Source organism: Salinarimonas sp. NSM, from assembly GCF_052380005.1.
Lineage (GTDB): Bacteria > Pseudomonadota > Alphaproteobacteria > Rhizobiales > Beijerinckiaceae > Salinarimonas.
The window spans coordinates 1-46,947 of sequence record NZ_JBQTCJ010000038.1; the positions used below are offsets into that span (position 1 = coordinate 1).

Genomic DNA, 46,947 nt, shown 5'->3' on the forward strand with positions numbered 1-46,947 from the left:
CCGCGGGGACGGGGCGGTCGGCGACCTCCATCTCGGGCGGGCGTGCCGCCGGCGTCGGGGTGTCGCGCGCGTCCTCCCCGGCCGGACGGAGCTCGGGCGTCTCGGCGACCCGCTCCGCCCGCGGCGCCGGCACCGGCGCGACCTCGGCCGCGTCGCGCTCGCCGCGGGTGATCTCGGAGAACTGGCTCTCCGTGATCATCTCGACCGCGATACCCTCCTCGACCGACGGCAGCTCGGCCGGGGCCGACACGGCGACCAGCCCCGCGACGATCAGCGCCACATGCGCCACGCCGGACAGGAGCAGGCCCGGCTCGCGAAGGGAGGGAAGGCCGCGCAGCGCCATGGCCTCACGGACCGTCCGGCAGGGTGACGAGGGCGACGCGCTCGAAGCCCGCCTCGGTGACGAGCGCCATGATCTGGGCGACGCGACCGTACTCTACCGCGCGATCTCCCCGCACGAAGACCCGGGGCTCCGCCCCGTCCTCGATCCGCGCGGCGATCGCGGACGCGATCTCGTCGTCCGCGAGCGCGACCTCCTCGAGGTAGACCCGGCCCTCGGCATCGATCGAGAGCGCGACGGGCTTCGCGTCGACGTTGAGCTGCCCCGCGCTCGCCTGCGGCAGGTCGAGGGGCACGCCCGCCGAGAGCAGCGGCGCGGAGACCATGAAGACGATGAGCAGCACCAGCATGACGTCGATGAACGGCGTCATGTTTATCTCGTTGATGGCGCGCGTGCGTCCGCGGCGCCTGCGCCGTCCGCCGCCGCCCGTCCCGGGTCCGCCGTGGGAGAACATCGCTCGTCCCTTCCGATCAGGCCGCGGCCGCCAGGCGCTCGTCGACCTGGCGCGCCAGGATGGCCGAGAACTCGTCGGCGAAGCCCTCGAGCCGGATCTGCGCCTTGGCCACCTCGGCCTGGAACTTGTTGTAGGCGATGACCGCCGGGATCGCCGCGACGAGCCCGATCGCGGTGGCGAACAGCGCCTCCGCGATGCCCGGCGCCACCACCGCGAGCGAGGTGTTCTGCGAGGCGGCGATGGCGAGGAAGGAGGTCATCACGCCCCAGACCGTGCCGAACAGGCCGAGATACGGGCCTGCCGAGCCGACCGAGGCGAGGAAGATCAGCCGCGATTCGAGCCGCTCGACCTCGCGCTGGATGGTGACGTCGAGCACCTTGTCGATGCGCGCGGGCAGGCTCGCCACCGAGCGACCCGTGCCGCCGAACGAGCGCTTCCACTCGCGCATCGCGGCGACGAAGACCGAGGCGAGCCCCGTCGTCGGGCGTTCCTCGAGCGAGCGGTAGAGCTCCTCCAGCGAGCGGCCCGACCAGAACACCTCCTCGAATCGGTCCATCGCCCGGTACAGGCGGCGGAACAGCAGCGTCTTGTCGACGATGATGGCCCAGCTGTAGACGGACGCCGCCACGAGCCCGATCATCACGAGCTTGACGACGATGTGCGCCTGCCAGAACAGGCCCCAGAGCGAGAGATCGTGCGTCATCCGCGAAGTGTCCTCGAGGTCGTTCCGGGCGCGGGAGCGCGCCGCCGGGGCGGGGTGTCTACCGAATGAGGCTTGGTGGGTCCGAACGCGCCCGGCACACGTGGTTCGCGCCGCAACATGTCGAAAATATGAGCTTTTCCCAGCGCCGCCGCGACGCCCCGACGCTGTTGCGATGAGGACACGATCAGGGTTAACGGACGCTTTACGAGGGGCGCCCGCGGGGGTGCGACGCCGCGGCGCTCCGAGGCCGGGCGCGCGCCCGCGGACGCGCACGCCCGGCCGCAGAATGTCCGCCGTGGGGGGCCGGGAATGTCGATTTCGGAGCTGATCGCGATCGCCGGCTTCGCCGGTGCGGCCATCGTCATGCTGCTCGTGACGCAGACGAAGCAGCGGGTCTCGTGGCCCGGGTGGCTCGTGCCCGCCGCCGTCGCGCTGCTCCTCGCGGCGTGGACCGGCTGGGCCGCCGCGACGGAGGGCCTCGTCGCCGTCCGCGATGCCGTCGTCGCCTCACCCTGGAGCGTGCAGATCTGGGTCGACCGCATGGCGAGCACGGCGGCGGCCTTCTTCCTCCTCCAGAACCGGGCGCGCGCCATCGGCATGAAGTCGGAGGTGTGGGTGCTCGCCGTCGTCTTCACCGGCGGCATCGGCCTCCTCGCGATGCTCGCGCGGGTCGTCCACCTGGAGCGTCGGAAAGCGGAGTGAGGCCGCCCTCAGCCGCCGAGCCGCGCCCTCAAGGCCTCCGGTATCCGCGCAGGCCGCCCCTCCCGGATGGCCGCGACCTGGACCGACGCGCTTAGCAGCACCTCCTCGCCGCGCAGGATGCGCTGGGCGATCTCGATCGAGGCGCCCTTCACGGCCAGCGTGCGGGTCTCCACCGTGAGGATGTCGTCCATGCGCGCCGGGCGCGCCCAGTCGATCGTCATCCGGCGCACGGCGAAGGCGAGCCCGCCGCCATCCGCGTGCAGCGCGGACTGGGCCACGCCGGCGAGCCGCAGCTGGTCGGTGCGGCCGCGCTCGAGGTACTTCAGGTAGTTGGCGTGGTAGACGATGCCGGAGAAGTCCGTGTCCTCGTAGTAGACGCGCACCACGAGCAGGTGCGCGCCGTCCGCGAACCGGCCGGCGATGGGGATCAGCGCGTCGCGCGCGGGGTCTTTCTCGGTGTCGCTCATGGTCAGGCGTCGTCCCCGCTCGGGAACAGCCCGAACTGCGTGCGGCCCGGGTCCTGGGCCGGCTCGGGCATTCCCAGATGCCGGAAGGCGTGGGGCGTGAGCAGGCGCCCGCGCGGGGTGCGCTGCACGAAGCCCTTCTGGATCAGGTAGGGCTCGATGATCTCCTCGATCGCGTCGCGCGGCTCGGAGAGCGCGGCGGCGATGGTCTCGATGCCCACCGGCCCGCCGCCGAAATTGGTGGCGACCATGGTCAGGTACTTGCGGTCCATGACGTCGAGCCCCACCGGGTCGACGTCGAGCAGCCCGAGCGCCTTGTCGGCGAGGGTGCGGCCCACGGTCTCGGCGCCCTCGACGACGGCGAAGTCGCGCACCCGCCGCAGCAGGCGCCCGGCGATCCGCGGCGTGCCGCGCGCGCGCTTGGCGATCTCGTTGGCGCCCTCGTCCGACATGCCGAGCCCGAGCACCCGCGCCCCGCGCTTGACGATGAGCTCGAGCTCGCCGACCTCGTAGAACTCGAGCCGGACCGGGATGCCGAAGCGGTCGCGCAGGGGCGTCGTCAGCAGGCCGGCGCGGGTCGTGGCGCCCACCAGGGTGAAGCGCGGCAGCTCGATCTTCACGGAGCGCGCGGCGGGCCCCTCGCCGATGATCAGGTCGAGCTGGAAGTCCTCCATGGCCGGATAGAGGATCTCCTCCACCGCCGGGTTGAGCCGGTGGATCTCGTCGATGAAGAGAACGTCGCGTTCCTCGAGGTTGGTGAGCTGGGCGGCGAGGTCGCCCGCCTTCGCGATCACAGGCCCCGAGGTGGAGCGGAAGTTCACCCCGAGCTCGCGCGCGATGATCTGCGCGAGCGTGGTCTTGCCGAGCCCCGGCGGGCCGACGAAGAGCACGTGGTCGAGGGCGTCGCCGCGCGCCTTCGCCGCGTCGATGAAGACCTGGAGGTTGGCGCGCGCCGCCTTCTGGCCGGTGAAGTCGGCGAGCGAGAGCGGTCGCAGGGACCCATCGAGGTCGTCCTCGCGCTTGATGGGGGAGACGAGTCGGTTCGGCTCGGTCACGGGCGTCTCGGTCTCCGGCGGGGGATGCGGCGCGGCACAGCTGGTCTTTTACAGCCTCGCGGGCCGCGAGCCACCCCCCGGAGACGCCCCGCGTCCGGTCGGAGCGAAAAAAACGGGGCGGTTCAGGCTCTTTTCGTCAACGGCCAAGCGCCTGCAAGCAAGACTGTTTTCAGCTTCGACCCGTTCGTCCGCCCCGATTTCCCGCGCCTCGCGGAAGTCGATCTCGGAACACGAATCCCGTCGCGTCGTTGGTGGGGCATTCCAGTGTCGCGCTCTGCCGTGGCGCTCTCAGATACAGATGGAGGACATCCATGAAGTACATCCTCATGACCACCGCCGCCGCCTTCATGTTCGTCGCGCCGGCCGGCGCCCAGACGACCGCGCCGGCGCCCGTCGTCGATTCGGCCCCGGCGGTTCCGGAGACCGCGATCGGTGTCCAGGAGCGTCGTCGCCTCCTGACCTCGGACGACACGACGGCCGCCCCGGCCGGCATGCTGATCGGCGAGGAGACCAGCTCCTGGTACGTCGACTGCACGGACCCGGGCGTGATGTGCGAGAACTACGAGAACCTGTCCACCGGCTCCGTCGGCGGCATGGGTGCCCCCGACCCGGTCACCGATTCGGCCCCGGCGGTTCCGGAGACCGCGATCGGCGTGCAGGAGCGTCGTCGTCTCCTCACCGACGACGACGAGACGGCGGCTCCGGCGGGCCAGCTGATCGAGCGTCAGTGACGCGTCCGCACCGCTCCCCGGAGCGAGCGACGAAGCACACGGAAGCCCCGGCGCGAGCCGGGGCTTCTTTCGCTCGTACGCCGGTCCCGCGCCGCGTGCGGACCCGTACGCGGTGCGCCCCTTCTTCCGATCGTGCGAGGCTCAGCGGGCCGGCGGCGAGACGCGCTCGCGGTCGATCGCCGGCGCGGCCCGGACGCGGGCGGCGACGAGCACCGTCGCCACGACGATGCCGGCGACGATCCAGGTGAGCGGGTCCACCCGCTCCCCGTTGATCACGCCCGCGATGGCGAGCGTCACGAAGACCTGCAGGAGCTGCACCTGGCCGACGCGGGCGATGCCGCCGAGCGCGAGGCCCGTATTCCAGGCGAAGAAGCCCAGATACTGGCTCAGCAGCGTCACGTAGGCGAAGCCGATCCAGGAGACGAGGGGCACGGCGGCCGGCTCGGCGGGCATCAGCAGGAATGCGGCGGGGATCGTCACCGGCAGGGCGAGCACCAGCGCCCAGGAGATCACCTCCCAGCCCGGCATCTCCCGCGCGGCGAGGCCCGACCAGGCATAGCCCAGCGCCGCGCCGAGCGCCGCGAGCGCGAGCCAGCCGTCTCCCGCGCCGATCCCGCCGACACCGTCGCGCAGCGCGAAGGCGGTCACGACCGCCGCCCCGACGAGGGCCGCCCACCAGAACGCCGCCGGCAGGCGCTCCCGTCCGATCAGCGCCCCCGCGATCGCGGTCGCGAGCGGCAGCAGGCCGAGCACGACGCCGCCATGGGACGCCTCCACGCTCGTCATGGCGAAGCCGGTGGTGAGGGGGAAGATCCCGACGAGGCAGATCGCGATGAGGACGAGGCGCGCGAGCTGCGCGGGGCTCGGGAGGCGCCGCGCGCCCGCGAGGAGGACGACGCCGGCGACGAGCCCGGCCGCGGCCGCACGGCCCGTGGTGACGAACCAAGGGTCGAGCCCCGCGACGGCGAGGCGCGTGAACGGCAGCGTGCCGCCGAAGATCACGACGCCGACGAGCCCCAGCGCGAGCCCCAGGACGATACGCGAGGTGGCGGGGCTCATGACGTGTCCGGAGGCGGGCGTCGCGCCCGCGGGCGGACGCTAGCGCCGCCGCGCACCGCGACGCAAGCGCGGTGTCAGCGGACAGGGTGGTAGAAGCACGGCCGCGCGCTGGCCTGCCAGCTGGCGCCTCCGCGGGCGGTGGGCACGACGGACTTGTCGGCCGCGCCGGCCCAGATCGACCAGTTCGCGCCGTGGACGGCGCTCACCTGGTTCGCCCAGACCGCCTGCGCGGCGGCGGCGCTGGGGCCCTGGGCCATGACGTGGGCGGCCTTGCAGGTGCCCGGCTGCGGGGTGGGCGCGCGCAGCTGCAGCTGCGCGTGCGCGCCGCCGGCGCCGAGCGAGAGGGCGGCGAGGGTGGCGATGAAGAGGGTCGTGCGCATGATCGTGGTCTCCCGTGTGTCGAGGCCCAGCCGCGCTCTTGCGGCCGGCGGGGCGCGCGATGCGCCTTGCACGGGGTTCGTCGGACCACCCGTGAGAAGGGTTCGATCTGCCGCGGCGGTTTTCGGCGGTTCGCTCCAAATCGGAGTGATGAGGACTATTTCCTCCACCCCGACTTCTTCAGCGATCAATCGAAGATATTTTTTACAGATCGAGCGCGTAGATCTTCGCAGGTTCAACAGCACGTCAGAGGACACTCCCATGCTGTCTCGCATCTCGATCGGTGTGAAGATCGCGCTCATCATCACCGTCATGGCCGCGACCACGATCGGCGTGGCTATCGTCGGCTACAGCAGCTTCCACGAACTCGCGCGGGCGACGGTCGCGCTCGACCTCACGGCGGACAAGATCCGCACCGCCGCGACCATGAACCAGGACGCCCTCGAGATCTCGCGCAGCGAGTACCGCCTCGTCGCCGAGCCGGGGGCGATCGCCGCCGTGCGCGCCGAGGCAGACGACGCGCGCCGCGAGTTCGAGGAGCGCCTCGCGCACCTCATGGACATTGTGGACGAGGCCGAGCGCCAGGAGCTCCTGCGCGCCATCGAGCGTCGGGCGGACGGCTATTTCGGCCGGATGGAAGCGGTCTTCGCGGAAGGAGCCAGCCTCGACGCCTCCGCCGTCTCGGATGCAGAGGAGCGGATCGTCGCGATGGTCACGGCGAACGGCGCCCATGTCGAGGAGCTGATCGCATCCATCGGCGAGTTCAACGACGCCAACGACGCGCTGATCAGCCGGCTCTCGGAGGACGCGCACGCGATCGCCGAAACTCGCGGGGCGCTCCTCCTCGGCAGCGCGGCGGTGGGTGCGGTGCTCGGCATCCTGCTCGGCTTCCTCGTCGCACGGTTCGGCGTCACGACGCCGCTGCGCGGGGTCGTCTCGGTCATCCGTGCACTCGCCGGCGGCAATCTCGCCGTCGAGGTGTCGGGTGCGTCGCGCGGCGACGAGATCGGCATGCTCGCCGGCGCCGCGCTGGAGCTGCGCGAGAGCCTGCGCCGCGGCGTCGAAGCCGAGCGCGAGGCCGCCGAGCAGAAGGCGCTGGCGGAGCGGGCGAGCCGCGAGGCCATGCTGCGCCTCGCCGACGAGTTCGAGAGCGCCGTATCCGGCGTCGTCACCGAGGTTGGGTCCGCCGCCGAGCAGCTGCGCGCCAACGCCACCGCGCTCTCGTCGGTCGCCGAGGAGACGGAGAGCCAGGTCCTCTCGGTGTCGGCCGCCGCCGAGCAGGCCAGCACCAACGTCGGCGCGGTGGCGGTCGCGGCGGAAGAGCTGTCCTCGGCCATCGCGGAGGTCGTCCGCTCCATCTCCGGCGCCGCCAATGGCGCGCAGGCCGTCAACGAGGAAGCCGGCCGCACGAGCGTGTCCGTCGGCGCCCTGCGCGACGTGGTGGGGCGCGTCGCCACGATGACGTCGCTGATCCGCGAGGTCGCCGAGAAGACGAACCTACTGGCGCTCAACGCCACGATCGAGGCCGCACGGGCGGGCGAGGCGGGCCGCGGCTTCGCGGTGGTCGCCGCCGAGGTCAAGCAGCTCGCCGAGCAGACGACGAAGACCACCGAGCGCATCGACGCCGAGATGGCGGACATGCAGTCGGCGACCGGCGTGACGATCGAGGCGGTCGAGCGCATCGGCCGGATGATCGGCGAGATCCGCGAGGGCGCGGCGCAGGTCGCCTCGGCGGCGGAGGAGCAGGGCGCGACGACGAACGAGATCGCCCGCAACGTCAACGAGGCCGCCAAGGGCACGAGCGCCGTCTCCGAGGCCATGTCCGCCATGACGCAGGCCGCCTCCGAGACCGGCAAGATGTCCGGCGAGGTGCGGGTCTCGGCGGAGTCGCTCAGCGGCGCTGCGGGCACGCTCAACCGTCGGGTGACGGACTTCCTCGCTCGGGTGAGGGCCGCGTGAGCGATGCGGCGGGTTCGGGAGCCGGTGGAGCGCCCGAGCGAATTCGGGCGCTCCGATCGCCGTCCCGACCGGCGATGCGGCGCGCCCACGTCGATCGAGATACGTAGTAACACGCTCTTAATCGCTTGAATTCTGGAGCGACAGTCTGTTTTAGTTCCACAAAGCATGAAATTAATCTACTATAAACCGCGCCTGCCTCAGCGTAAACGACAATAAAACTCTACCAAGCGCGGAGAAGGACAGTGCTCGCAAAAATCTCGGTGGGGGCGAAGATCGCTCTCGTCATCGCAGCCATGGCGACCGCCACGATTGGCGTCGCCGTCGTCGCCTATAGCAGCCTCGAGTCGGTGAGCCGTGCGTCGGAGCGCCTCGAGGCGACGACGCACGAGATCAAGCTGGTCGCCGGGCTGAGCCAGGACGCACTCGACATCTCGCGCAGCGAATACCGCATCCTGGCGGAGCCGTCGAAGATCGACGCGTCGCGTGCGGAGATCGCCGAGCGTCGCCGGAGCTTCGAGAGCCGCATGGCGGCCCTGCGCAGCGACATCGACGACGGCGAGCGCCGGGCGCTGCTCGGCGAGATCGATCGGCTCTCGCGCACGGTCTTCACCGATCTCGACGCGGTTCTCGCGGAGGGCGAGCAGCAGCGCGGACGCGCGATCGACGAGGCGCAGGCGCGGCTCGCGGAGCTCGTCGCGGCCAGCAGAGCGGACGTCGAAGCGCTCACCGCGATGCTCGACCAGCTCACCGCGGCGAGCGAGACGCTGGCGACCGAGGTCGCCGCCGATGCGCGGGCGGTGGCTCACGCGAGCGAGCTCTTCCTGATCACGATCGCGCTCATCGGCATCGTCGTCGGGATCGGGCTCGGCATCTCGGTCTCCCGCTGGGGCGTTACGGCACCCCTCTCCAGGATCGTCTCGGTCATCCGTTCGCTCGCCGGCGGCGAGCTCGATGTCGAGGTGTCCGGCGCCTCGCGCCGCGACGAGATCGGCACGCTCGCCAGCGCCGCGCTCGAGCTGCGCGAGAGCCTGCGCCGCGGTGTCGAGGCCGAGCGCGAGGCGGCCGAGCAGAAGGCGCTGGCGGAGCGGGCGAGCCGCGAAGCCATGCTGCGTCTGGCCGACGAGTTCGAGAGTGCCGTATCCGGCGTCGTCACCGAGGTCGGATCCGCCGCCGAGCAGCTGCGCACCAACGCCACGGCGCTCGCGTCCGTGACGGAGGAAACGGAGAGCCAGGTCCTCACCGTCTCCGCGGCCGCCGAGCAGGCGAGCGCGAACGTGGGCGCCGTCGCGGCGGCGAGCGAGGAGCTCTCCGCGGCCATCGCCGACGTCGTGCGCTCGATCACCAGCGCCGCGACCGGGGCGAACACGGCGAACGAGGAAGCCGGTCGCACGAGCGTCTCCGTCGGTGCCCTGCGCGACGTGGTCGGGCGTGTCGCCACGATGACGTCGCTCATCCGCGAGGTCGCCGAGAAGACGAACCTGCTGGCGCTCAACGCCACGATCGAGGCGGCTCGGGCCGGCGAGGCGGGGCGCGGCTTCGCCGTCGTCGCCGCCGAGGTCAAGCAGCTCGCCGAGCAGACGACGAAGACCACCGAGCGCATCGACGCCGAGATGGCGGACATGCAGTCGGCGACCGGCGTGACGATCGAGGCGGTCGAGCGCATCGGCCGGATGATCGGCGAGATCCGCGAGGGCGCGGCGCAGGTCGCCTCGGCGGCGGAGGAGCAGGGCGCGACGACGAACGAGATCGCCCGCAACGTCAACGAGGCCGCCAAGGGCACGAGCGCCGTCTCCGAGGCCATGTCCGCCATGACGCAGGCCGCCTCCGAGACCGGCAAGATGTCCGGCGAGGTGCGGATCGCTGCCGAATCGCTCAGCGGGAGCGCCGGCAACCTGAAGTCGCGGGTGGCCGATTTCCTGCAGAGGGTTCGCGCCGCCTGAGCAGCGGACGTCTGCTCTATACGGACGCGGGCGGGGTCAGAGCCCCGCCTGCGCCTCGACGACGGCGACCGCCGTCATGTTGACGATGCCGCGCGCCGTCACGGACGGCGTCACCACGTGGGCGGGTTTCGCCGGGCCGATCAGGATGGGGCCGACCGGCAGCGCGTCGGCCATCACCTTGGTGAGCTGGTAGGCGATGTTGGCGGCGTCGAGGTTGGGCATGATCAGCACGTTGGCCTCGCCCTTCAGCCGCGAATGCGGCAGCACCCGGTCTCGGGTCGCCTGGAGGAGGGCGGTGTCCGCCTGCATCTCGCCGTCCACCTCGAGCGCCGGCGCGCGCTCGCGGATCAGCTCGAGCGCCTGACGCATCTTGCGCGCCGAGGGTGAATCGATCGCGCCGAAGTCGGAATGCGAGACGAGCGCGATCTTGGGCTCGAGGCCGAAGCGGGCGACGTGGCTCGCGCAGGCGCAGGCGACGTCGGCGATCTCCTCCGCCGTCGGATCCGGCCGCACGTGCGTGTCGGCGAGGAAGTAGGCGCCCTTGCTGGTGATCATCAGCGAGAGCGCCGCGAAGTCCCGCGCGCCGGGGGCGAGGCCGATGATGGTGCGCAGGTGGCGCAGGTTCGACTGGAAGCGCCCCTCGAGCCCGCAGATCAGCGCGTCCGCGTCGCCCCGTCGCACGGCCAGCGCCGCGATGACGGTGGCGTTGGTGCGCACCAGCGTGCGCGCCGCGTCGGGGGTGATGCCCTGGCGTCCGGCGATCTCGAGGTAGGTCGCGACGTAGTCGCGGTAGCGCGGGTCGTCCTCCGGGTTGATGAGGTCGACGTCGCGTCCGATCTCGAGGGAGAGGCCGAAGCGCTCCAGGCGTGTCTGCACCACGGCCGGGCGGCCGATCAGGATCGGGCGGGCGATGCCCTCCTCGATCACCACCTGCGCCGCGCGCAGCACCCGCTCGTCCTCGCCCTCGGCGTAGATCACGCGCTTGGGCGCGGCCTTCGCGGCGGCGAAGAGCGGCTTCATCAGGAAGCCCGAGCGGAAGACGAAGCCGCCGAGCGAGTCCTCGTAGGCGCGCAGGTCGGCGAGAGGCCGGGCGGCGACGCCCGAGTCCATCGCCGCCTTCGCCACGGCGGGCGCGATGCGCAGGATCAGCCGCGGGTCGAACGGGCTCGGGATCAGCGACTCCTTGCCGAAGGGCCGCGCCTCGCCGCCGTAGGCGCGCGCCACCACCTCGGACGGCGCCTCGCGCGCCAGCGCGGCGATGGCCTTCACGGCGGCCGCCTTCATCTCCTCGTTGATCGTGGTGGCGCCCACGTCGAGCGCCCCGCGGAAGATGTAGGGGAAGCACAGGACGTTGTTGACCTGGTTGGGGAAGTCCGAGCGCCCGGTGCAGATCATGGCGTCGGGCCGCACCGCCTGCGCGAGGTCGGGCATGATCTCCGGCGTCGGGTTGGCGAGCGCGAGGATCAGCGGCAGCGGCGCCATGTGCTCGAGGTACTCGGGCTTGAGGACCCCCGCCGCGGAGAGGCCGAGGAACACGTCCGCGCCCACGATCACCTCGGCGAGGGTGCGCGCCTCGGTCTTCTGAGCGTAGGCCGCCTTCCAGCGGTCCATGAGGCTCTCGCGGCCCTCGTAGACGACACCCTCGATGTCGGTGACGAAGACGTTCTCGCGCCTCACGCCGAGCGTCAGCAGCAGGTTGAGGCACGCGAGCGCCGCCGCCCCCGCGCCCGAGGTGACGACCTTGATCTCGTCGATCTTCTTGCCCGAGAGCGCCAGCGCGTTCGTCACCGCCGCGCCCACGATGATCGCCGTGCCGTGCTGGTCGTCGTGGAAGACGGGAATGCCCATGCGGGCCTTGAGCCGCTCCTCCACCTCGAAGCACTCGGGCGCCTTGATGTCCTCGAGGTTGATGCCGCCGAAGGTCGGCTCCAGCGCGGCGACGGTCTCGACCAGCTTGTCGACGTCGGTCTGCGCCACCTCGATGTCGAACACGTCGATCCCGGCGAACTTCTTGAACAGGACCGCCTTGCCCTCCATCACGGGCTTCGAGGCGAGGGGGCCGATGTTGCCGAGCCCGAGCACGGCGGTCCCGTTCGAGACGACGGCGACGAGGTTCTGGCGCGCGGTCAGCGTCGCCGCCTCGCCTGGGTCCTCCACGATCGCCTCGCAGGCGGCGGCGACGCCGGGCGAGTAGGCGAGCGCGAGGTCGCGCTGGTTGCCGAGCGGCTTCGTCGGCTGGATCTCGAGCTTACCGGGGCGGGGATGACGATGGTAGAAGAGGGCGCCGGACTTCAGGTCCTCGGAAATGCTCTTCGTCACGCGTGCCCCCTCTTCGTGCCAGGAGGGCGTTTGTATACGCCGCTTCCGGCGCCGCGCAACTCGCCCCGCGGGAGGGAGCGTTGCGTAGGGGAAAGGGCTCGGCCCGCTTCGGCACGTCCGGCCGGCTAGAACAGGAAATACCGCTGCGCCAGCGGCAGGCTCTCCGCCGGCTGGCACACCAGAAGCTCGCCGTCGGCGGTGACGGCGTAGGTTTCCGGGTCGACCGTGATCGCGGGGCAGGCGGAATTGTGGATCATGTCGGCCTTGGAGATGCCGCCCCGCACGTTCTCGACGGCGATCGTCTGCTTGGCGAGGCCCAGGCGACCGCGCACGTCGCGCGCGATCGCCGCCTTCGACACGAAGGTGACGGAGGTCGACGCGAGCGCCTTGCCGAAGGCGGCGAACATCGGTCGGTAGTGCACCGGCTGCGGCGTCGGGATCGAGGCGTTGGGATCGCCCATGGCGGCGGCGACGATGGCGCCGCCCTTCAGCACGAGATGCGGCTTCACCCCGAAGAAGGCGGGGTCCCAGAGCACGAGGTCGGCCATCTTGCCTTCCTCGATCGAGCCGATGTGGCGCGAGATGCCGTGGGCGATGGCCGGGTTGATCGTGTACTTGGCGATGTAGCGCTTCACGCGGAAATTGTCCGCGCCCGATCCCTGGTCCTCCGGCAGCGCCCCGCGCTGCGTCTTCATCTTGTGTGCGGTCTGCCAGGTGCGGGTGATCACCTCGCCGACCCGGCCCATGGCCTGGCTGTCCGACGCCATCATGGAGAGCGCGCCGATGTCGTGCAGGATGTCCTCGGCCGCGATCGTCTCCTTGCGGATGCGGCTCTCTGCGAAGGCGAGGTCCTCCGGGATCGACGGGTCGAGGTGGTGGCAGACCATGAGCATGTCGAGATGCTCGTCGATCGTGTTCACCGTGAAGGGCCGCGTCGGGTTGGTCGAGGAGGGCAGCACGTTGGCGAGGCCCGCCACCTTGATGATGTCCGGCGCGTGCCCGCCGCCGGCGCCCTCCGTGTGGAAGGCGTGGATGGTGCGGCCCTTGAAGGCGGCGACGGTGTTCTCGACGAAGCCCGACTCGTTCAACGTGTCGGTGTGGATCATCACCTGGATGTCGTGCTCGTCCGCGACCGAGAGGCAGGTGTCGATCGCCTGCGGCGTCGTCCCCCAATCCTCGTGGAGCTTCAGCGCGCAGGCGCCGGCCTCGATCATCTCGACCAGCGCCCCGGGCAGCGCGGCGTTGCCCTTGCCGGAGAACGCGAGGTTGACGGCCAAGCCGTCGGCCGCCTCCAGCATGCGGGCCATGTGGAACGGGCCGGGCGTGCAGGTGGTGGCGTTGGTGCCGTCGGCGGGGCCGGTGCCGCCGCCGAGCATGGTGGTGACGCCCGACATCAGCGCGTCCTCCACCTGCTGCGGGCAGATGAAGTGGATGTGGCTGTCGAAGCCGCCCGCGGTGAGGATCCGGCCTTCGCCCGCGATCGCCTCCGTCCCCGGCCCGACGATGATGTCGACGCCCGGCTGGATGTCGGGGTTGCCCGCCTTGCCGATCTTGACGATGCGCCCGTTCTTGAGGCCGACGTCCGCCTTCACGATCCCCCAATGATCGACGATCAGCGCGTTGGTGATGACGGTGTCGACCGCCCCTTGCGCGTTCGTGACCTGGCTCTGCCCCATCCCGTCGCGGATCACCTTGCCGCCGCCGAACTTCACCTCCTCGCCGTAGACGGTGAAGTCGCGCTCCACCCGGATCACGAGCTCCGTGTCGGCGAGCCGCACGAGATCGCCGACGGTTGGCCCGAACATGTCGGCATAGGCGGCGCGGGAGATGCGGTAGGGCATGGGGCGGGGCCTTTCTGGCGGGTGGGTACGAGCGTCAGGACATGATCATGAAGCCGAGCTCGCGCCCCGCTTTCTTGTCGAAGGTGTAGGTCGGTCGTGCGCCGCGGGCATCCGCGACAGCCGCGATCAGGTATTCCGCGAAATCGGCCGAGCCTTGGCGAAAAGCGCGAAGCGCGATCTCGACGATCCTCGGCTCCTCCACGACGAGGCCGCTGTTGTCGATGATCGCGGCCAGCGCGGAGGCGGTGTCCGGGCGGGACAGCTTGTAGACGCGGCGCGCCACCCAGGCGAATTCCGCCAGTACGACGTGCGTGACGAAGGCCGGTTTCTCGGGGCTGCACCGCCCGTCGATCAGGTCGACGGCGAGGATGTGCTTCGGGTCGTCGTGATCGAGGACGTATCGGACGAGGATGTTGGTATCGATCGCGATCACGGCTGCTCGTCCTGATCGGTCTTCGTTCTCAGGTAGCGCTCGACGGGCCCCATCGCGCGCGCCTCGTCGATCTCCTCCTGGCTGACCGACCGATCGATCTTGAACATCGCCCGACCGGCGCCGGGACGCGGGCGGCGCACGCGCACGCCGAGGGAGCCGTCCAGGCACTTGAAGAGGACGATCTCGTCGCCCTGCTCGATATCGAACTCGCGCCGGATGTCCGCCGGCAGCGTGATTTGCCCTTTCGATGTGACGACGGCGCCCATCCAATTCTCCTTACGAATTGCTCGCTCGCCTTACATTGGCACTGATTGGCTCCAAATCCAAGATTCGTCACCCGAAACGCCGCGCCTCAAAGCGCCCCCATCACCTTCCCCTGGAACCCGTACACCTTCCGCTCGCCGGCCAGCGCCACCAGCGTCACCTCGCGCGTCTGGCCCGGCTCGAAGCGCACGGCGGTGCCGGCGGGGATGTCGAGGCGCATGCCGCGCGCCTGCGCGCGGTCGAAGGCCAGCGCGCCGTTCGTCTCGGCGAAATGGTAATGCGAGCCCACCTGGATCGGCCGGTCGCCGGTGTTCGAGACCTCGAGCGTCACCGTCTCGCGCCCCTCGTTGAGGACGATCTCGCCCTCCATCGGGCACACGGCGCCGGGGATCAGATCCTGCGTCGCGCCGCGGATCGGCTCGTGCACGGTGACGAGCTTCGTGCCGTCGGGGAAGGTCGCCTCGACCTGGACGTCGTGGATCATCTCGGCGACGCCGGGCATCACCTGCTCGGCGGTCAGCACGTGGGCGCCGGCCTCCATCAGCTCGGCGACGGTGCGGCCGTCGCGGGCGCCCTCGACCACGTAGTCGGTGATCAGCGCGATCGCCTCGGGGTAGTTCAGCTTGACGCCGCGCTCGAGCCGCCGGCGCGCCACCATCGCCGCCATGGCGACGAGGAGCTTGTCCTTCTCGCGGGGGGAAAGCTTCATCGGGGCACCTCAGGTGGACCAGGATCGTGGAAGCGGGCGCCCGGAGAGCCGGGCGAGGAAGCGGGCGAGATCGGCGCGCAGCCGCTGCGGGTCCCGGCCGAGGAAGCGCGCGACCAGCATGCCGTCGAAGCCGCCCGCGGCGCACTCGGTCGTCGCCCCCTCGAGCGCCGCGCGGGCCTCCTCGACGCGCGCCTCGGCATCGGGCGACACGAGCAGCACCGTGGCGAGCGCGCGGGCGCCGCCGCCGCAGGCGGGCCGCGCCAGGATGTCTGCGACGCCGCCCTCGAGCCGCAGGTCCTCGGCGAAGACGAGGCGCCCGCCGCGGCGGATGCGCCAGTGGTCGCGGAGCGCGCCGGTCTCCATCGTCTCGCCCATGGCGAGGCGGCCGAAGACCGCGCTCTCGACGAGGAGCAGCCGCGCCTCCGCGGCCATGGCGACGTCGATGCGACGGTGGAGCCGCGCGCCGTCGAACAGGATCTGCTCCTGCGGCAGCCAGTCGAGGGCCGCGCCCGGCCCGAGATCGAGCGCCACACGCATGGTCGTCGCGTCGCCCTGCGCGCGGTAGACCTTCTCGGCGGCCTGGGTGGTGAGCGTCGCCGCCGCGCCGGGCGCGAGCGACACGTCGAGCGCGAGGTCGTCGCCCCCCGCGAGACCGCCGCCGGTGTTGAGGTAGACGCCCTCGCAGCGCCCGCCGGCGCCGACGAAGCGCACCCGGTAGCCGCCACGCTCGGCGATCGCCATCGGCGCGGTGCCGCGCGCCGTCGTTCCGAGCGTGATGCGCACGCCCCCCGCTGCGCGGATCCAGCGCGGCGGGGCGGGGTCGGCGACGGGGCGGGGCAGGTGCATGGGACGCGGGTCTCGGGTCGGCACGCCATCGTCGCGCTCGCGCGCCGCCGCATCAAGGCCACGCTCGGCACTCGTGTGCCCAAAGAAGCGGCAATGCCTGCTGCGGCTGCGGCGATCTCGGCCGGCGCGCGGCTCGCGCCGATGGTGCTCGTCGAGCAGCGGCACGGTCCATGCCCGGCGGCATTCACCTTAACGAGCGACCCTCGCTTGTAGCATTCGCCCCCGCACGTTAAGCCTTCGTGAACCGAGGCTCGACAGCTCGATGGATCCGAAGACGCTGCTCCTCACCCTGCACGTGCTCGGCGTCGCCTTCGGCGTCGGCGGCGTGGTGATGCTGGACGTCGCGATCCTCAAGCGCCTGCGCGCGCCGGTCGGCGCCGGCGACCGCGCGCTCGTCGACCACGTCGCGGTCTTCGTGCGGCTCGGTCTCGTTCTCCTGTGGGCGTCGGGAATGGGCATCCTGGCGACCGCACCCGGCGGCCCCGCGGAGGTGATCACCAACCCGAAGGTGCAGGCGAAGCTCGTCATCGTCGTGGTGCTGACGCTCAATGCGGCCCTCGTCGAGAGCCTCGCCCTGCCGCTCGTCGCGGGCAATCGCGGGCGCCCGCTCCTCCACGGCGTCGCGCCGGCACGGCGCGCGATCGCGATCGCCGCGGGCGCCGTCTCGTGCACGAGCTGGGCGGCCGCCTTCGTGCTCGGCATGGCGCGCGGCTGGAACCACGTCGTGCCCGCGGCCGACATCCTCGCGGCCTGGCTCGCCCTCGTGACCGTCACGTCCCTCGTCGCCGCGGCGCTCGTCGTGGCGCTCGACAGGCTGCCGAGACGCGTCCCGGCGGGTGACGTCGTCGGCGCGCCGGTGCGGAACCGCTGAGGGCGGATCGGGGAGCGGGGCCGCGTTCCCGCCGCGCTCAGCCGGCCTTCGAGGCCGCGCGCACGATCCGCAGGAGCTCGCGCTGGACCGTCTCGTTGCCGGCGACGACCGAGCCCTTGGTCATCATCTGCTCGCCACCGTCGGCGTCCGCGACGAAGCCGCCGGCCTCGCGCACGAGGATCAGCCCGGCGGCGATGTCGTAGCTGTTGACGTTGCGCTCCCAGTAGCCGTCGACCCGGCCCGCCGCCACGGCGGCGAGGTCCAGGGCGGCGGAACCCATGCGGCGCACGCCCGCGACCTTGCCCATGATCGTGGCGAGCTCGCGCAGGAATTCCGGATGGTTGCCGTGCCCCAGGAAGGGAATGCCGCAGGCGACGAGGCAGTCCGCGAGGTCGGTGCGCGCGGAGACGCGTAGGCGGCGATTGTTGAGGAAGGCGCCCTGGCCCTTCTCGGCGACGTAGAGCTCGTCCTTGATCGGGTCGTAGATCACGCCGGCGAACATCTTGCCGTCGCGCTCGAGCCCCACCGAGATGGCGAACTGCGGGATCCCGTGCAGGAAGTTCGTGGTGCCGTCGAGCGGGTCGACGTGCCAGACGTTCTGCGTGTCGCCGCCCTCGACCTTGCCGCCCTCCTCGAGCACGAAGCCGTAGCCCGGCCGCGCCTTGGCCAGCGCCTCGCGCAGGGTGGCCTCCGCCTTGCGGTCCGCCGCGGAGACGAAGTCGCTCGGCCCCTTGCGGGACACCTGCAGGTTCTCGACCTCGCCGAAGTCGCGCTTGAGCGTGCGCGCGGCCTTCATCACGGCGTCGACCATCACGGTCATGAGAGGGGTGCGGATCATGGCGGCTCCAGCGCCTCCCGAAGGCGGAGGCGGTCTCGACGGCGGTCAACGCCTGTACGTGTCGCGGGGATGCGCCAGGGCAAACCACGCCGAAGGCCGGGCGTCAAGCGCTCCGGCGGAGCCGAGACGGGGCGGGTGCGGCAACGGGCCCCCGCCCCTGATCCGCTGCGCGGATCGTCCCCGCCCCGAGGGGGCGGGAGCGCGGGATCACTGGTTGACCGGCGAGGCCGGGTCCATCAGCAGGGCGACGATGTCCCTGATCTGGTCGATCGTCAGCACGCCGTTGGTGCCGAAACGCGGCATCATCGAGCAGGGCAGGGCGACGTGCGGGTCGTAGATCTTCTCGTAGGTCGCCTTCACCGCCTCCTCCGAGAAGTCCCGCAGCTTGCCGTAGCCCAGGAGGCTCGGCCCGAGCGTGCCGTAGGAGACCTCCTGGGGGGTGAGCTGGTGGCAGGCGTAGCAATTGCCGCCGGTCTCCCGCCGCGGCGGGTAGTCCGAGAAGCGCATGCCGTAGCCGGACTGGGCGAGCGTCTCGCCGTTCTCCCACGAGCCCATCAGCACGCCGTCGTCCGGGTAGACGATCGTGCCCGCCGCGCGGGTGCGGATCTCCTCGAAGACGTCGTCGGGCGGCAGGTTGGCGAACCGGTTGCACTGCTCCATCGTCGCGTCCGGCGTGAGCCGGGCGGTCCACTCGGCGTCGATGCCGGGGAAGGCCGCCTCGATCACGGCGTCGACCTCGGCTTTGGAGGGCGCCGCGTCCTGCGCGAGGGCCGCGGTGGAGAGCGACGCGCCGAGGGCGGCGGCCGCGAGGATGGTGGCGTAAGCCCGCATGACGGCCTCCCTCAGCGCTTGATGCCGGGCGCGGCGACGTCGCCGCCGGCGGCCTTGTCGACGAGGTAGGCGATCAGCGCCACCGACGCCTCCGAGCCCATCTCGAGCTGCGGCATGCGCATCTGCCAATAGCAGTCGTACATGCGGTGCTGCATCGTCATCACGTGCGTCGAGGACACGCGATAGGCCGGCCATTCGCCGACGACGACCCGCGCCTCCTCCGGCTGCGAGAGATGCGGCAGCTCCTGGAGGCGGATGCGCTGGCCGGTGGCCGAATGGCAGGTGGCGCAGGAGAAGTCGAACGGTCCCGAGCGGCGGTTGAACAGCGCCTCGCCCATGGCGACCGTCCGCCGTCCGGCCGCGTCGTCGAGCGCCGGCGCGAAGGCCTCGCCCTCGGAGCGGTTGGCGATCCACGTGGCGATCGCGCCCACGTCCTTGACGGGCTGCCCGCCGGACGGGTGCGGCTTCGCCACGTAGGCGGCGACGTCGACACCCTGGAGCTCCCGCATGCACCACAGGATGCGGGTCTCCACGTCCATGACGCGCCCCGCGTCCTCGAAGTACCGCGGCAGCCGAGCGAAGGCGCCGTCGACGATGCCGGGACCCAGGCCGAGGTCGCAGTCCTCCAGCGTGGCGTTCCTCGGGCCGGCCGCGGTCGTCCACAGCAGCTCGCCGCGGTCGGCGTCGAGCAGCGCCGGGTTCGACCACGGGTCCTCCCGCAGCATCTGGCGGTAGCGTTCGAGACCGCGCTGGGTCTCCTCCTCGGTCTGCGCGCCGGCCGGCGGCGCGGCCGCGGACAGCGCGAGGGCGACCGCCAGCGATCCCGCCAGCGCGAGGGTCGCCGACTTCCGGGTCATGAGCGTGTTCAAGGCCGTTTCCTCCCGAGCCTCGTTCTGGTCGTGTGCGCCCGATGATTGTTATCGAGGATCGGCCCGGGGCCGGCCGTCCTGAACCACATGTTACATGCAAAAAATGCGATGGGAAGCGCCCGTCTGGAAAGATTCCGATTGACGCGTCGGCGCGCATCGGACAGCATCGCAAAAATTGAATGTGTTCGCCGATCGATCGGGAAGGCGCCTCGCGTCCCGTCGAGCGAGGCGAGCCGGGGAGGGAGCCGAGGGCGCTCGCACGCTCGTGAGAGACGAGCCGCTTTTCGATTTCCCGAGACGGACGTATCCTGGCGTGCATCCGTGCGTGTCCGGGCGCGCGAGACCACACGCACCGTCGGCGCGCCGGCGGGCGCGACGAGGGAGAGACGAGCGATGAACCTGTTCCTCAACCGCCGGCAGGCGCTCCTCGCGGGCGTCGGAGCGGTCGCCGCCGCGAGCGGAATGGCGGGCGCATCGGCCCCCACCCTGGCCGCGGCGGAAGACGCCGCAGCCGCCATCCTGGAATTCACCGGCGGCGCCGAGCCGACGATGGGGCGCGTCGTGCTCGACGTCCCCGAGATCGCGGAGAACGGCAACACCGTCCCGATGGACGTCACCGTGGAGAGCCCGATGACGGCGGACGACTATGTCGCCGAGGTGCTGGTCGTCGCCGACGGCAACCCTCGCCCGGGGGTCGCGACCTTCCACTTCTCGCCGCTCTCGGGCCGTGCCCAGGCGAACACGCGCATCCGCCTCGCGGGGACGCAGAACGTCATCGCGGTCGCCAAGATGAGCGACGGCTCGGTGTTCATGGACAGGAAGGAGGTGAAGGTCACGATCGGCGGCTGCGGCGGCTGACGCCCGCGCCCGTTTCCGAGCCGCGACCTTCCCACGCAACGATCCCCGAGGAGCACGAGCCATGGCGACCCCGCGTCCCCGCATCCGTCTCGACCGCAACGAGATCGCGGCCGGCGAGACCATCGAGGTGAAGACCCTCGTCTCGCACATCATGGAATCCGGCCAGCGCCGCGACGGCGACGGCAACGTCATCCCGCGCAAGATCATCAACACCTTCACGTGCGCGTTCGAGGGGCAGGTGGTGTTCTCCTGCGACATCGAGCCCGCCGTCTCCGCGAACCCCTACTTCCAGTTCGTCGTCGCGCCGCCCCGCTCGGGCACGCTGACCTTCACCTGGATCGACGACGACGGCACCGAGATCACGGCGACCGAGGACGTCGTCGTCAACTGACGCAGCCGAGAGCACCGGGAGGGCGGCGCCGCCGCCGTCCCGACGCGCGACGATCACCGCCCGCCGGATCCGCGGCGCGCGAACGGCCGCGCGTGCCCGGACCGATCGCCGAACGAGGTGAGCGCCCATGCCCACGAGACGCGACTTCCTGCAGATGGCGGCGGCCACGGCGGCGATCCTGCCGTCCGCGCGCTGGTCGCGCGCCTTCGCGCAGCAGAGCTTGTCGCAGGACCAGCTCCTGGCGATGGACCCGGTGGGGCGGCTCTCGATCGTCCACGTCACGGACATCCACGCCCAGCTCGTCCCGATCCACTTCCGCGAGCCCTCGATCAACCTGGGTGTCGGCGAGGTGAAGGGGCTCGTGCCGCACGTCGGCGGCCGCGCCCTGCTCGACCTGTACGGCATCGCGCCGGGCTCGGCGATGGCGCACGCGCTCACCCACGAGGACTTCACCGCCCTGGCGCGCGCCTACGGGCGCATGGGCGGGCTCGACCGCGTCGCCACCGTCGTGAACGCCATCCGCGCCGAGCGCGGGGCGGGCAACACGCTCCTCCTCGACGGCGGCGACACCTGGCAGAACTCCTGGACCTCTCTCCGGACGAGGGGCGAGGACATGGTCGACTGCATGGCGCTGCTGGCGCCCGACGCCATGGTCGGCCACTGGGAGTTCACGCTCGGCGAGGAGCGGGTGAACGAGCTCGTCTCCCGGCTCGGCTTCCCGTTCCTCGCCGGCAACATCCGCGACACGGACTGGGAGGAGCCGGTCTTCGACGCGATGACCATGGTCGAGCGCGCGGGCGTGACGGTCGCCGTGATCGGCCAGGCCTTCCCCTACACGCCCATCGCCAACCCGCGCTGGATGATGCCCTCCTGGTCCTTCGGCATCCGCGAGGCCGAGGTCGCCGCGAGCGTGGAGGACGCCCGGGCGCAGGGCGCCGACGTGGTGGTGCTGCTCTCCCACAACGGCTTCGACGTCGATCGCAAGCTCGCCTCCCGCGTGCCGGGGATCGACGTGGTGCTCACCGCCCACACCCACGACGCCCTGCCCGAGCCGGTGCAGGTCGGCAGGACGCTCTTGATCGCGTCCGGCTCGCACGGCAAGTTCGTCTCGCGGCTCGATCTCGACGTCTCGGGCGGCGAGGTGAAGGGCTTCGCCTACAAGCTCATCCCGGTCTTCTCGGACGCGATCGCGCCCGATCCGGCGCTCGCCGCGAAGATCGCCGAGATCCGCGCACCCCACGAGGCGACGCTGTCGGAGGTGCTCGGCCGCACGGAGGGGCTGCTCTACCGGCGCGGCAACTTCAACGGCACCTTCGACGACGTGATCTGCGAGGCGATGCTCGCGCGCCGCGACGCGGAGATCGCGCTCTCGCCCGGCTTCCGCTGGGGCGCGTCCGTCCTGCCCGGGGCCGAGATCACGATGGAGGACGTCACCAACGCCACCGCCATGACCTACCCCGAGACCTATCGCACGGCGATGACGGGGGCGCGGCTCAAGGAGGTGCTGGAGGACGTCGCCGACAACCTCTTCAACCCGGACCCCTACTACCAGCAGGGCGGCGACATGGTCCGCGTCGGCGGCATCGCCTACGCGATCGACGTCTCCGCGCCGATGGGCCGGCGCATCTCCGACCTGACGCTCACGCGCACCGGCGCGCCGCTCGAGGCCGAGCGCGAGTACGTCGTCGCGGGCTGGGCCAGCGTCAACGAGGGCACCGAGGGCCCACCGATCTGGGATCTCGTCGCCGCGCACATCCGCGAGGCGGGCACGATCGCGCCGAAGGAAGCCGAGACCGTGCGGGTGACGGGCACCTGACGCGACACGAGACGACGATCATCACCGAGGGAACGAGACGATGTCGAAGGACGAAGCCGGCGGGAACGGGCGAACGGGGCCGGGAGCCTCGCGCCGGACCTTCCTGCGCACGGGGCTCGCCGCCGGCGGCGCCGCGCTGGTCGGCGGTCGCGCCGCCGCCGAGACCGCCTCGGGGGCGGTCGCGGGCAATTCCGCCAATCTCCCGCCGAACGTGCCCGACTGGTCGCGCTACCTCGGCGACGGCGTTGCCGTGCGCGCCTACGGCCGGCCCTCCGAGCACGAGAGCCACGTCGTGCGCCGCGACGTCGAATGGCTCACCGCCTCGCGCGAATCGTCGGTGAGCTTCACGCCGCTGCACGCGCTCGACGGGCCGATCACCCCCAATGGCCTTTGCTTCGAGCGCCACCACGGGGGCATCGCCGAGATCCCTCCGCAGGACTGGCGCCTGATCCTGCACGGGCTCGTCGACAGGGAGCTCGTCTTCACCCTCGACGACATCAAGCGCATGCCGCGGGTCAACCGCGCCTACTTCGCCGAGTGCGCGGCGAACTCGGGCATGGAATGGCGCGGCGCGCAGCTCAACGGCTGCCAGTTCACGCACGGCATGATCCACTGCGTGATGTACACCGGCGTGCCGCTGCGCGTGCTCCTCGCCGAGGCGGGCGTGAAGCCGACCGGCAAGTGGCTGCTGCTCGAGGGCGCCGACGCGTCGGGCATGACGCGCTCGCTCCCCATGGAGAAAGCGCTCGACGATTGCCTCGTCGCCTACCGCATGAACGGCGAGATGCTGCGCCCCGAGAACGGCTACCCCGTGCGCATGGTCGTCCCCGGCTGGGAGGCGAACATGTGGGTGAAGTGGCTGCGCCGCATCGAGGTCGGCGACCAGCCCTGGTACCACCGCGAGGAGACGTCGAAATACACCGACCTGCTCGCGGATGGGCGCGCACGCGAGTTCACCTTCGTGATGGACGCCAAGTCCGTGATCACGAGCCCGAGCCCGCAGGCGCCGGTGAACCACGGCCGCGGCTTCACCGTGATCTCCGGCCTCGCCTGGTCCGGCCGCGGCAAGGTCGCGGCCGTCGACGTCTCCCTCGACGGCGGGCGCAACTGGCGGCGCGCGCGCCTCGACGGTCCCGTCTGGGGCAAGGCGCTGACGCGCTTCTACTACGAGCTCGACTGGGACGGCTCGCCGCTGCTGCTGCAGTCGCGCGCGATCGACGAGACCGGCTACGTCCAGCCGACGAAGAACGAGCTGCGGGCGGTGCGCGGCCTCAACTCGATCTACCACAACAACGGGATCCAGACCTGGCACGTCATGGCCAGCGGGGAGGTCGAGAATGTCGAGGTTTCGTGAGATGCGTGCCCTCGCGCTCGCCGCCCTCCTCGCCGGCGCGACGGTGCTCGCGGGCGGGGCGCTTCGTCCGGCGCCGACCCTCGCCACCGAGACCACCGGCTCGGCGACCGACGGCGCCTTCCCGGAGCTGCCGACCGGTCTGGGGCTCGGCCGTCCGGCCGCCGCCGAGGAGATCGCCGGCTGGGACATCGACGTGCGCCCGGACGGCGTCGGCCTGCCGGAGGGGCGCGGCACGGCGCTCGAGGGCGAGGAGATCTACATCGTGCAATGCGCGGTGTGCCACGGCGACTTCGGCGAGAGCGCCGGGCGCTGGCCGATGCTGGCGGGCGGCGCCGGCACGCTCGCGAGCCACGACCCGGTGAAGACCGTCGGCTCGTACTGGCCCTACGCCTCGACGCTGATCGACTACATCTACCGCGCCATGCCCTACGGCAACGCCCAGTCGCTGACGCCCGACGAGCTCTACGCGGTCACGGCCTACGTGCTCTGGCTCAACGACGTGATCCTCGACGAGGAATTCGAGCTCGACCGGGAGAGCTACGCCGAGATCACGCTCGAGAACGTGGCGAACTTCGTCCCCGACGACCGGGAGACGGCGGAGGCGCATTTCTGGCGGGAGCCGTGCATGGCGGATTGCCTTCCCGGCACGGCCGAGATCACGATGCGCGCCAGGGCGCTCGACGTCACGCCGGAGCCGGGGCAGGGACCCACCGTCGATTGATGCGGGCGATCTCCCGCTGCCCGGATCGGCGGAATGATCTTGCCATGCAATCCGAGATGATGGAAGTTGTACTCATGCGCGTCTCGATCCCCCGTCATTTCACGCCGGTCGCGGCGCTCGCCGCGGCCGGCATGCTCGTGCTCTCGAACGGCGCGGGCGCGCAGGGCCTCGCCGGCGACGCCGAGTACGGCGCCTTCCTCGCGGGGGAGTGCGTCACCTGCCACCAGGAGAGCGGCGATTTCGACGGCATCCCGCCGATCGTCGGCTGGCCCGTCGAGAGCTTCGTGCACGTGATGGAGCTCTACAAGGACGGCACGCGCGAGAACCAGGTCATGCGCACCATCGCGGCGCGGTACGGAGACGAGGAGCTCGCCGCGCTCGCCGCCTATTTCGCTGCGCTCCGCCCTGGTAAAGCAGAAAATCCACGGTAAGATGGAAAATGTGTGATCAACACGAATTATGATGTGAAATAGGCCCGCGGGCCGTGCTGGGAGGATCCGACATGTCGTTCACCCGTCGAGACGTCATCAAGGCCGGAGCCGTCGCGGCCGCCGCAGCCGCCCTGCCCTTCGGCCTCGCGGCAACCTCCATCGCACAGGGCGCGCGCCCGCGGCTCGTGGTGATCGGCGGCGGGCCGGGCGGGGCGACGCTGGCCAAGTACGTGGCGCGCGACTCGCAGGGCGCGGTCGACGTCACGCTGGTCGAGCCCAAGGAGCGCTTCGCCACCTGCTTCCACTCGAACCTCTATCTCGGCGACTTCAAGGGCTGGGACGAGATCAACCACGGCTACGAGCAGCTCACCCAGGCCTACGGCGTCAAGCACGTGCGCCAGGCGGCGGCGGCGATCGACCGCGAGGCGAAGACCGTGCGGCTCGGCGACGGCTCGGACCTCGCCTACGATCACCTCGTGGTCGCCCCGGGCATCGACCTGGTCTACTCATCGGTCGAGGGCTACTCGGAGGAGGTGGCGGAGCGGCTTCCCCACGCCTGGCTCGCCGGCCCGCAGACGCAGCTCCTCAAGGCGCAGCTCGACGCGCTCGAGGACGGCGCGCAGATCGTCATGATCGCCCCGCCCAACCCCTATCGCTGCCCGCCCGGCCCCTACGAGCGCGTCTCGATGATGGCGCACGTGCTCAAGGCCAAGGGCCACACCCGCTCGCGCATCGTGATCCTCGACCCGAAGCCGAGCTTCTCCAAGCAGGCGCTCTTCTCGGCCGGATGGCAGCGCTACTACACCGGCATGGTCGAGTGGCAGGACCCCGACATCCATGGCGGCATCGGGGCGGTGGACGCCGCGTCGATGACGGTCGAGACCGGCTTCGGACCCTATGAGGCCGACCTCATCAACGTCATCCCGGCGCAGCGTGCCGGTGGCATCGCCGTCCAGGCCGGGCTCGCCGACGAGACCGGCTACTGCCCCATCCTGGCGGAGACGATGCGCTCCACGATCGACGACGCGATCACGGTTCTCGGCGACGCGACGATCGCGGGCGACATGCCGAAGTCCGGCTTCTCGGCGAACTCCCAGGCCAAGGTCGCGGCCAACGCCATCCGCGCCGCGCTCACCGGCTCGCGGCAGTTCCCGGCGCGCTACGCCAACACCTGCTGGAGCCTGATCGCGGACGACGACGCGGTGAAGGTCGGCGGGCGCTACGAGCCCAAGGACGGCAAGATCACGGCGACCGAGACCTTCGTCTCGCAGCTCGACGAGAGCGACGACCTGCGCCGCCAGACCCAGGCCGAGAACATCGGCTGGTACGAGGGCATCGCCGCGGACATCTTCGGATGAGCCCGCACGGTGGATACGGAGCCGGCGGGACCACGCGCCGGGCGCTCCTCGGCGCGGCTCCGCTCGCCGGAGCCGCGATCGCTCTCGGCCTCCAGCCCGGGATGCGCCTCGCCCGCGCCCGGGCGAGCGATACGGTCGCGCTCGGTGACATCCGTGTCCGGGTCGTCTCGGACGGCACCGTGGCGCTGCCCGTCTCCTTCACCCTGCCGGAGACGGACGGCGCCGATCTCGACGCGCTCTTTCGCGAGAACGGCATGGAGCCGCCGCGGGAGTTCGTGAACCAGACCAACGTCGTCCTCGTCGAGACCGGCGCGCGGCGCATCCTCGTCGACGCCGGCTCCGGCCCGACATTCCAGGCGACGGCGGGCCGGCTGACGGACGCGCTCGGCGAGATCGGCGTCGCGCCCGAGGACGTGACCGACGTCGTCTTCACCCACGGCCACGCGGACCACCTCTGGGGCGCCGTCGACGACTTCGAGGAGGGGCCGCGCTTTCCCAACGCCCGCCACGTGATGGGCGAGACCGAGCACGCCTTCTGGACCGATCCCACGACGCCCGACACCGCGCCGGATTGGCTGAAGGGCCTCGCGCTCGGCGCCGCGCGGGTGATCGGCACGCTCGGCGATGCGCTGGAGACCGCGGGCGACGAGGCCGAGCTCGCCCCCGGCGTGCGCTACGTCGCCACGCCGGGCCACACGCCGGGCCATGCCTCGGTCCTCGTCGAGAGCGGTGGGAGCCAGCTCCTCGTGGGCGGGGACGCGCTCACCAACGTGCTCATCTCGTTCCAGAAGCCGGGCTGGCCCCTTGGGACCGACCTCGACCGCGAGCAGGCGATCGCCACGCGCCTCGCGCTGCTCGACCGGCTGGCGACGGATCGCATCGGGCTCGTGGGGTTTCACCTTCCGTTTCCGGGAATCGGCTCCGTCGAACGACGAAATGGCGCATTCATCTTCGCTTCAGGATCTGGCGCGCTATAAAGGCTGGGCTGGATCAGCTCCAAGCTCGACCCACATGCCCGAAGAGAGAGGAAACCAGCCCATGCGTAAGATCGCCCTCGTCGCCGCGTCGTTCCTGATGCTCGGCGGAATCGGCTCCGCCCAGGCCCAGGACGCGGCCGCCGGTGAGCGCGTGTTCCGCGTCTGCAGCGCCTGCCACATGGTCGGCGAGAACGCCCAGAACCGCGTCGGCCCGCAGCTCAACGGCCTGTTCGGCCGCGAGGCCGGGTCCGTGGAAGGCTACCGCTACTCGCAGGCCTACGAGAACCTCGACAAGGTCTGGGACCATGAGAACTTCGCCGTCTACATCAAGGATCCGCGCGGCGTCACGCCGGGCACTCGCATGACCTTCGCGGGCCTGCGCGACGATCAGCAGGTCGCCGACCTGATCGCCTACCTCGATCAGTTCAACGCCGACGGCACGATGAAGTGAGGCCCCGGCGCCGCTCGGCGGCGCCGCCTCGCACGCTTCGGCGCGACCACGGGAACGGCGGCGGGCTCAATGGGCCCGCCGCCGTTCCGCTGTTCGGGACTGGGAACGTCCGGCCCTCGAAGAGCGACGTGCACACGCCTCCATCGGCGTTCGTGGACGCGCGCGCTCCCGCGCACGCTCAGCGAACCCCTGCGGTTCCGGCCCCGGGCCCGCTTCGCGACCCCGGGGTGACGGGCGGTGTCATCCTATTCCGCCGCCTGCGAGCGGCGGTCCTGCGCGTCCGAGAACTGCAGGCGGGCGAGGCGGGCGTAGAGACCGCCGCGGGCGACGAGACCGTCGTGGTCGCCTTCCTCGACGATCCGGCCGGCGTCCATGACCAGGATTCGGTCGGCGGAGCGCACTGTGGCGAGGCGGTGGGCGATGACGAGCGTGGTGCGGCCCTGCATCAGCCGGTCGAGCGCCTCCTGCACCGCATGCTCGCTCTCGGCGTCGAGCGCGCTCGTCGCCTCGTCCAGGAGCAGGATCGGCGCGTCCTTGAGGATGGCGCGGGCGATGGCGATGCGCTGGCGCTGGCCGCCGGACAGGGTGACGCCGCGCTCGCCGACGAGGGTGGCGTAGCCTTCGGGAAGCGCCTCGACGAAGGTGTCCGCGCTCGCGAGCCGCGCCGCCTCGCGCACCTGCGCCTCGGTCGCCTCCGGCCGGCCGTAGCGGATGTTGTCGAGCACGCTCACCCCGAAGATCGTCGGCTCCTGCGGCACGAGGGCGAGGCGTCGGCGCAGGGCGACGGGGTCGGCCTCGGTGACCGGCACGCCGTCGACGCTCACGCGACCGGCTTCCGGGTCGTAGAAGCGCAGGATCAGCTGGAGAACGGTGGACTTGCCCGAGCCCGACGGGCCGACGAGCGCCACCCGCTCGCCGGGCCGCAGCGCGAAGGAGACGCCCTCCAACGCCGGCGCCTCCGTGCGGGTGGGGTAGTGGAAGCGCACGTCCTCGAAGGCGACGGAGCCGAGCGGCGGCTCCGGCAGCGCGCGGGGCCGCTCGGGCGCGGTGACGCCCGGCAGCGCCTCCAGGATCTCGCCGAGCCGCTCCGCCGAGCCTGCGGCCTGCGCGAGCTCGCCGTAGACCTCCGAGAGCTGCCCCATGGCGGAGGCGGCGAAGACGGCATAGAGCACGAACTGCCCGAGTGTGCCCCCGGTCATCGTGCCCGCCAGCACCGCCTGCGCGCCGTACCAGAGCACGCCCACCACGCTCGCGGAGACGAGGAAGATCGCCGCCCCCGTGAGCATGGCGCGGGCGCGCACCGAGATCCGCGCCGCGTCGTAGGCCTCCTCCGCCGCGTGCGCGAAGCGCCGGGCGGTCTCGCGCTCCATGCCGAAGGCCTGCATGGTGCGGACCGCACCCACCGCCTCGGCGGCGAAGGCCGAGGCGTCCGCGAGCTTGTCCTGCGCGATGCGCGAGCGCCGGCGCACCTTGCGGCCCGAGACGATGATCGGCACGACGATGAGCGGCAGCGCCACGAGGACGAGGGCGGAGAGCTTCGGGCTCGTCCAGATCATCAGCGCGATGGCGCCGACGAGCAGCACGGCGTTGCGCAGCGCGATCGAGATCGAGGCGCCGAAGGCCGCCTTCACCTGCGTCGTGTCGGCGGTGAGCCGCGAGACGAGCTCGCCCGCCCGGCTCGCGTCGAAGAAGGCCGGGTCGAGCGTGGTGAGCCGCTCGAACACGGCGGCGCGCACGTCCGCCACCACCCGCTCGCCGAGCGTGATCACGAAGTAGTAGCGCAGCGCCGAGCCCAGCGCGAGGAAACCGACGACGATGACGAGCATGCCGAAATAGGCGCTGATCAGGTCGCCCTGCGCATCCGAGAAGCCGTGGTCGATCACCCGGCGCACGGCGAGCGGTACCGCGAGCGTCGCGACCGAGGCCACGACGAGCGCGCCGAGGGCTGCGGCGATGCGACCCTTGTAGCGGGCGGCGAAGCCGACGAGCGGCCTGAGCGCGCCGAGGTTGGCGCGCCCGCTCGTCCCGTCCCCCGGCTTCGTCCCCGCGCCCCCGATCTGGTCCGCCATGATGTTCCCGTTCCTCGGCGCTCAGGCCTCGCTTGAACTCGTCACGCCGCTGGGGTATAGCCCCGCGATCCCAGTCACTGGCTCGACATAACGTCGCAAGCCGTCGTCGTCACGCGGGACGCGCAGGCGACGGTGCGAGGAGGTTCAATCTATGCCCAAGGCCGCGACCAACCATCCGGATTACCACTTCATCACCGTCCAGATGACCGACGGTACGACGTACCAGACGCGTTCCACCTACGGCAAGGAGGGCGACACCCTCCCGCTCGACATCGACCCGAAGACGCATCCGGCCTGGACCGGCGCGTCGCAGGCGCTGCTCGACCGCGGCGGCCGCGTGTCGCGCTTCAACAACCGTTTCGCCGGGATGTCCTTCGGCCGCAAGTGAACGCGCCGCGACCTCGCGGTCGCGCGCCCCCGAGATCGCCCGCGTCTCCAGTCACGCGTGCGCGCCCCGGCCGTCCTGCGGCCGGGGTTTTCGCGTTCGCGGCTTCCGGCCCACGCGGCGGGGACGGGTGCGTGCCGCCCGCGCTTGCGCGTCTCCGTGCCGACTGCTAACCCTTGCGCGGGCGCCCTCGGCTCCCGTCCGGCCGCGCATGCCGGCTTAGCTCAGCTGGTAGAGCAACCGCCTTGTAAGCGGTAGGTCGTCGGTTCGAGTCCGACAGCCGGCACCATGCGCACGACGATCGCTCGTCCCGCCCGTGCCGCCTTCGGCGGCACCGCCGATCTCGGCGGCGCGGCCACACCGCGGCCGCCGCGAACCGGGCGCCATGGTTGAAATTAAATTCCTATTGCATTATCGACGAGAGAACTTCGGCTTCCGTGGGAGCAGGTCGATGGGTGCGGCGCGGGCGGCGGGCCTGGTCGGTGTCGTCGCTTTGGCATTCTCAATCTCGGGGTGCGCGACGATCACGCGCGAGGAATGCCGGGCCGAGGACTGGGCGAGCATCGGGCAGCGGGACGGCGCCGAGGGGCACGCGCCGTCGCGTCTCGAGAGCCATGCGCGGACCTGCGCGAACTTCAGCATTGTTCCCGATCCCGTCGCCTACCGCGCAGGCTGGGACGAGGGCGTGCTGATCTGGTGCACGCCGGAGAACGGTTTCCGGGGCGGGCGCGCGAACGAGGGGTATCACGGCCTGTGCCCGGCCGCGGTGGCGGGGCCGTTCCTGGAGGGCCGCTCGGTCGGCCAGCGTCTCGGCCTCGCGGAGCGCCGCGTCGCCTCGGCCGAGGGCCGGATCCGCGACTTCGAGCAGTCGCGCGAGCAGTTCCGCCAGCAGATGGAGCGCATCCGCAGCGACCGAGACCTCACCGCGGACGCGCGCCGCGACAAGCTCGACGAGATCCGCGACCGGCTGGACGACCTGCGCTGGGACATGGACCGGGCGCAATCCGAGCTGCGCCAGGCGCGCGTGGAGCTCGAGCCGGCACAGGCGGCGGCGTCCGCCTTCTTCGACCGACTCGGGCGACGCTGATGGGCCGCCGAACGTCGCCGCTTCCTGCTGTCGTTCTGAGCGCCGTCGCCGCGACGGCCGCCGCGACAGCCGTGCCGGCGCGCGCCGAGATCCCGGCCGCGCCGCTCTGCCCGGCCTCTCTCGGCGAAGGAATGGGCCTGCGATCGTTCTCGGTCTTCGCCGTCGCCGAAGGCACCCGCTTCGAGCTCGCGCCGGAGATCGATGGCGCCACTCTCGCCTGGGTCGTGCCGGCGGGCTCGCCCGACGCCATTGCCCTGTTGTGCTTGTATGAAGATGATGCAACCATGGAGGTGGTGCTGCCCGTGGGCCGCGGCCTCTCCTGCACCGTCGTGTGGGACGAGGCGGCGGCGCGCTACGCAGACGCGCCGCGCTGCACGATCGCGGAGGGTTCCTGATCCGCGCGCGGCGAGGCCCGTCGCGTGTGGGACGGCAGACGTGACGACTGGAGTCGGAGAATGTTCAAGCGATCCCCCATAATCGTCGGTACCGCGGCCTTCTCCGTCGTCATCGCCCTGTCCGGCGCGACGCTCGCCGCGGACCTGCCGGTGCGCACCGCGCCGGCGCCCGCGCCGACCGTGTCCGTCTTCTCCTGGACCGGCTTCTATGCCGGCGTGCAGGGCGGGTGGCTGTTCGGCGAGAACGAGACCACCCTGCTCGACGCCGGCGTGACGCCGATCCCGCTCCGTCCGCTCGGCATCGATCCCGAGAGCGATCTCGACGGCTTCGTCGGCGGCGCGCATGTCGGCTATCTCCAGCAGCTCGGCGGCTTCGTGCTCGGAGCGGAGGCGGACATCGAGTATTCCGGGGCGGAGAGCGACCTGCTCATCACCGACCCGACCGCACCGGGCTTCTCGCTCGGCGTGGCGACGGACGTGACCTGGCAGGGCTCGCTGCGCGCCCGCCTCGGCGCTGCCTTCGACCGCACGCTCGTCTACGCCACCGGCGGTCTGGCCTTCGCGCAGTTCGAGGACACGTTCAGCGCGTCCGTCCCGGTCGCCGTCGTCACGGGCGGCGGGCTCGTCCTCGCCGCCGGCACCTACCGCGAGTCGTTCGACCAGACGCAATGGGGCTGGACGGTCGGCGCCGGCGTCCAGCACGCCTTCACCGATCGGCTCAGCGGCCGCATCGAGTACCGCTATACCGACTTCGGATCGTACACGAACATGCTGCGGACCATCTCCCCCGGGGACGGCTACCGCAACGACGCGTACTTCCATGCGGTCAGGGCGGGCGTCAGCTACACGTTCTGACGCTACGCGAGGCACGAGACGCCATGGTGAGCCGCGTGCCCGGCCGGGCGCGCGGCACGCCTCAGTGCCGCATCCCCCGCTCCTTCGCCAACGCCGCGCGCAGCACGCGCCGCGCCGTCGCGGGCCCAAGCCGCTCGAAGGTGGCGCGGGCGTCCTCGGCGAGGACCTCGGGCAGGGCGCGGCCGAGCTTGGCGTGGATGAGGTGGTGCACCGTCTTCCAGCGGAAGTCGCAGGCACGGGCGATCACGAGGATCGGTGCGTAGGTCGAGGCGTGGAAGGCGCGCGCCACGAACTCCACGGGCACGCCCTGGAGGATGGCGATGACGCACAGCGCTTCCGCCGGCCTCCCGTCGAGCAGCGCGCCCAGCGCGTCGATCTCGGCGAGGCCGGTCTCGGCCGCGCGCTCCTGCATCGCCGCCATCGGCTCCGAGAACTGGCCGAGCAGCGTGCGCTTGTCGCCCTTCTCGGCGATCTCGGCGCCGACCCGCGAGACGAGCGCCTCGATCAGCTCCGGGTCGGCACCCGTTTCCCGCGACAGCGTATCGCGCACCCGCGCACGCGCCCGCGCCACGAGCGCGGCGATGCGGCCCGCGAAGGCGTCGTCGCGGGCCGCGAGCGCGCGCACGAGCGCGTCGTCGCTCTGCGCCCGCGCGACGAGGATCGCGGCGCCGTCCGCGGAGAACGCCGCGCCCGGGTTGCCGGCGGCGGTCGCCACGACGCGCCGCCCGCCGCGGTCGAGCAGGACGTCGGTGACCGCCTCCGGCACGCTCGGGCGCTTGGCGATGGCGCACAGATGCTCCTGGCCCTTGGCGCGAGCGATGGCCAGGAGCGCGTCGACGTCGAGACGCGTCGAGCGCTCGAGCACCGGGCCGGCGACGCGGATCTCGTCGTCGCTGCCGAAGGCGAAGACGACCTTGCGCGGCGCATTCGGGCAATCGGCGAAGCGCTCGGAGAGCGCCACGCGGGCGCGGAAGGTGATGTCGCCGACGAGCTTCTCCAGCACGTCGTCGAACAGCGCGACGTGATCCTCCGACAGGCTCGGCGCGCGCGCCAGGAACAGCTCGGCGACGCGCTCCGCCGCGCGTCCCCGTTCCGCGGCGTCGCGGGCGGCGAGGACGCCGTCGAGATCGGCGAGGGTCGAGCGGTCGACGGTCATGGGGCGGGCGGCTCCTTCGCGCCATGACCTTAAGGTACGATGGTTAACGCTTCGCGACCGCGATCGAGCGCCGTCGCACGTTCCGCCGCCACGCCAGGGACTTGGCCCGTACCGCCCCGCTCCGGCGGGTGGGATGCCCGGTCGCGGCGTCGCACCGAATTCACCGTCTCTTCAAGTATAAATAAAGGACTTTACCTGAGTAGAAAAACGTATAGAAGATGATCTTCGGTAACGAAGGGGAACTATACCATCGTAGCCGCGTGAAATGGCCGGATAAGAACGGCTCCTTTCAGTAAAAATGCCGAGCCGTCGCCTCGTCGCGACGCGATCGCGCTCGCCTTGCGGAGGAGAGTCACATGGAACGTCGTCAGTTTCTCAAGGGGGCCGCTCTCGCCGGCGGAGCCGCTGCGGCGAGCACGCTCGCGGCTCCGGCCATCGCGCAGGAGCGCATCGAGTGGCGCCTCGTCACGTCCTGGCCGAAGGGCCTGCCGGGCGCCGGCACCGGCGTCGACCGGCTCGTCGAGCGCATCAACACCATGTCTGGCGGGCGCCTTCACATCACGACCTTCGCCGCGGGCGAGCTCGTGCCGGCGCTGCGCTGCATGGACGCGGTGATGGACGGCACGGCCGAGATGGGCCACGACGCCTCGTTCTACCATCACGGCAAGGACGCCGCCTTCTCGATCTTCTTCGCCGTGCCCTTCGGCATGACGGCGCAGGAGCAGTTCGCCTGGATCAACTTCGGCGGCGGCGCCGAGCTGTGGGACGAGCTGAACGCGCAATACGGCATCGTCGCCTTCCCGGCCGGCCAGACGTCCGCCCAGTCCTTCGGCTGGTTCAAGCGCGAGATCAACACGATGGCCGACTTCCAGGGCCTGAAGATGCGCATCCCGGGCCTGGGCGGCGACCTGATCCAGCGCGTCGGCGGCTCCGCGGTGCTGCTGCCCGGCGGCGAGATCTTCGCCGCGCTCCAGTCCGGCGCGATCGACGCGGCCGAGTTCATCGGCCCGCTCAACGATCTCGCGCTCGGCTTCCAGCAGGTCTGCAAGATCTCCTACGGCCCCGGCGTGCAGGAGCCCGGCGGCATGATGCAGATGATGGTCAACCGCGCCAAGTACCAGGAGCTGCCCGCCGACCTCCAGGAGATCATCAAGGTCGCCTGCTGGCAGATGCACGAGGACATGAAGGTCGAGTACGACTACGGCTCGGGCCGCACCATGGAGACGCTGCGTCTCGAGCACGGCGTGCAGTTCCTGCGCCTCAACCGCGAGGTGCTCGAGGGCCTCGGCAAGGCCGCGGGCGAGATGGTTCAGGACATGTACGACAACGGCAACGACTACATGCGCCGGGTCTGGCAGTCCTACTTCGCCTCGCGCGAGAACACCTCCCGCTTCCTGCGCTTCAACGAGCAGGCCTTCCTCAACGCCCGCACCCTGGACTTCGCCTTCCCGGCCCGCGGCTTCGGCTGAGCGCGGCATCGATCGCGACATCGGCCCGGGCACGCCCACCCGCCCGGGCCCGCCTTCGCCCCCGCGACCGCCGTCGCGGGGGCTCTTTCGTCTCAAGCCTGGACGCCGCGTGCCTCGGGATGGTTCGCCCGCAGGCCCCGTGCCGCGCAGGCGACCGTGCGTGCGACCCGCTCGGCGCGGGTCCCGGGCCGCTTCGCCTGGAGGATCCATTCGAGGATCGCCCGCCTCGATGAGCGCGGGAACCCGTCGAACGTCGCGCGCGCCCGCGGGTCCGCGGCGAAGGCCTCGACGAGATCGGCCGGCGGTTCCAGACCGTCGATCTCGGCGAGCCGGTAGAAGCTGCCGCCGGCCTTCGCGGCCTCGATGACGGCGAGGCCCGGCGGTGTGATGCGCCCTTCCGCCATCAGGCGCGCGACCTTCTCGCGGTTGACCTTCGACCAGGCGCTGCCGGGCTTTCGCGGCGAAAGGCGCAGCATCGTGCGCGTCTCGTCGAGCTCGCGCGGCAGGCTGTCGATCCAGCCCCAGCACAGCGCCTCGTCGACGATCTCCGGCCAGGGCACGTGCGCGCCGCCATCGGACTTGCGGGGGAGGACCACCCAGACGCTCTCGCGGCGCGCATGATTCTCTGCGAGCCAGTGCGCGAGCGCCTCCCGATCCGGGATCTCGACCCGCTCGTGATGCTCGCCGGACCGTTTCCCCTCACGCTCGGCCATCGCGCGCCCCCCCTTGTCGGTGCGGAAGCCTACCGCACGCGACGCCGGGAGGAGAGACGCCTCACAGGAACTCGTCCGCCTCGCTGTCGTCGAAGGGCAGCGGCGCCGGGGCGGGGGCGGGACCGCCCTCGATCGTCGCGGCGGCGGGCTGGCGGAAGAAGTAGTTCGGCAGGAAGGTGGCCAGCGCCTGCCATTGCCAGACCAGCACGAGCACCGCAATCTGCATGACCACGAACGGGATCACGCCGCGGTAGAGCATGGTCGTCGCCACTTCCTTCGGCGCCACGCCGCGCAGGTAGAACAGCGCGAAGCCGAAGGGCGGGGTGAGGAAGGACGTCTGCAGGATCAGCCCGATGAGCACGCCGAGCAGGATCGGGTCGACGCCGAGGATGATCAGGATCGGCGCGGTGATCGGCACGACGATGAAGACGATCTCGAACGTGTCGAGGAAGAACCCGAGCACGAACATCATCGCCATCACCGCCATGACGGCGCCGATCTGGCCGCCGGGCATGGCGGAGAGGAAGTCCTGCACGAGGTCGTAGCCGCCCATGCGGGTGAAGACGAGGGCGAAGGCGGTTGCACCGAGCAGGATGATGAAGATCATCGAGGTGATCGTCATCGTCGCGCGGCAGGTCTCGTCCATCGTGCCGAGGAAGCGGGTGCGCAGCTTCGTCGAGGCCATCACCGGCACCAGCGCCGCGAGGATCGCGCCGACGAGGAAGGTGAGCAGCCAGAAGGCGCCGCCGAGGACGCCGATCGCGAGCAGGAGCGCGAGAAAGCCGATCCAGAACCAGAACAGCTTCTCCTCGTGGTCGACCCCGTCGTCGCCGTGGACGGCGCGCTCGGCGAGGAGCTTGATGAGGCAGAGCAGGATCGCGCCGAGCGAGCCCACCGAGGCGGATTCGGTCGGCGTCGCCACGCCGCCGACGATCGAGCCGAGGACGGCGACGATGAGCGCGAGCGGCGGGATCAGCGCCACGACGACGCGCCGGCCGAGCGTCGCCTTCTGCTCGGGGGTCATCACGATGGCCGGGGCGCTCTTCGGGTCGACGATGGCGCGGAACAGGACCCACAGCGCGTAGAGGCCGGCGAGGATGATGCCCGGCAGGAAGGCGCCGACGAACAGGTCGCCCACGGAGACCGTGTCCGGCGCGAAGTTGCCGAGCTCGGCCTGCGCGGCGGCGTTGGCGCCCTGCAGGATGTCGGCGGTGAAGATCAGCACCGTCGAGGGCGGCAGGATCTGGCCGAGCGTGCCGGCGGCACAGATGACGCCGGTGGCGAGCTTCGGGTCGTAGCCCGCCCGCAGCATGGCCGGCAGGGCGAGGAGGCCCATCGCCACCACGGTCGCGCCGACGACGCCCGTCGAGGCGGCGAGGAGCGCGCCGACGAGGACGACCGAGATGCCCAGACCGCCGCGCAGCGCGCCGAACAGCTCGCCCATCGTGGTGAGCAGGACCTCGGCGATCTTCGAGCGCTCGAGCACGACGCCCATGAAGACGAAGAGCGGCACCGCGATCAGCACGGGGTTGGTGATCACCCCGAAGAAGCGCGTCGAGAGGGCCTGGAGCAGGTTGGCGTCGAACGCGCCGACCCACCAGCCGAGGAGCGCGAAGATCATCGACAGGCCGCCGAGCGTCCAGGCGACGATGTAGCCCGAGAGCAGCACGACGAGGATGGAGAAGAAGAAGACGACGGCGAGGATCTGGCCGGCGATGGCGGGATCGAGCATGGCGCGCCTCCTCAGCCGTGCGAGAGCCGGGGCGCGAACTCCTCGCGGCCCTTCAGGACGAGGAGCGAGCGGGCGACGAGCGCACAGCCCTGCAGGAAGGTGAGCGCCACGAACACCACGAGCGCGCCCTGGAGCAGCCACCAGTTCGGCAGCCCGCCCTCGTTGGGCGAGCCCTCGTCGGCGAGCCAGCCGTTCCAGAAGAAGCGCCAGAACGACCAGGCGAGCACCGCCAGGAAGGGCATCAGGAAGACGAGCGTGCCGAGGATGTCGACCGTGGCGCGCCCGCGGGGGGGCATGCGGCCGTAGAAGATGTCCACCCGCACGAAGCCGCCGACCATCATCGTGTAGGCGCCGCCGAGCACGATCACGAGCGCGTGCTGCCAGACGTAGGCTTCCTGGAGCCAGATGAAGTTCGTGTTGAGCGCGTAGCGCGTGTAGACGGTGGCGAAGCAGACGAGCACCGTCCCGAGCGTGAGCAGCGCGACCGCGCGCCCGACGAGGTCGTTGACGCGCTCGACGGCGCGCACGAAGGCGATCAGCGCAGGCATGGACGCAGGGATCCCCGTTATTCGTATTTGTGCGTAGCCCGTTATCGGGCGGGGAAACGCGGCTGTCTACTGGTTTTTCGTAGGGTGAACCGAGAAAAAGGGAAACGTTTTACCGGATTAGAAGCGTGAATTCGGGTGCAGGATTTCACCGGTAAAGTCTGTTCAAAGTAAAGTATCGATCGACTCGACCGTGCGGGCGGGGTCACGCATCCCGCAGGAGCGCCCGCACCTCCGGCGGCAGCGCGAAGGCCCCCACGTGCACGTCGGGCGCGTAGTAGCGCGTCGCGAGCCCCGCCGCGACGTAGCGTTCCCGCAAGACGGCGGCGTCGCCAGGCGCGAGGTCGGCGTCCGAGGCGAAGCCGAGCGCCATCGGGCCGCCGGTATAGGTCGGCACGGCGGCGAGGTAGACGGTCGCGTGCGCGAACAGCCGCGAGCGCACCCGATGCGCCGCGGCGACCTGCGCGCCCTGGAAGAACGGCACCCCCGCCTGGGTGACGAGCACGCCGCCGGGCGCCAGGCGGCGCGCGCAGTCGCGGTAGAAGCCCTCGCCGAACAGGGCCGCCGCCGGGCCGACGGGATCGGTCGAATCCACCACGATCACGTCGAAGCGCCGGTCGGTGTCGCGCACGAAGGCGAGCCCGTCGCCGACGACGATCTCGGCGCGGGCATGGTCGAAGGCGTCCCCGCACACGAAGGGCAGGTGGGCGCGCGCGGTCTCGATCACCCGCGGGTCGATCTCCACGAGCGTGACCCGCACGCCCGCGTGCCACAGGAGCTCGCGCAGCGCCCCGCCGTCTCCGCCGCCGATCACCAGCGCGTCGCGCACGGCGCCGTGGGCGAGGACGGGCACGTGCGCGATCATCTCGTGGTAGACGTGGTGGTCGCGCTCGGTGAGCTGGATCACCCCGTCGAGCGCGAGCACGCGGCCGAAGGAGGCGTTGTCGAAGACGACGAGCTCCTGCAGGTCGGTCTTCTCGTAGTGCACCAGCCGATCGACCCGGAAGCTCTGCCCGAAGCCGTCGTGGATCGCCTCCGCGAAGCTCAGCACGGGATCATCCCGCGCTTGTGCTCCGCGAGCTGGATGCGCGCCGGCGCGAAGGCCTCGCGCAGCACCGCGATCGCCGCGTGCGGGCGCGCGTCGCCGCACATGAAGATGTCGATCGCGGCATAGGCCCTCTCCGGCCAGGTGTGGATCGAGATGTGGCTCTCCGCCAGCACCGCGACCCCCGAGATCCCGCCGTTGGGCGTGAAATGATGCAGGTCGATGGCGAGCAGCGTCGCCCCCGCGGCCTCGGCGGCGCGCCTGAGCGCGTCGTCGACCGCCGGCAGGTCGTCGAGACGCGAGGCCTCCCACAGATCGACGATCAGGTGCGTGCCCGCGAAGCGCAGGCCGTCCTTCTCGACGAAATGATCGAGGCTCACGTCGTGCCGGGTCGCGTCCGGCTCGGTTCCAACCGCCGCAGCGATCGATGGATCGTCGATCGTGTCCCGCTGCGCGGCGGAAGTCCGATCGGTGCTCACCTCTTTGGTTCGAACGCCTGCGTCATGCAGGGTGAAGTCCATCCCCAATTCGGCGAGGCGGGTGTCTTTGCGCATCCCGTGCCCCTCCAAGACCAGCAGATGAACCCAGCCAGCTGTCGTGTCGCTTTCGGGTCAGGGGTGGGGTTTTGGAGGTTATGTGCGGGGAGATCAAGGGCGCGGGGGTGAATCGTTCATCCGACGAGCCGCTCGATCTCCTCTGAGCGCTTCGTGATGTAGCGGCGTGCCTGCGCCGCGAGGTTCACCTCCAGCGTCGCGGCGGCGGTCTCGCGCAGGCCTGCGCGAGACGCGTCGCCACGAGCGCGCTCGAACCAGCCGAGGAGGTCGGCGAGATGCCACAGCGACGAGGTGCCCTCGTGCACCGGCAGCGGGAAATCCGCGTGCGAGAGCATCAGCTTGCGCAGGTTCTGGCGGGTCATGCCGAGCACCTCCGCGGCGTCGGCCAGGCCCACGAGGTCCGGCTGGGCCTCGATCAGGACCGCGTCCGGCACGGCGCGTCGCACGTCCGCGAGCGCCGTGCGCAGCGCCTCCGTCGCGCCCGCGGCTTCGCGGGTGAAGGCGAGAGCGAGCCGGCCCGCCGTGCCCGTGCCGACGAGCGCGTCCGTGCAGCCCGCCTCGCCGAGCCGCTCGACGAGGGCGTCGAGGTCCGTCTCGTGAGCCGGGAGGCGATACTTCAAGGTGAACTCGAACGCATCGATCGTCGTCATCAGTCGTCTCCGACACCATCGCCCAGATTGCGCATGCAGCCTTCGACCACACGCCGGATGTGACGCGCATGAGCGCTCGCGTTGCGCGGAGTGGTCCAGACGCTGGCGATGCAGAACTCGCCGCAGCGGCATTCTTCGTCGTCGTACGGGCAATAGATCTTGCCCCAGGCATGGCTTCCGCCGAGGCTGATCCGCCGACCGTTGTCTTCCGCGAAGCGGAGCGCCGCCTCGATCTCCTTGTCCGGGTGACGCCGCCGAGCCATCGCCGCCTTCCTGATCGCCGCACGGTCCGTCATGGACGCCGAGTTGTCAAGTGACAACTCGGCTCTCGGGGACGGCTCCTCCGCGCCGCGATGCCCCGTTCCTTATCCCCGCGCCAGCCGCTATCCTGCGATGATGACCAGCGCCACGGAACGCGACCCCACCATGCGAAACGCCATCCGCCTCCTGCGCAACGGCTCGGTCCGCGAGATCCGCGACGTCCATCCGCGCACCACGCTGCTCGACTGGCTGCGCCTCCAGGAGCGGCGCACCGGCACGAAGGAGGGTTGCGCGGAGGGCGATTGCGGGGCGTGCACCGTGGCGCTCGGCCGGCTCGTCGAGGGCCGGCTGGTCTACGAGCCGGTGAACGCCTGCATCCTGCTCGTCGGCCAGTGCGACGGCGCGGACGTGGTCACGGTGGAGGACATCGCCGCCGACGGGGCGCCGCACCCGGTCCAGGAGGCGATGGTGGCGCATCACGGGTCGCAGTGCGGCTTCTGCACGCCGGGCATCGTGATGAGCCTGTTCACGCTCTACGAGGAGGGGGAGCGGCCGGTGGGGCGCGCGGCGGTGAACGACGCGCTCGCGGGCAACCTGTGCCGCTGCACCGGCTACCGCCCGATCGTCGACGCGGCCCTCGACGCCTGCGCGCAGCCGCGCGACCGCCGCTTCGAGACGCATCGCGAGGCGGCGGCCGCCGCCCTCGCCGAGATCGAAGCCGACGAGGCGGACCTCATCCTCGGCGACGAGAGCCGCTTCTTCGCCGCCCCCGCCTCGGAGGAGAGCCTCGCCGCGCTGCTCGCCCGCCACCCGGACGCGACGATCGTCGCCGGCGCCACCGACGTCGGGCTGTGGATCACCAAGGCGTTGATGGAGATCGAGAAGATCGTCTGGCTCGGGCGCGTCGCCTCCCTGCGCACGATGCGCTCCACGCCCGAGACGCTGACGCTCGGCGCGATGGTCTCCCACGCCGACGCCCATGCGGCGCTGGCCGCGATCGACCCGGACCTCGGCGAGCTGATGCGCCGCTTCGGCTCCGTCCAGGTGCGCGCGTCGGGGACGGTGGGCGGCAACATCGCCAACGGCTCGCCCATCGGCGACCTGCCGCCGGCGCTGATCGCGCTCGGCGCGACGCTCGAGCTCGCGGGCGCGACGGGCACGCGCACGCTGCCGCTCGAGGACTTCTTCCTCGCCTACCGCGAGCAGGATCGCCAGCCCGGCGAGTACGTTCGCGCGGTCACGGTCGAGAAGCCGCGCAAGCACGACGTCTTCCGCTGCTACAAGGTGACGAAGCGCTTCGACGAGGACATCTCGGCGGTGATGGGCGCCTTCCGCGTCCATCTGGAGGGCCGGCGGATCGTGCGCGCCCGCATCGCCTTCGGCGGCATGGCGGCGACGCCGAAGCGTGCGCCGCATGCGGAGACCGCGCTCGCCGGGCTCGACCTCGACGACGAGCTCGCCTGGGCGCCTGCCCTCGACGCGCTCGCGCGGGACTACCGGCCGATGTCCGATCACCGCGCGTCGGCGGACTACCGGGCGCTGGTGGCCCGGAACCTGCTCTTCAAGGCGCTGGCGGAGATCGCCGGGGACGAGGGCCTGCGCATCGCCCCGCGTTCCTCAGGCCGAGCCGCCGCAGAATGATCGCGCGTTCCGTCGAGAGCTTCAGAGCATGAACATCCGCCACGATCCCGACGACGCTACCCCCGACGGCGGGGAGCCGCTGCGCCACGTGCGCAAGCCGCTGCCGCACGATTCGGCGCGCCGCCACGTCCAGGGCAGCGCCGACTACATAGACGACGTGCGCGAGCCCCAGGGCACGCTGCACATCGCCATCGGCCTGTCGCCGAAGGCGCGCGGGACGATCCGCGGCCTCGACCTCGCCGCCGTGCGCGCCCACCCCGGCGTCGTGCGCGTGCTCACCGCCGCCGACGTGCCGGGCGAGAACGACGTATCCCCGGCCGCCGGCGACGACCCGATGTTCGCGACCGATCGCGTCGCCTTTCATGGCCAGGCGCTGTTCGCGGTGCTCGCCGAGACCCGCGACGCCGCCCGCCGCGCGGCGGCGAAGGCGGTGGTCACGATCGACGAGGAGCGCCCGAGCGTTACGATCGAGGACGCGCTCGCCCGCGCCGAGACCGTGCTGCCGGACTACGGCTTCGGCCGCGGCGAGGTGGAGCCGGCGCTCGCCGCCGCGCCGCATCGTCTCGAGGCGTCGATCCGCATCGGCGGCCAGGAGCATTTCTACCTGGAGGGACAGGCGGCGCTCGCCACCCCCGGCGAGGAGGGCGACATCCACGTCCTCTCCTCGACCCAGCACCCCACGGAAGTGCAGCACGTCATCGCCCGCGTGCTCGGCCTCCCGGACGCCTTCGTCACCTGCGAGGTCCGCCGCATGGGCGGCGGCTTCGGCGGCAAGGAGAGCCAGGCGACGCAATGGGCCGCCATCGCTGCGCTGGGCGCGCACCTGACGAGGCGCCCCTGCAAGGTGCGGCTCGACCGCGACGACGACTTCGTCCTCACCGGCAAGCGCCACGACTTTCGCAGCGACTTCCGCGTGGGCTTCGACGCCGAGGGCGTGATTGCGGGCTTCGCCGTGACCCACAACGCGCGTTGCGGCTGCTCGGCGGACCTGTCCCAGGGCGTCGTCGACCGGACGATGTTCCACTCGGACAATTCGTACTACCTGCCTGCCGTGCGGATCGACACCCGCCGGCTCCTCACCAACACCGTCTCGAACACCGCCTTCCGCGGCTTCGGCGGCCCGCAGGGCATGCTGATGATCGAGCACGTGATGGACCGCATCGCCTGGGCCACGGGCCGCGATCCGCTCGACGTGCGCTACGCCAACCTCTATCGCCCCGGCCGCGACGTCACGCCCTACGGCCAGGCCGTGGAGGAGACGGATACGCTGCGCGCACTCGTCGAGACGCTGGAGCGCACGAGCGAATACCGCACGCGGCGCGCGGGGATCGCTGCGTTCAACGCCCGCTCGAAGGTGCTCAAGAAGGGCATCAGCCTCACGCCGGTGAAGTTCGGCATCTCCTTCACGCTGATGCACCTCAACCAGGCCGGCGCGCTGGTGCACGTCTACCAGGACGGATCGGTCCACCTGAACCACGGCGGCACCGAGATGGGTCAGGGGCTCTATCAGAAGATCGCCCAGGTCGTGGCGGAGGAGTTCGGCATCGCCATCGAGCGCGTGCGCATCACCGCGACCTCGACCGGCAAGGTGCCCAACACGGCGCCCACGGCGGCCTCCTCGGGCACCGACCTCAACGGCATGGCGGCGAAGATCGCGGCGGGGACGATCAAGGCGCGCATGGCGGCCCGCGCGGCCGAGCGCTTCGGCGTTTCCCCCGAGGAGGTGGCCTTTCGCGACGACCGCGTCTTCGCGGGCAACGAGAGCCTGACCTTCGGCGACCTCGCGCGCGACTGCGTGATGCACCGCGTCCACCTCTCGGAGGCGGGCTTCTACAGGACGCCGACCATCTCCTGGGATCGCGCCAAGGCCGAAGGCCGGCCTTTCCTCTACTTCGCCTTCGGCGCCGCCTGCTCGGAGGTGCTCGTGGACACGCTCACCGGCGAGTACAAGGTGACGCGCGTCGACATCCTTCACGACGTGGGCCGGCCCATCAACCCGGCGATCGACATCGGCCAGATCGAGGGCGGGTTCGTGCAGGGGATGGGCTGGCTGACGACGGAGGAGCTGGTCTACGACACGGGCACCGGGCGGCTGCGCACGCACGCGCCCTCGACCTACAAGATCCCGGTCGCCTCCGACGTGCCGGAGGACTTCCGCGTGGCACTCTTCCCCAACGCGAATCGGCAGGAGACGATCTACCGCTCGAAGGCCGTGGGCGAGCCGCCGGTCATGCTGGCGAACAGCGTCTTCTGCGCGCTCGCCGACGCGGTGCACGCGCTGGCTCCGGGCGAGCCCGTCCCGCTCGACGCGCCGGCGACGCCGGAGGCGGTGCTGCGCGCCTGCGAAGCCCTGCGCGGCAACCCGCTGCCGCCGCGCGACGTGGGGTGACCGAGGGTGACGAGCGCCTACGCCCGTCTCGCAGGCCTCGTCGCCGCCCACGGCGCGGCGGCGCTGGTGCGCGTCGCCGCCGTGCAGGGCTCCGCCCCGCGCGAGGCCGGCGCCGCGATGGCGGTACGCCCGGACGGAGCCTTCCACGGCACGATCGGCGGCGGCGAGCTCGAATGGCGGGCGCTGGCGGAGGCCCGCGCCGCCCTGGCGGAGGGGCGGGGTCCGCTGCGGCGGCTCGACATGGCGCTCGGGCCGGATCTCGGGCAATGCTGCGGCGGGCGGGCGGTGGTGACGGTCGAGACGTTCGACGAGCGGGATCTGGACGCGCTGCGGACGATGGCGCAGGCGGATGCGGAGGGGCTGGCGTTGACGGCCCGGCTGGGCGCGGATGGACGGGTGGCGCGGGCGCTCGCGACGGGCGCGACGCAGTTCCCCTCTCCCTCGTGGAGAGGGGCTAGGGGTGTGGGGCGTCGTGCGGGGCTCGACCATGGCCAGAACGAGCATGCCGCCGAGGCAGCTCGTCCTCCACGTCGCGATCGTCCTGCACGCCCCACACCCCCGGCCCCTCTCCACGAGGGAGAGGGGAGGGCCGGCATGGACGGCGCGCCTTCCTCGCAGACCGATGGCCGCGTCTGGCTCGAGTCCACCGGCCCACTTCCCACCCCGCTCCTCCTCTTCGGCGCCGGCCATGTCGGGCGCGCGCTGGTGCTGGCGCTCGCGCCGCTGCCCTTCCGCGTCCGCTGGATCGACGGGCGCGCCGACGCCTTTCCCGCCCACGTGACGGCGAACGCCACGGCGATCCACACCGACGAGCCCGGCCGGGAGATCGCCGACGCGGCGCCCGGCGCCTTCGTGCTGGTGATGACGCACTCCCACCCGCTCGACATGGCGCTCACGGCCGCGGCGCTTGCGCGCGACGAGCTTCCCTATATCGGCCTCATCGGCTCCGCGACGAAGCGGGCGCGCTTCGAGAAGCGCTTCCGCGAGATCGGCCTCGCCGAGGCCCGCATCGCCGATCTCGTCTGCCCGATCGGGCTCCCCGGCATCCGGGCCAAGGAGCCCGCGATCATCGCCGCCGCCACCGCGGCCCAGCTCCTCCAGGCCCGCGAGCACGCGCTCGAAGCCGCACGCGACGGACAGACCGCATGACGACCACCGACGCCGACCGCCGCTTCCTCGCCCGCGCGGTGGCGCTCTCGCGCACGCACATGGAGAGCGGCGCCGGGGGACCCTTCGGCGCGGTGATCGTGCGCGACGGCGCGATCCTGGCCGAGGGGTGGAACGAGGTCACCTCGTCGAACGACCCGACGGCCCACGCCGAGGTCGTCGCCATCCGCCGCGCCTGCGCGGCGGTGAGCGATTTCAGCTTACGCGGCGCGACGCTCTACACGAGCTGCGAGCCCTGCCCGATGTGCCTCGCCTCGGCCTTCTGGGCGCGGGTCGACCGCATCGTCTACGCCAACACCCGCAGCGAGGCGGCGGCGATCGGCTTCGACGACGCCTTCATCTACGACGAGATCCCCAAGGACCCCGCCGCCCGCGCGCTCCCGGCCGAGCACCTGCCGCTCGAGGAGGCGAAGGCGGTGTTCCGGGCGTGGATGGAGAAGGCGGACAAGGTGGCCTACTGAGCGTCTACCCGCGCCTGGACGAGCCGCATCACGGCAGCGATCGTCTCCACCGGCCGCTCGATCGCGACGAAGTGCCCGTCCGGCAGGCGCGCGAGCGGCAGCGAGCGGGCGTAGCGCGCGCTCCAGGCGGCGACGTCGGCCTCGGGCGTCGGGTCCTCGCCGGCCGCGATCGGCAGAACGGTCGTCGCACGGGGCGGACCCGGGCAATGGACGTGCGCCTCGTCGAGCGCGAGGTCGTGTCGCAGGGCGTCCGCGACGAGGTGGGCGAGGTCGGCGGGCGCGTCGCGGGGCGTGCCGTAGCGGGCGGCGAGGCCGAGGATCATCTCGCGGGCCGGCAGATGCGCCAGCGGCGGCGTCGCGCGGGGGCGGTGCGGCGCGGGGCGCGCGGCGAGGGCGACGCCGACGAGCGG

The 46,947-nt window shown here is 71.4% G+C and carries 48 protein-coding genes, 1 tRNA gene and 1 pseudogene; 24 read left to right on the forward strand and 26 right to left on the reverse strand.

Going from position 1 to position 46,947, the window contains the following annotated elements; all coding sequences use genetic code 11:
* The 3 genes and pseudogenes from ACTZWW_RS14180 to tolQ all read right to left on the reverse strand — a co-directional run.
* A pseudogene (locus ACTZWW_RS14180) lies at positions 1–343 on the reverse strand (cell envelope integrity protein TolA); the annotation flags it as partial.
* 4 nt (positions 344–347) lie between these two features.
* Positions 348–794 (reverse strand): ExbD/TolR family protein, encoded by a 447-nt coding sequence (locus ACTZWW_RS14185; RefSeq protein WP_444781615.1) that lies wholly within the window; start codon positions 792–794, stop codon positions 348–350.
* A 16-nt stretch (positions 795–810) separates the two neighbouring features.
* Entirely contained in the window at positions 811–1,497 is a 687-nt protein-coding gene (gene tolQ / locus ACTZWW_RS14190; RefSeq protein WP_444781616.1) for a protein TolQ, read from the reverse strand.
* Positions 1,498–1,806: 309 nt separating this feature from the next.
* On the opposite strand from tolQ, the gene ACTZWW_RS14195 reads away from it, so the two are divergent.
* Entirely contained in the window at positions 1,807–2,199 is a 393-nt protein-coding gene (locus ACTZWW_RS14195) for a hypothetical protein (RefSeq protein WP_444781617.1), read from the forward strand.
* An 8-nt stretch (positions 2,200–2,207) separates the two neighbouring features.
* On the opposite strand, the gene ybgC is transcribed toward ACTZWW_RS14195, so the two are convergent.
* Complete coding sequence (gene ybgC, locus ACTZWW_RS14200; RefSeq protein WP_444781618.1) at positions 2,208–2,666, reverse strand: tol-pal system-associated acyl-CoA thioesterase; 459 nt, start codon at positions 2,664–2,666, stop codon at positions 2,208–2,210.
* A 2-nt stretch (positions 2,667–2,668) separates the two neighbouring features.
* A complete protein-coding gene (ruvB, locus tag ACTZWW_RS14205; protein ID WP_444781619.1) occupies positions 2,669–3,718 on the reverse strand; it encodes a Holliday junction branch migration DNA helicase RuvB in 1,050 nt (349 codons plus the stop codon).
* Between the two features lie 311 nt (positions 3,719–4,029).
* On the opposite strand from ruvB, the gene ACTZWW_RS14210 reads away from it, so the two are divergent.
* Complete coding sequence (locus ACTZWW_RS14210; protein WP_444781620.1) at positions 4,030–4,449, forward strand: hypothetical protein; 420 nt, start codon at positions 4,030–4,032, stop codon at positions 4,447–4,449.
* Between the two features lie 141 nt (positions 4,450–4,590).
* Here the strand turns inward: ACTZWW_RS14210 and ACTZWW_RS14215 are convergent, their stop codons facing one another.
* Both ACTZWW_RS14215 and ACTZWW_RS14220 read right to left on the reverse strand, forming a co-directional pair.
* Positions 4,591–5,508, reverse strand: coding sequence for a DMT family transporter (locus tag ACTZWW_RS14215; protein ID WP_444781621.1), 918 nt, complete (start codon positions 5,506–5,508; stop codon positions 4,591–4,593).
* 74 nt (positions 5,509–5,582) lie between these two features.
* The gene (locus ACTZWW_RS14220; protein ID WP_444781622.1) at positions 5,583–5,888 is read right to left on the reverse strand and encodes a hypothetical protein; all 306 of its coding nucleotides are present in this window, start codon (positions 5,886–5,888) and stop codon (positions 5,583–5,585) included.
* A 259-nt stretch (positions 5,889–6,147) separates the two neighbouring features.
* On the opposite strand from ACTZWW_RS14220, the gene ACTZWW_RS14225 reads away from it, so the two are divergent.
* Complete coding sequence (locus ACTZWW_RS14225; RefSeq protein WP_444781623.1) at positions 6,148–7,845, forward strand: methyl-accepting chemotaxis protein; 1,698 nt, start codon at positions 6,148–6,150, stop codon at positions 7,843–7,845.
* A 242-nt stretch (positions 7,846–8,087) separates the two neighbouring features.
* Positions 8,088–9,785, forward strand: coding sequence for a methyl-accepting chemotaxis protein (locus ACTZWW_RS14230; RefSeq protein WP_444781624.1), 1,698 nt, complete (start codon positions 8,088–8,090; stop codon positions 9,783–9,785).
* A gap of 36 nt (positions 9,786–9,821) precedes the next feature.
* On the opposite strand, the gene ACTZWW_RS14235 is transcribed toward ACTZWW_RS14230, so the two are convergent.
* The 6 genes from ACTZWW_RS14235 to ACTZWW_RS14260 form a co-directional block, all read right to left on the reverse strand.
* A complete protein-coding gene (locus ACTZWW_RS14235) occupies positions 9,822–12,104 on the reverse strand; it encodes an NADP-dependent malic enzyme (protein WP_444781625.1) in 2,283 nt (760 codons plus the stop codon).
* A 125-nt stretch (positions 12,105–12,229) separates the two neighbouring features.
* Complete coding sequence (gene ureC / locus ACTZWW_RS14240; protein ID WP_444781626.1) at positions 12,230–13,945, reverse strand: urease subunit alpha; 1,716 nt, start codon at positions 13,943–13,945, stop codon at positions 12,230–12,232.
* A 34-nt stretch (positions 13,946–13,979) separates the two neighbouring features.
* Positions 13,980–14,378 carry a PIN domain-containing protein gene (locus tag ACTZWW_RS14245; RefSeq protein ID WP_444781627.1) on the reverse strand — a complete coding sequence of 133 codons (399 nt, stop codon included), beginning with the start codon at positions 14,376–14,378 and terminating at the stop codon, positions 13,980–13,982.
* Positions 14,375–14,644 (reverse strand): AbrB/MazE/SpoVT family DNA-binding domain-containing protein, encoded by a 270-nt coding sequence (locus ACTZWW_RS14250; protein ID WP_444781628.1) that lies wholly within the window; start codon positions 14,642–14,644, stop codon positions 14,375–14,377. Before ACTZWW_RS14250 ends, ACTZWW_RS14245 begins: the two co-directional genes overlap by 4 nt.
* Positions 14,645–14,730: 86 nt before the next feature.
* The gene (locus ACTZWW_RS14255; protein WP_444781629.1) at positions 14,731–15,351 is read right to left on the reverse strand and encodes an urease subunit gamma; all 621 of its coding nucleotides are present in this window, start codon (positions 15,349–15,351) and stop codon (positions 14,731–14,733) included.
* Between the two features lie 9 nt (positions 15,352–15,360).
* Entirely contained in the window at positions 15,361–16,197 is an 837-nt protein-coding gene (locus tag ACTZWW_RS14260; protein WP_444781630.1) for an urease accessory protein UreD, read from the reverse strand.
* A gap of 262 nt (positions 16,198–16,459) precedes the next feature.
* On the opposite strand from ACTZWW_RS14260, the gene ACTZWW_RS14265 reads away from it, so the two are divergent.
* A complete protein-coding gene (locus ACTZWW_RS14265; protein WP_444781631.1) occupies positions 16,460–17,068 on the forward strand; it encodes a hypothetical protein in 609 nt (202 codons plus the stop codon).
* A gap of 37 nt (positions 17,069–17,105) precedes the next feature.
* On the opposite strand, the gene ACTZWW_RS14270 is transcribed toward ACTZWW_RS14265, so the two are convergent.
* From ACTZWW_RS14270 to soxA, 3 genes are all read right to left on the reverse strand, one after another.
* Positions 17,106–17,906 (reverse strand): inositol monophosphatase family protein, encoded by an 801-nt coding sequence (locus tag ACTZWW_RS14270; protein WP_444781632.1) that lies wholly within the window; start codon positions 17,904–17,906, stop codon positions 17,106–17,108.
* A 207-nt stretch (positions 17,907–18,113) separates the two neighbouring features.
* Complete coding sequence (gene soxX / locus ACTZWW_RS14275) at positions 18,114–18,737, reverse strand: sulfur oxidation c-type cytochrome SoxX (RefSeq protein ID WP_444781633.1); 624 nt, start codon at positions 18,735–18,737, stop codon at positions 18,114–18,116.
* 11 nt (positions 18,738–18,748) lie between these two features.
* Positions 18,749–19,606, reverse strand: coding sequence for a sulfur oxidation c-type cytochrome SoxA (gene soxA, locus ACTZWW_RS14280; protein WP_444781634.1), 858 nt, complete (start codon positions 19,604–19,606; stop codon positions 18,749–18,751).
* A 393-nt stretch (positions 19,607–19,999) separates the two neighbouring features.
* Between soxA and soxY the strand changes: the two genes are divergently transcribed.
* The 9 genes from soxY to ACTZWW_RS14325 all read left to right on the forward strand — a co-directional run bounded on the left by soxY (position 20,000) and on the right by ACTZWW_RS14325 (position 27,963).
* Positions 20,000–20,464, forward strand: coding sequence for a thiosulfate oxidation carrier protein SoxY (soxY, locus tag ACTZWW_RS14285; RefSeq protein WP_444781635.1), 465 nt, complete (start codon positions 20,000–20,002; stop codon positions 20,462–20,464).
* Positions 20,465–20,525: 61 nt separating this feature from the next.
* Positions 20,526–20,855 carry a thiosulfate oxidation carrier complex protein SoxZ gene (soxZ, locus tag ACTZWW_RS14290; RefSeq protein WP_444781636.1) on the forward strand — a complete coding sequence of 110 codons (330 nt, stop codon included), beginning with the start codon at positions 20,526–20,528 and terminating at the stop codon, positions 20,853–20,855.
* 127 nt (positions 20,856–20,982) lie between these two features.
* Positions 20,983–22,671 (forward strand): thiosulfohydrolase SoxB, encoded by a 1,689-nt coding sequence (soxB, locus tag ACTZWW_RS14295; protein WP_444781637.1) that lies wholly within the window; start codon positions 20,983–20,985, stop codon positions 22,669–22,671.
* A 40-nt stretch (positions 22,672–22,711) separates the two neighbouring features.
* The gene (soxC, locus tag ACTZWW_RS14300; protein ID WP_444781638.1) at positions 22,712–24,025 is read left to right on the forward strand and encodes a sulfite dehydrogenase; all 1,314 of its coding nucleotides are present in this window, start codon (positions 22,712–22,714) and stop codon (positions 24,023–24,025) included.
* On the forward strand, positions 24,009–24,746 hold the full coding sequence (locus ACTZWW_RS14305; RefSeq protein ID WP_444781639.1) for a c-type cytochrome: 738 nt from the start codon (positions 24,009–24,011) through the stop codon (positions 24,744–24,746). Before soxC ends, ACTZWW_RS14305 begins: the two co-directional genes overlap by 17 nt.
* 44 nt (positions 24,747–24,790) lie before the next feature.
* Positions 24,791–25,177, forward strand: coding sequence for a c-type cytochrome (locus tag ACTZWW_RS14310; protein ID WP_444781640.1), 387 nt, complete (start codon positions 24,791–24,793; stop codon positions 25,175–25,177).
* Positions 25,178–25,248: 71 nt separating this feature from the next.
* The gene (locus ACTZWW_RS14315) at positions 25,249–26,535 is read left to right on the forward strand and encodes an FCSD flavin-binding domain-containing protein (protein WP_444781641.1); all 1,287 of its coding nucleotides are present in this window, start codon (positions 25,249–25,251) and stop codon (positions 26,533–26,535) included.
* Positions 26,532–27,512, forward strand: coding sequence for an MBL fold metallo-hydrolase (locus ACTZWW_RS14320; RefSeq protein ID WP_444781642.1), 981 nt, complete (start codon positions 26,532–26,534; stop codon positions 27,510–27,512). The genes ACTZWW_RS14315 and ACTZWW_RS14320 overlap by 4 nt, the downstream gene beginning before the upstream one ends.
* A 61-nt stretch (positions 27,513–27,573) precedes the next feature.
* Positions 27,574–27,963, forward strand: a complete 390-nt coding sequence (locus ACTZWW_RS14325) for a c-type cytochrome (protein ID WP_444781643.1) — start codon at positions 27,574–27,576, stop codon at positions 27,961–27,963.
* 245 nt (positions 27,964–28,208) lie between these two features.
* On the opposite strand, the gene ACTZWW_RS14330 is transcribed toward ACTZWW_RS14325, so the two are convergent.
* Entirely contained in the window at positions 28,209–30,032 is a 1,824-nt protein-coding gene (locus tag ACTZWW_RS14330) for an ABC transporter transmembrane domain-containing protein (protein WP_444781644.1), read from the reverse strand.
* A gap of 151 nt (positions 30,033–30,183) precedes the next feature.
* On the opposite strand from ACTZWW_RS14330, the gene rpmE reads away from it, so the two are divergent.
* The 5 genes from rpmE (at position 30,184) to ACTZWW_RS14355 (ending at position 32,754) form a co-directional block, all read left to right on the forward strand.
* Positions 30,184–30,420, forward strand: coding sequence for a 50S ribosomal protein L31 (rpmE, locus tag ACTZWW_RS14335; RefSeq protein WP_444781645.1), 237 nt, complete (start codon positions 30,184–30,186; stop codon positions 30,418–30,420).
* A 210-nt stretch (positions 30,421–30,630) separates the two neighbouring features.
* Positions 30,631–30,706, forward strand: a tRNA-Thr gene (locus tag ACTZWW_RS14340).
* Between the two features lie 162 nt (positions 30,707–30,868).
* Positions 30,869–31,504, forward strand: coding sequence for a DUF2799 domain-containing protein (locus ACTZWW_RS14345; protein ID WP_444781646.1), 636 nt, complete (start codon positions 30,869–30,871; stop codon positions 31,502–31,504).
* A complete protein-coding gene (locus tag ACTZWW_RS14350; RefSeq protein WP_444781647.1) occupies positions 31,504–31,899 on the forward strand; it encodes a hypothetical protein in 396 nt (131 codons plus the stop codon). Before ACTZWW_RS14345 ends, ACTZWW_RS14350 begins: the two co-directional genes overlap by 1 nt.
* Positions 31,900–31,959: 60 nt before the next feature.
* Complete coding sequence (locus ACTZWW_RS14355) at positions 31,960–32,754, forward strand: outer membrane protein (protein WP_444781648.1); 795 nt, start codon at positions 31,960–31,962, stop codon at positions 32,752–32,754.
* Positions 32,755–32,815: 61 nt separating this feature from the next.
* On the opposite strand, the gene ACTZWW_RS14360 is transcribed toward ACTZWW_RS14355, so the two are convergent.
* A complete protein-coding gene (locus ACTZWW_RS14360) occupies positions 32,816–33,910 on the reverse strand; it encodes a DUF2336 domain-containing protein (RefSeq protein WP_444781649.1) in 1,095 nt (364 codons plus the stop codon).
* 356 nt (positions 33,911–34,266) lie between these two features.
* Between ACTZWW_RS14360 and ACTZWW_RS14365 the strand changes: the two genes are divergently transcribed.
* Positions 34,267–35,379, forward strand: a complete 1,113-nt coding sequence (locus ACTZWW_RS14365; RefSeq protein ID WP_444781650.1) for a TRAP transporter substrate-binding protein — start codon at positions 34,267–34,269, stop codon at positions 35,377–35,379.
* 92 nt (positions 35,380–35,471) lie between these two features.
* Here the strand turns inward: ACTZWW_RS14365 and ACTZWW_RS14370 are convergent, their stop codons facing one another.
* The 7 genes from ACTZWW_RS14370 to ACTZWW_RS14400 form a co-directional block, all read right to left on the reverse strand.
* Positions 35,472–36,092, reverse strand: coding sequence for a YdeI/OmpD-associated family protein (locus ACTZWW_RS14370; RefSeq protein WP_444781651.1), 621 nt, complete (start codon positions 36,090–36,092; stop codon positions 35,472–35,474).
* 61 nt (positions 36,093–36,153) lie between these two features.
* Positions 36,154–37,824 (reverse strand): TRAP transporter large permease, encoded by a 1,671-nt coding sequence (locus ACTZWW_RS14375; protein WP_444781652.1) that lies wholly within the window; start codon positions 37,822–37,824, stop codon positions 36,154–36,156.
* 11 nt (positions 37,825–37,835) lie between these two features.
* Entirely contained in the window at positions 37,836–38,372 is a 537-nt protein-coding gene (locus tag ACTZWW_RS14380; RefSeq protein WP_444781653.1) for a TRAP transporter small permease subunit, read from the reverse strand.
* Positions 38,373–38,574: 202 nt separating this feature from the next.
* Positions 38,575–39,420, reverse strand: a complete 846-nt coding sequence (gene speE, locus ACTZWW_RS14385; RefSeq protein WP_444781654.1) for a polyamine aminopropyltransferase — start codon at positions 39,418–39,420, stop codon at positions 38,575–38,577.
* Positions 39,414–39,935, reverse strand: a complete 522-nt coding sequence (speD, locus tag ACTZWW_RS14390; RefSeq protein WP_444781662.1) for an adenosylmethionine decarboxylase — start codon at positions 39,933–39,935, stop codon at positions 39,414–39,416. The genes speE and speD overlap by 7 nt, the downstream gene beginning before the upstream one ends.
* A 149-nt stretch (positions 39,936–40,084) precedes the next feature.
* Positions 40,085–40,618: a helix-turn-helix transcriptional regulator gene (locus ACTZWW_RS14395; RefSeq protein WP_444781655.1), complete on the reverse strand. Its 534-nt coding sequence runs from the start codon at positions 40,616–40,618 to the stop codon at positions 40,085–40,087.
* On the reverse strand, positions 40,618–40,914 hold the full coding sequence (locus tag ACTZWW_RS14400; protein ID WP_444781656.1) for a hypothetical protein: 297 nt from the start codon (positions 40,912–40,914) through the stop codon (positions 40,618–40,620). The genes ACTZWW_RS14395 and ACTZWW_RS14400 overlap by 1 nt, the downstream gene beginning before the upstream one ends.
* 130 nt (positions 40,915–41,044) lie before the next feature.
* On the opposite strand from ACTZWW_RS14400, the gene xdhA reads away from it, so the two are divergent.
* The 4 genes from xdhA to ACTZWW_RS14420 are packed head-to-tail and all read left to right on the forward strand — an operon-like array spanning position 41,045 to position 46,537.
* Entirely contained in the window at positions 41,045–42,520 is a 1,476-nt protein-coding gene (gene xdhA, locus ACTZWW_RS14405) for a xanthine dehydrogenase small subunit (RefSeq protein WP_444781657.1), read from the forward strand.
* A gap of 28 nt (positions 42,521–42,548) precedes the next feature.
* A complete protein-coding gene (xdhB, locus tag ACTZWW_RS14410; RefSeq protein ID WP_444781658.1) occupies positions 42,549–44,909 on the forward strand; it encodes a xanthine dehydrogenase molybdopterin binding subunit in 2,361 nt (786 codons plus the stop codon).
* Between the two features lie 6 nt (positions 44,910–44,915).
* Complete coding sequence (gene xdhC / locus ACTZWW_RS14415) at positions 44,916–46,058, forward strand: xanthine dehydrogenase accessory protein XdhC (RefSeq protein WP_444781659.1); 1,143 nt, start codon at positions 44,916–44,918, stop codon at positions 46,056–46,058.
* Positions 46,055–46,537 (forward strand): nucleoside deaminase, encoded by a 483-nt coding sequence (locus ACTZWW_RS14420; protein ID WP_444781660.1) that lies wholly within the window; start codon positions 46,055–46,057, stop codon positions 46,535–46,537. Before xdhC ends, ACTZWW_RS14420 begins: the two co-directional genes overlap by 4 nt.
* On the opposite strand, the gene ACTZWW_RS14425 is transcribed toward ACTZWW_RS14420, so the two are convergent.
* Positions 46,531–46,947 (reverse strand): hypothetical protein (locus ACTZWW_RS14425; protein WP_444781661.1); only part of this gene is annotated, 417 nt, incomplete at its 5' end. The genes ACTZWW_RS14420 and ACTZWW_RS14425 overlap by 7 nt on opposite strands.

Bases quoted from the DNA above. Each gene is read 5' to 3' on its own strand.
- ACTZWW_RS14350 (WP_444781647.1), top strand. From the start codon at position 31,504: ATGGGCCGCCGAACGTCGCCGCTTCCTGCTGTCGTTCTGAGCGCCGTC.
- ACTZWW_RS14375 (WP_444781652.1), bottom strand. From the start codon at position 37,824: ATGCTCGATCCCGCCATCGCCGGCCAGATCCTCGCCGTCGTCTTCTTC.
- ACTZWW_RS14365 (WP_444781650.1), top strand. From the start codon at position 34,267: ATGGAACGTCGTCAGTTTCTCAAGGGGGCCGCTCTCGCCGGCGGAGCC.
- ACTZWW_RS14420 (WP_444781660.1), top strand. From the start codon at position 46,055: ATGACGACCACCGACGCCGACCGCCGCTTCCTCGCCCGCGCGGTGGCG.
- ACTZWW_RS14360 (WP_444781649.1), bottom strand. From the start codon at position 33,910: ATGACCGTCGACCGCTCGACCCTCGCCGATCTCGACGGCGTCCTCGCC.
- ACTZWW_RS14210 (WP_444781620.1), top strand. From the start codon at position 4,030: ATGAAGTACATCCTCATGACCACCGCCGCCGCCTTCATGTTCGTCGCG.
- ACTZWW_RS14255 (WP_444781629.1), bottom strand. From the start codon at position 15,351: ATGAAGCTTTCCCCCCGCGAGAAGGACAAGCTCCTCGTCGCCATGGCG.
- ACTZWW_RS14260 (WP_444781630.1), bottom strand. From the start codon at position 16,197: ATGCACCTGCCCCGCCCCGTCGCCGACCCCGCCCCGCCGCGCTGGATC.
- speD (WP_444781662.1), bottom strand. From the start codon at position 39,935: ATGGACTTCACCCTGCATGACGCAGGCGTTCGAACCAAAGAGGTGAGC.
- ACTZWW_RS14215 (WP_444781621.1), bottom strand. From the start codon at position 5,508: ATGAGCCCCGCCACCTCGCGTATCGTCCTGGGGCTCGCGCTGGGGCTC.
- ACTZWW_RS14330 (WP_444781644.1), bottom strand. From the start codon at position 30,032: ATGGCGGACCAGATCGGGGGCGCGGGGACGAAGCCGGGGGACGGGACG.
- ACTZWW_RS14305 (WP_444781639.1), top strand. From the start codon at position 24,009: ATGTCGAGGTTTCGTGAGATGCGTGCCCTCGCGCTCGCCGCCCTCCTC.
- xdhB (WP_444781658.1), top strand. From the start codon at position 42,549: ATGAACATCCGCCACGATCCCGACGACGCTACCCCCGACGGCGGGGAG.
- rpmE (WP_444781645.1), top strand. From the start codon at position 30,184: ATGCCCAAGGCCGCGACCAACCATCCGGATTACCACTTCATCACCGTC.
- ACTZWW_RS14395 (WP_444781655.1), bottom strand. From the start codon at position 40,618: ATGACGACGATCGATGCGTTCGAGTTCACCTTGAAGTATCGCCTCCCG.
- ACTZWW_RS14315 (WP_444781641.1), top strand. From the start codon at position 25,249: ATGTCGTTCACCCGTCGAGACGTCATCAAGGCCGGAGCCGTCGCGGCC.
- ACTZWW_RS14270 (WP_444781632.1), bottom strand. From the start codon at position 17,906: ATGATCCGCACCCCTCTCATGACCGTGATGGTCGACGCCGTGATGAAG.
- soxC (WP_444781638.1), top strand. From the start codon at position 22,712: ATGTCGAAGGACGAAGCCGGCGGGAACGGGCGAACGGGGCCGGGAGCC.
- soxY (WP_444781635.1), top strand. From the start codon at position 20,000: ATGAACCTGTTCCTCAACCGCCGGCAGGCGCTCCTCGCGGGCGTCGGA.
- ACTZWW_RS14370 (WP_444781651.1), bottom strand. From the start codon at position 36,092: ATGGCCGAGCGTGAGGGGAAACGGTCCGGCGAGCATCACGAGCGGGTC.
- ACTZWW_RS14380 (WP_444781653.1), bottom strand. From the start codon at position 38,372: ATGCCTGCGCTGATCGCCTTCGTGCGCGCCGTCGAGCGCGTCAACGAC.
- ACTZWW_RS14195 (WP_444781617.1), top strand. From the start codon at position 1,807: ATGTCGATTTCGGAGCTGATCGCGATCGCCGGCTTCGCCGGTGCGGCC.
- ACTZWW_RS14355 (WP_444781648.1), top strand. From the start codon at position 31,960: ATGTTCAAGCGATCCCCCATAATCGTCGGTACCGCGGCCTTCTCCGTC.
- ybgC (WP_444781618.1), bottom strand. From the start codon at position 2,666: ATGAGCGACACCGAGAAAGACCCCGCGCGCGACGCGCTGATCCCCATC.
- ACTZWW_RS14345 (WP_444781646.1), top strand. From the start codon at position 30,869: ATGGGTGCGGCGCGGGCGGCGGGCCTGGTCGGTGTCGTCGCTTTGGCA.
- ACTZWW_RS14320 (WP_444781642.1), top strand. From the start codon at position 26,532: ATGAGCCCGCACGGTGGATACGGAGCCGGCGGGACCACGCGCCGGGCG.
- xdhA (WP_444781657.1), top strand. From the start codon at position 41,045: ATGCGAAACGCCATCCGCCTCCTGCGCAACGGCTCGGTCCGCGAGATC.
- tolQ (WP_444781616.1), bottom strand. From the start codon at position 1,497: ATGACGCACGATCTCTCGCTCTGGGGCCTGTTCTGGCAGGCGCACATC.
- soxX (WP_444781633.1), bottom strand. From the start codon at position 18,737: ATGCGGGCTTACGCCACCATCCTCGCGGCCGCCGCCCTCGGCGCGTCG.
- ACTZWW_RS14325 (WP_444781643.1), top strand. From the start codon at position 27,574: ATGCGTAAGATCGCCCTCGTCGCCGCGTCGTTCCTGATGCTCGGCGGA.
- ACTZWW_RS14400 (WP_444781656.1), bottom strand. From the start codon at position 40,914: ATGACGGACCGTGCGGCGATCAGGAAGGCGGCGATGGCTCGGCGGCGT.
- soxZ (WP_444781636.1), top strand. From the start codon at position 20,526: ATGGCGACCCCGCGTCCCCGCATCCGTCTCGACCGCAACGAGATCGCG.
- ACTZWW_RS14185 (WP_444781615.1), bottom strand. From the start codon at position 794: ATGTTCTCCCACGGCGGACCCGGGACGGGCGGCGGCGGACGGCGCAGG.
- ACTZWW_RS14265 (WP_444781631.1), top strand. From the start codon at position 16,460: ATGGATCCGAAGACGCTGCTCCTCACCCTGCACGTGCTCGGCGTCGCC.
- ACTZWW_RS14250 (WP_444781628.1), bottom strand. From the start codon at position 14,644: ATGGGCGCCGTCGTCACATCGAAAGGGCAAATCACGCTGCCGGCGGAC.
- ACTZWW_RS14220 (WP_444781622.1), bottom strand. From the start codon at position 5,888: ATGCGCACGACCCTCTTCATCGCCACCCTCGCCGCCCTCTCGCTCGGC.
- ureC (WP_444781626.1), bottom strand. From the start codon at position 13,945: ATGCCCTACCGCATCTCCCGCGCCGCCTATGCCGACATGTTCGGGCCA.
- ACTZWW_RS14310 (WP_444781640.1), top strand. From the start codon at position 24,791: ATGCAATCCGAGATGATGGAAGTTGTACTCATGCGCGTCTCGATCCCC.
- ACTZWW_RS14225 (WP_444781623.1), top strand. From the start codon at position 6,148: ATGCTGTCTCGCATCTCGATCGGTGTGAAGATCGCGCTCATCATCACC.
- soxB (WP_444781637.1), top strand. From the start codon at position 20,983: ATGCCCACGAGACGCGACTTCCTGCAGATGGCGGCGGCCACGGCGGCG.